A 57,671-nucleotide genomic window follows, 5' to 3' on the forward strand; every position below is an offset into this window, starting at 1 on the left:
CCACCTCATAGACCGACTTCCGCCTAATCTGGGCTGGATCCACCTGCAACGCCGCCCCCGATTGCCCCCGCAGCATTAGGCCATTGCTGTGGCTATCCGTCGCCAGCACCTCGTAGCGCTGCCCCTTCTCCAACCCCACTCGCTTGTAGCTGGCCTGGGGAATCAGCACATTCTCCGGCTGAAAATGGTGGGCATAGCTCGCTTGAGTCTCCGTCAAATCTCTCGCCTTCAGCCGCTTCACCGTCAGGCTCTGGCCCAGGGTTCCTTCTGCCTTCAGCCCCTCTCGAACTAACTGGGTGATCACCAGCCGCTCCTGGTTGGTGCCCGCCAGCAGAAGGGTCTTCTTTCGCTCATCTGGGGCCAGGGCCAGATAGTCGCGGGCGATCGCCTGCGCCCTCACCTCCTGACTACTAACCTGCTGGATATAGGGCTTCAACTGCTGCACCCCCGCCGCAATTTCCCCAGCGGCAATTAGGTCAACCCCGGCTTTAATCTGCTGATTCTTCTGTCGCAAGGACTGGGTGAGGTAGGCCGTCGCCATTCCCGCCTGCTGCAAACTCTTGAACGGGTTCCCCGCCTCCACCGCCGACAGCTGCCGGGTATCTCCCACCAAAATCACTCGCGCCTGCTGTGCCTGGGCTTTGGTCACCAGGGCCAGCGCATCTTTGGCACTCAAAAGCCCTGCCTCGTCTACTACCCAGACCTCGGGTTGAGCCGGGTTGGGTTCCGCCGGTTGAGCACACAACAAAGCGGCCACTGTTTCCACCGGCTGAATCTGGGCCGAGTCGCCTAACGATTTCGCCGCCTCCGCACTGGGGGCAAAGCCCCGGACGGTGTAGCCCTGGGACTCCGCAATCTGGCGAAACTGATTCAAGGCGTAGCTCTTCCCTGCCCCGGCTACACCCTGCCAGGCGATAAATCGATCGCGGGTTGTAGCCGCCAACATTACCCCCTGCACCTGCCCCTCGGTCAAGCTTTGATCGCGCAGATGTGCTTCCACTAAGTCTGACGAGGCGATCGCCCCCACATCCCCTCGCCCATCCAGCACCGTGCGAATGGTCTCTAGCTCCCGCAGCACCGCTGTCTGGGTGGTTAGCCGCTGGTCATGGGTATGAATTACCTCCGGATCGGTGTCCAATGTCTCCTGCACCTCATCAAAGCACTGCTGCCCCAAATGATTTTCCAGGGCAAACCGCTCTACCTGTTCGCGCTGGAACACCGCCTCCCGCTCAGCGCAGTGGGTCAACCCAGCTTGGGTAGCCCGCTTCGGCTGACTCTGCCAGTCCAGCATCTGGGGTTGAGGGTGCTCCAGCTTCAGCGCCTGGGCCTGCTGCTGCCAGTAGGTTTGCAGTTCCTCCCGAGGGATTTCCTTTCCCTTTGGGGCTCGGGTCATCAAAGTCGCCAGCTCTCGCTCCTGGGCCGTCGCATTCTCCTCCACCGCCGCCAGAATCTGCTCCCGCCGCTTTGAGAATGTCTGGAGGTCTTCGGCTTGATACCCCCGGAGTTCAAACTGACCATTGGCCCTGGGCTCAATGCCGTAGCCCAGTCGCTGCACCGCCACCGCTAGCTCGTTCTGATAAATCATCCCCAACAGCTTTTGCTGCTTGAAGAGGATGTCGTTGTGAAGCGACTGCCAGCGGCCATTGTTCAGCTGCGTGGCATTAATCACCACACAATGGGTGTGCAGCTGCGGATCCTTCTCGCGGGAGGTGTCGTGGTGGAACTGGGCGATGATCAGGTTGCCGGTGCCAACTGCCTGCCTGCCCTCCGGCGTCCGCACCCGTGTTTGGGCATAGCGCTCCTCGATGATGGACAGAGTGCGCACCACCGCTGTGCGATGAGCCTGTTCGATCGCTTCATTGCCGCCGACCAGAGCTGCCAGACTGATGCTCTTAGGCGCACTAAAGGTCAAATCCAACCCGGCCCGATGGCGCTCCGGGTCAATCTTTCGACCCGATAAGGTTTGGTGTCCCTGGGGATGGGAGCCATGGAGCAGATTCTTGAAGTCGCCTCCCTGCACCTGGCCCGCTAGCCCCAGGCTCTTCGCCCCCTGGCCCCACCAGCCGGAGTGGGCCTGGTTCTCTTCACTCGTGTAGTAGTTCTCAGCGGTGTAGTAGGTTTCGCCCTGGTTGGCGCTGATTACCGTCAGGCTGAGCATGACTGACCTCCTAGCCTTCTACCAAACCCTGGCGCTTGCGGATTTCCTGAATCAGCGCCTTGCGATTTTCTAGCGCCTGCGGCCCTCGGGCATTGGCCTGCTCTAGGGCAATGGTCTCCAGCAAAATCTGGAGCCCCTGGAACTGCACTTGCAGCAGCTCCATCCGGGCCTTGAGGTCATCCACCTGTCGTTCCAGTTCGCGACGCTGCTGACCATCGCGCATCATCAGGCGAATGATGCTGGCGGCGGGTAGACCCAGCCGATTGGCCTCTTTCTCGACGACTGCCGCCTCTTCAAGGGGCAGCGAGACGCTAAATCCTTTACCCATGAGCTTTTCCGTGAATTCGTCAGTGATTCGTAAACGACCGGCCATTGGCTCCCATGCCTGGAACCCTTGATATTGCTGGGTTTCAGCAACCCCCTGGCCCAGGGCTGGGCGTGGTGTGTGAAATGCGGAGCTACGAAACGCAGTGGAGTGGCGTAGCCCCCAGGGCAGCCCATCAGGCTTTTGCCGGGGCATTCCCTGGGGAGAATACAAGGGGCAATACTCTCTGTTTTAGCCCACAGAAAATGTCAGTTCTGTTCAGCCTGGCGAGCTGCAAAGTTTGTTTTTGTTCATCAATCCATTGATTGGAATCTGAACCCTAAAAAAGGAGAAGTCGTGATTAAGTCGTTATCAAGTCGTGAATGATTGGGTAATTTCAGGCTTGCCTTGGATTCTGGATAGACAAGTCGTTATCAAGTCGTGAATAAGCCGTGAATGGTATTCATCAGTCATCAAAACGATGATGGATTTTGCTGAAGATGACAATTCAGTCGTTATTAAGTCGTGAATAAAAACGACAACTCAGAATACAGATATCGATCAACCAGCTTGAAGGCATTCTTGCGTCTTCAAGCTGTTGATTAAACGCTGTCGTTGGCATCCAAACTATGACCCAAATCATCCAGACCTACATCGACATGGGCAGCTCTGCCACCAAGTGCCTCTACTGGCAGGGCCAGCCTTACCTGCTGCACCTCGACCCCCAGGTGGCACGATTGAACCCCACTCGGCTTGACCGGCTGATGCTCGGCGGGCTGACTAGCCAGGAACCCGAGGACAGTGCCTATGTGATGGTGGGCAATAGTGCTTATGCCATTGGGGCGTTGGCGATCGCCCAAAAAGGTGACTCGGGCCTGGCTCTGCCCAAGCGCGATCGCGCCGTCTATAAAATCTTGGCCACCCTCGGCGTCATCGCTGAGAAGACTCTGGCCGCTCAAGATTCTGACAGTTCGGGTTGTGAGTTCACCGCTCAACTGGGTCTGCTGCTGCCGCTGGAAGAATATTGGCAAGACCGCAAGGAGTTGAAGGCTCAGATTCTGGGGGCCATTTCTGACTTCAGCTTCCGAGGCCGGTCTTTGTTTGGACAGCTAGAGCGCATCGAGATGCAGCCGGAGGGGGCCGGGCTTTATCTGGCTAAGGGGTTGCAGCTGGCTAGGGCTGGGGTGGGAATTCGAGATTCCACCGTCGTCGTTCTGATGTTTGGCCACCGCAATCTCTCTATCCTTACCTTCGAGAAAGGCAGCACGCCCCAGGAAACCAACAGCACTTCCCAAGGGCCAGGGTTTGTGGAATACCTGAAGCAGTGTGCCACCGAGCTGCCGGGTGTCGCCCCCGATGACCCGGCTCTGCTCGAAGCAATCTTGCAGGGGTACCCCACCTTCCACGTCCCAGGCCGTAAGGAAGCCCTCGACTTGGCGAAGGCCTGTAGCTATGCTCGGGAGTTCTATTTGGATCGGGTGAACCAGTTTCTGGTGGAGTGGCTGCCCTCGGCTGAAGTAGAGGTGATTGTCGGTGGGGGTGCCGCCTACTTTATTCGGCCAGAACTGGAGCAGTTTTTTGACCAGCGCGGTCTTGCCCAGCAGATCACCTGGGCCGAGGCCCTGCGACAGGAAATGACCGATGTGCTGCGGGGCCAGGAGGGCACAGCTGAACCCGACTTGATCACCAGCGTCCGCTGGGCCGATGTCTATGGGTTGTTCAAGACGTTTATGTACAGCGCCAAGCCAACCCAGACCCGCTAGCGCCAAACTCTCCCCAGTTGCAGCAACGATAAGGACTCAGAGGAATGACCCAAACGTCAGAAACAAAGGCCCGGATTCAGTATTCCAGCCGGGATGAGCTGGATGTAGCGGTGATTGGCTACTGCCGAGGGCGATCGCGCCATGACCTCCATGCCCGTATGCGATCAGCATTGAATGGCTGCTATGGGCCGTTTGCGATGGCAGCGGTTCAGGCTCCCAGAGATGAAATTCGGCGGCAGGCTGTGCGATCAATTCAGCAGTTGACAACTCAGATTCTAGAAATCAAGGAACGGTTTCTCCCGGAACTGGAAGCCTTCGACGATTCGATAATGCCATCCAAGACAGCTCTCCCACTGGTTAAGCCATCCTCACGACATCTACCATCAGCCAATAGCTCCATGGCATCTACCTCAGCAGAACCCATCAAAACCCTGCCCGACCCAGGGCCGGTGGATCAGCCACTGCGGGAGTTCTTGGGCGACGATGCCGCCATCATGGCGGGGCTGAATCCTTTCATCAATGATTTGACGTGACTCCGCCGCGACCTAGGACACCGATCCCCGTTGACCGCCAAACCCAGGAGCAGATTGCGGGGACGGCGGTGCTGCTGCTGGAGCGGTTTTGTCAGGGGCAGCACCGGGGACAGCGGGTGTTCGAGGGCAAGCAGTTCTACACGATTGTGGAGCGGGGGCGCGATCTGAATATCGAGTTCAGGGGTGATGCTCACCACCTGCCAGAGACGATTCTCACGTTACGGACTCAGCGGAATAATGGACAGACGCTCTACGAAATTGAGTCTTGGCTGACCCAGGCAGATGTCCAGCGATTTGCCATCATTCGGCAGGAGCTACACAAAGAGCTGGGGGATCGTCAAATGTCCTCAAGGCAAACTGACGGATCAGTTCTAAGTTGACGTATCATGACCTAAAAGTTGTCACCCGTGCATACTCACGCTCTTGCCATGATAGCCGCTAAAACCCCAACCAGACGACACTGGGAACTGTTCAAGGCTTACAAGGCTAGGATTTCAAGACGCATGGAGCCGGAAGAGTTCCTTGAGTACTGGGTTGTCACCTACGACGAATTAGCGGAATTATGCGGGCGCTCTAAGAGCACCGTGGCCCACTGGTTCTCGCAGGGAGAGCATCGCCGCGAGCCATCCGAGGCAGATAAGCGGCGACTGGCTGAAGTTCATGCTCTTTGGAGCCAGTTTGAAAACGAACCCTCCCACCTCCGGGAGATTTGGGAACGAAAGCGAAAGCGAAAACGAGATTAGATGTTGTCATCTGTGCATTGATTTGTTGCCCTGACGGCAACTTCAAAACTATCGTGGTCTTAAAGCGACTTAGTCCACTGGGCACAGCTAGAACGCTTAGTATCCTCAAAACCCTTTAGTACTCCTCACCTGGTGAAGCACAATGACCCAACCTCCGGCTAGCTATCCAAAGGATCCCCGCTCTCCGCTTTTGCCCATTGCTATAGAAGATGTACCGTCTGGGCGAGAACCGCTACGCCATCTGCTGATTGGCTCTCCGAGGGGTGTTACGAGCACCATCCATAATCTCTATGGGCTCGGCTATGCCGAAGTGGGAATATGGAGCCCGCTCCTACCTACCCCTAATCCTGGGGAGGTCATGTCTATTCTGACTCGTTATATTCTTCCTTAAGAAAGCATGTAAATAAAGGAAGCTTTCCTGCTAATTATTGTCAGCCACGGTCGTTTCTTTATGCTTTCGGCAACAGCACTTTCAGCATGTTAGTGCCTGGAGAACGATGCTCGTCGTTTTCTGGGCGTTAACCGTTTAACTCGTAGTAATCCTGAGGGTTCTGCGCTTCTAAACGGACGACCGGTGGATGAATAACAGGTTGATAGACTGAGAATATGCTGCCCTGACCTACATCACTTTTTATGGTGAGATGTCCCTTGTGATGTTGCGCGATCGCCTTGGCAATTGCTAACCCCAACCCAGTGCCGCCAGTTTTGCGAGAGCGATCGCTGTCAACCCGATAAAAGCGCTCAAAAATGCGGCTTTGCTCAGCTGCTGGAATGCCAATGCCCGTATCTTTGACGGCAATGATCGCCATGCGTTCGCCGTAAGGCTTAGCAAAGCTATCGCGAGCCTCTAAACTTACCAGCACCGATCCCCCTGGAGAGGTGTACTGGATGGCGTTGGCCATTAAGTTGGAGACGAGCCGGTAGAGTTGAGACTCATGCCCCAAAACATAAATCTCAGCGTCGGGAAGGTGATGGGCTAGGTGAATGTCTGAGGCCGCCGCCAGTTCCGAGAACTCTTCAGTTAAATCAGCAATCAAATCATTCAGGCAGCAGGGCTTAAACGATTTGGGGGAGGTGTCTTGCTCCAGGCTGGTCAGCAAGAGTAAATCAGCAATCAAGTGGCTGAGGCGACGGCCCTGGCGCTCTACCGTCTGGAGCATGGGCGGAACATCTTTCTGCTGAGCAGGTGGTAGCCGAAGGATGGCCTCCACGGTTGCAAGCAGGCTGGCAAGGGGCGATCGCAGCTCGTGGGCGGCATCGGCGGTAAACTGCTGCTGCCGTTGATACGACTGGTAAATAGGCTGCATGGCTAGACCCGCCAGCCCCCAGCTAGAGGCCGCGACTAGGCTCAACGCTATTGGCAACCCCACCGTCAAAATCCACCGGATGCGCCTAACCTCGGCATCAAAGGGGGCCAAGGTGCGCCCAATTTGCATGTAGCCCCAGGAGGGATGATCGTGGCCATCGGTACTGGTGGGATGGGCATCGGCACTGTGCAAAATGGTGGTGAACTGGCGATAGCGAGTGCCGCTGTCGCTTTGCAGGGTTTGCCACGGGGCAGGGTTTACAGTTTGGGGCAGCGGCAAGGGCTGATTAGGCGAAAAGGCCAGCAGGTCGCCATGGTGGTCGAACAGGCGAATGTAGTAGCTGCTGCGATCGCTGATGCCAATGGTATGGCGCTGAATCACCGTAGGCTGGGGAGCGCAGACCTGCCCGGCCACACACAGGTCAGGAAAAATTTGCTGCAAAACAACAGTCGGATCTGCCGACGGGGGCAGCATGGGTTCTAGGCTGTCGTGGAGCGTCCCGGCGATCGATTCAATTTCTCGCTCTAGGGCCGCCGAGTTGGCCTGAATTAGCGCCCGGTAGATCCCCAGCCCCGCCAGGCCAAGAATCCCCGCCATCACCCCGGCGTACCAGAGGGCTAAGCGGGTGCGACTGCGACGAAAGAGCTGCTGACTATTCATGGGCGGCTAAAGGGACGAGTTAAAACGATAGCCTTGACCAGGAATGGTCTCGATCGGGCAGGTACAGCCATGCTTGGCTAGCTTGCGGCGCAACAGGCGAATTTGGGCGGCCACCACATTGCTCACTGGCTCGTCGTCAAGATCCCACAGCTGATAGCGAATTTTGCTGCCGGGAATGATGCGATCGCAGTTTTGCATGAGATAAGCCAATACCTGAAACTCCTTCAGCGTTAATGCAATGCTCTGGGCAGGCTGATCGGAATGCGCCACCAATAGGGTCGTGTTGGCATCATCTAAGGTAAACGAACCAACGGTTAGGGTTTGGGGCTGTAGCTGGGGCGATCGCCGCTGAATTGCCCGCAGCCGCGCCAGCAGCTCCTCCATCACAAAGGGTTTTACCAAGTAGTCATCGGCTCCGGCGTCTAGCCCAGTGACGCGATTTTCGGGCTGGCCTAGGGCAGTCAGCATGAGTACGGGCAAGGGGTTTTGATGTGACCTGAGCTGTTGGCATAGCTCCAGCCCAGACAGCTCGGGCAACAGCCAATCGACAATGGCTAAGGTGTAGTCCGTCCACTGGTTTTCAAGGCAGTACCAGGCCTGGGCACCATCGGTCACCCAGTCCACCACATACTTCTCACCCATCAAGACCTGCTTAATCGCCAGTCCCAAATCCTCCTCATCTTCCACCAGCAAAATTCGCATAGCCTCAGGCACACAGTTTACGACGTTGATCTTACAGAACGACCCGCCGTTTCACCTCGATTTCATCGGCGCTCTGGCAGACTACGACCGACCGTAGCCAAATTTCGGAGTGAGGAACCATGCGTTACACCCAAAAGCCTTTTCTAGAAGCTGTTCTAATTACTGTTCTGTTGCTAGCGGTGCCCAAAGCCGCGATCTCCCACGTGGGCCACGGTGATGAATTTCAGGCCGAAGGCGGCATCAACCGAGTCGAGGTCAAGGCTGAGACCGACTCCCTATTGGGCATCGAGGTTAACTCCATTGAGTCTGCTGCCGATGGCAGCGCCGCCGTACTGATTCCGGTGACGGCCCTGGTAGACGATGCCGGTCAACAGCTTGTCTTTGTGCAGTACGGGAATTTTTATGAGCCAGTGCCGGTAACGATCGGTGCGACCCAGGGCGACCTAATTGAAATTACCGATGGACTATCGGTAGGGGAGCAGCTTGTCACCCAGGGCAGCCTATCGCTCTATGCGGAGTCGCGCAAAACTCAGACGGCTGAAGCTGCCTCGACCGCAGCCGTTCCGGCAACCGATACGGCCCACGCTCAGGCCGATGCCCAAGGCACTCCCCACAGCCATGATACGGCGGGCAATCTTGCTCCGCCTAGTGAAGCAGTTCCCGCAGCGGGTGAGCTGGCTCAGGCGAGCGAAACCGCCGCACCCTCTAAGGGTTTCCCCTGGGGGCTTGTAGTCGGTGTAACGTCAGCGGCTGCCGTAGTCACTGGGGCGATGACCTTTTTAAGCGGCGGTCGCAAAAAGAAGAGCCGCTTTTCCGATGGCACCTATTCGGGCAAACGAGGGGGCTACTAACCTGGGTCGTTTCTCTGCATCAATGTCTCAGCAATAGATGGTCGCGCAGCTCTGTGGACTGCGATGCAAACGAGACGTTTGCGCGACGGGCGGTATCTTTTTTCTCAGAAATTACCTTCGATGTTTAACTCACTTCTGAACCAGACCCTCAAAAATTCCATTGCCCAGCGGTGGTTTATTGTGGCCGCTGCCATTGCGGTGACCATCTGGGGCGTTTTCAGCCTCACCCAGATGCCGCTGGATGTGTTTCCCGAGTTTGCGCCGCCCCAGGTCGATATTCACACCGAAGCCCCTGGACTGGCCCCCGAGGAAGTTGAAACCCAAATCACCGTGCCCATTGAAAGCGTGGTGAATGGCCTGCCGGGGGTGACCACCGTGCGCTCTTCGTCGAAGGTGGGGCTGTCGATGGTGCAGGTGGTGTTTGACCAGGAGGCCGACATTGCCCAGGCCAGGCAGGCGGTGACCGAACGGCTGCAACAGGTGACCAGCCAACTGCCAGAGGGTGCCCACACCCCAGAGCTATCGCCTCTGGCCTCCCCCCTGGGCACAATTTTGATGTATTCTTTCACGCTCAGTGGTCAGGGGCAGACCTCGATGATGGATCTGCGCCGCCTGGTAGACAGCACCCTCAGCCAGCAAATTTTGTCGGTGCCGGGGGTTGCCCAAATCACTGTCTATGGCGGTGACGAGCGGCAAGAGCAGGTTTTGGTTGACCCCGAGCAGTTGAGATCGCGCAACGTTTCTCTCAACGACGTTACCGCTGCCGCTAGCGGGGCCAACTCTAACGCCCCCGGTGGTTTTTTGATTGGCGGGGGGCAAGAACTGTTGATTCGCGGTGTGGGTCAGGTGCAGTCGATTGACGACCTGCAACAGTCTGTCGTCAACGTAGAGAACGGCGAGCCCATTTTGCTGGGCGATGTGGCCGAGGTGCAAACCGGGGCCGCCCTCAAGCGGGGGGATGCCAGCTTTAACGGACAGCCCGCCGTTGTGCTGATGATTAATAAACAGCCCGATGTGGATACGCCCACGATTACAAACGCCGTGGAAGCGGTGATTGCTGATTTACAGCAAACCTTCCCCGCCGATGTGCAGATGGCCCGCACCTTCCGCCAGTCAAACTTTATTGACTCGGCCATTAGTAATGTCAGCGGTTCGCTGCTTGAAGGCATAATCATCGTGTCGGTGATTATGCTGCTGTTTTTGATGAACTGGCGCACGGCGATCATCACCCTCAGCGCCATTCCCCTGTCGCTGTTAATCGGCCTGATGTTCATGAAAGCCTTTGGCCTAGGCATCAACACCATGACCCTGGGCGGTCTGGTGGTCGCCATTGGCTCGGTGGTCGATGACTCGATTGTGGACATGGAGAACTGCTATCGCGGTTTGCGTACCAACCAGGCCCAGGACAACCCCAAACATCCCTTTCAGGTGGTATACGATACCTCTGTGGAAGTGCGGCTGGCGGTGATTTTTTCCACGGTGATCATCGTGGTGGTGTTTGCGCCAATCTTTAGTTTGACCGGGGTAGAAGGGCGCATTTTTGCCCCTATGGGCTTGGCCTATTTGCTTTCGATCGCGGCCTCTACCCTAGTGGCCATGACCTTGTCACCTGCGCTCTGTGCCATTTTGCTGGCCAACCAAACCTTGCCCCAGGAGGGAACGTTTGTGTCGCGCTGGGCTGAGCGGCTCTATCGTCCGCTGTTGAATGTGTCGCTGCGGGCTCCCCAGGTGATTCTGGCACTCTCGTTGGCGATGTTGGTGGCAGCTATGGCGATCGTGCCGTCGCTAGGGCGGGTGTTTTTGCCAGAGTTTCAGGAAAAATCCCTGGTCAACTCCATGGTGCTGTTTCCTGGGGTATCGCTGGATATCACCAATCGAGCGGGTATGGCGCTGGCCACAACGCTAAAAGAGAACCCCCTCTACGAGTGGGTGCAGGTGCGGGCTGGGCGTGCCCCCGGCGATGCCGATGGGGCGGGGGTCAACATGGCCCACGTGGATGTGGAACTCAGTGATCTGGCCCTGGAAGACCGCGAAGCCAGTGTGCAACAGCTGCGGGAGGCGTTTTTGGCACTGCCGGGGGTAGCCCCCAATATTGGTGGGTTTATCTCTCACCGCATGGATGAGGTGCTGTCAGGGGTGAGAAGTGCGATCGCCATCAAAATCTTTGGCCCCGACCTGGCCGAACTGCGCCGCATCGGGGAACAGGTGCGCGATACTATCGAGCCGATTGCTGGGGTGGTTGACTTGCAGCTCGAACCTCAATTGCCCATTCGTCAGGTGCAGATTCAGTACGACCGGGCGGCGGCGGCTCGTTATGGGTTGAGTATGGCCGCAATTTCAGAGATTGTTGAAACCGCCCTCAACGGTCGGATCGTGTCGCAGGTGCCAGAGAATCAGCAGCTGATCAATATTGCTGTGGGTTTGCAAGAATCCGCGCGCGATAATCTCGATGCCATTCGCGCCATTCCCATTAGCACCCCCACTGAGGAAATTATTTCCCTGGGAGATGTGGCCACCGTCGATTACGGTATGGGCGCAAACGTGGTGAACCGGGAAAATGTGTCGCGGCTGATTGTGGTCTCGGCCAACGTGGCCGAGCGTGACCTGGGCAGCGTGGTGGGCGATATTCAAGCCCAGATTCAGCAAAATGTGCAGTTGCCTAACGGCTACTTTATTCAGTACGGCGGCCAGTTTGAGTCTGAGCAACGGGCCACCAGCAGCCTGCTGATTTACAGCCTCTTGGCGGCGATCGCGATCGCGGTGCTGATGTTCTTCTCGGTGAAGTCGCTGCCCGCCACCATTGCCATCATGATCAACCTGCCCCTGGCGTTAGTTGGCGGCATTCTCTCGATCGCCCTCACCGGAGGCGTTATTTCGATCGCGTCCCTGATTGGCTTTATCACGTTGTTTGGGGTTGCTACTCGGAATGGCTTGCTGCTAGTAGACAACTACAACAATAAATTTGCCCAGGGGATGCCCCTCAAAGAGGTGATCGTCACCGGGTCCCTTGACCGGGTCAATGCCATCTTGATGACGGCGCTCACGTCTGCGTTGGGGATGCTCCCCTTGGCGATCGCCAGCGGGGCTGGCAATGAGATTCTGCAACCCCTGGCGATTGTGGTGTTGGGGGGCCTATTCACCTCCACGGCATTAACGCTGCTGGTGATTCCGGCCCTCTATGCCAAGTTTGGCAAGTGGCTAATGCCCAAACGAAAGCAGACTGCCCCTGAGGTGGCGATCGCTGTCAATGCGGCGTCGCATTCTACCGTCGGGTTAAGGCAGTAGTTTGGTTAGAACTCTGTTCGAGGCGCGATCTGCTTAGCTTTCTGAGCCGCAAACCGCGCCTTTTTTAACCCAATCAGCCTTTCCTCAATATGCCCCCCAGGGGGATACGTTAGAGTGGTAGCTCAAAGGTCATCGCCTGCCTTGTCAAGCCCTGTAAACCTCATGATTCAAGCTCCTCGGCTGCTCCAATGTCTTAGAAACCCTACCTTTGCCCGCCTCTACACAGCCCAAACTATTAACCTGGTTGGCGATGCCCTGACCTGGTTAGGGCTGGCACTACTCGCCTTTGAACTAGCGGGTGAAAACGCTGGGCTGATTTTGTCAGGGGCGCTCACCCTGCGAGTTGCGGCCTACGTCGTGCTCTCACCGCTGGCGGGCGCGATCGCCGATCGCGTTGACCGCAAGCGCATCATGGTTATCACCCATTTAGCGCGGATGGTGATTGTTTGTCTGCTGCCCTTTGTCACCCAGATTTGGCACATTTACGCGATCGTGTTGGCCTTAAACCTGTTCTCTGCCTTTTTTACGCCCACCTACACGGCCACCATTCCCTTGATTGCCACCCAAGAGGAGTACCCCACTGCGATCGCTCTTTCCAGTGCCACCTATCAGCTATTGGGTGTGCTCGGCCCCGGTTTAGCCGGTAGCATTGCCGCCTTTGTGGGCATCCGGCAGGTGTTTTTTCTGGATGGCATCACCTTTTTGATTGCTGCTATTTTGGTCATTACTCTGCCAGGGCAGCTGATGGTCGCCCAACAACCGCAGGAGGTTAGAACAGTGCGCCGAACGCTACAAGATATTCGCCTGGGCACCACCTGCTTACTCAGCGATCCACCGATCAGATATGCCTTGGCCATGCAGTTGGTGGCGGCGATCGCCGGAGCCGCTATCCTGGTCAACACCGTCGGGTATGTCCAGGGCAATCTTCAGCTAGGCAAGCTGGAGTATGGCTGGGTTATGGCCGCTTTTGGGATCGGAGCAACCCTGGCATCTATTGGATTGGGCACCTTCAACCCTAGGCAGAAACAGACGGTACTCACTGGTCTGGGGGCTGCTCTAATTACCCTCGCGCTATTGCCTGCAAGTTGGGTTAGCCTAGGTGGGCTATTGCTGTTATGGATCGTTGCAGGGGTGGGGCAAACTCTGGTTAATGTTCCTACCCAAACCCTAATTGCTGATCGGGTTGATGTTGACATTCAGGGTCGAGTCTACGGGGCTCATTTTGCCTGGAGCCATCTGTGGTGGGTCTTTGCTTATCCCATCGCGGGATGGATGGCGAGTCACTTGCCCAGTTCTGTTTTTCTGGGCAGCAGCCTGATTGGTACAGTGATTTGGGTCATCGTCAACCTAGTTTTCCACCCCGGTCAACAATCTGATTGGAAAAGTGGATTATGGCATGACCATAACCACACTCACGATCAGCATCACCAGCATCACCATTCACGACATCTAGCTATGACGGTAATTCATAGACATCTCCACTTCCACACCATTGCTCAGTTAGAACCCTGCTGAGTAAAAGAATGCGGCGACCGCGATCGTGGTGCTGATATTCTTCTCAGATACCAGGTTCCTAATGCACCTATCAATGTTATGGGCAATGAATTGCAGCTCTATTGTCTAGTATCAAACCTGATGGCCAATGCCATTCAGTACAAACCACCAGGTGGTTCAGTCGTCATCAGTTTATCCACCCATAATCGCACCGCCACCATCGCTATCAAAGTTATAGGCCTTAGGATTCCTCCTAAAGAATAAAGCCGTGTTTTTGAACGCTCCTATCGGGTGAACAGCGATCGCGCCTGCAAAACAGGCGATACGGGACTGGGGCTCGCCATTGCCCAGGCCATTGTGCAGCGGCACCACGGGTAACTTTCCGTAGACAGTGCGATCGGCCAGGGCAGCCTATTTACCGTTTCACTTCCCTATGTGCACCGTTGAGAGTCCAAGGCAGTCTCCAAGAAACTACTACAGCGCCCAACCTGGAGCCAAGAAGGATAGTTTGAGTTAGAACCCTAGCCTGAGCCAAAGTTGCAACATTGTCCCTTGACTCTCCAGATGGCTGGAGAGTTTAGGATGGATTTAATCCTTGATGAGGTCAGCCATGCTCACCGAAGCTCCTCCCAAACTCATTGGCGCTGTCGCTAAGAAAAGCGGCCTACCCGTTAAAACCATCCGCTACTACGACGAGATCGGCCTGCTCAAAACCGCCGGTCGCACCGAGGGCGGCTATCGGGTTTTTGCGGAAGATGTCTTTACCCGGCTGGGCTTTATTCGGCGTGCCCAGAGCCTTGGCCTCACCCTGACCGAAGTCAAAGAGTTTCTGGAAGTGCATGATCAAGGGGACTTACCCTGCTCCCATATCCAAGTCAAGCTAGAGGACAAGCTGACCGAGATCGAAGAAAAAATTCAGCAGCTTCAACTGCTGAAACATGAGCTATCTGGGCTTCTGTCTGGGTGGCAGAGCATTGCCACTAAAACAGACGAAGCCATCTGTCCGATTATTGAAAACTAGAAAATTTATCTTTACTTCAATAAGTAATAAATGCGGAACTGGGTCTATTGAATAGGCCCAGTTTTTTGTTTGAAAATCTTCTCTTGACACTCCAGTTAAGAGGAAGCCTTAGAGTGAGACTATGCCTAGTAAGTCGGGAATGAAAATCCTGCAAAGGGCTATGGAATACACCAGAATTCACGTCTGAAACTAACTGAAAGGAAAATTATGACGACTCAAGTGAACACTGAAATCAGTCTGCCAGCTGTCTTTGAGGATATTTGCCAGCTCGTACTCAAAGGCAGCGCGATGGAAGCCTTTGAGAAATACTACGCTGATACGGTAGTCATGCAAGAAAATGACGAACCCGCCACCGTTGGCAAAGAGGCTAACCGTCGCCGAGAAGAAGACTTCTTTGCCAAAATTCTTGACTTTCACGAAGCCAAACCCAAGAACGTGGCCTTTACTGAGGACACAATTTTCTCTGAATGGTATCTAGACTATACCCATGCCGAATGGGGGCGACGCACCTATCACCAGGTTTCGGTACAGCAGTGGCAGGGTGGCCAAGTGATTCACGAGCGCTTTTACTATGGATCTTAGCTAGCCTGAGTCTGAAAGTCTATTGAACGAATTTATTTACCAGCTTTAGCTGGGTTGAAAGGTCTGCGATCGCAGACCTTTTTTATTGCCTAAAAATTCTTCAAATTAACTCTTGACTGTCCAGCTGACTGGAAACTGTATGGTTTACCTATATTTAATTTAACCGCTGTTGAGGAACTTCTGATGAGCACTAATACCAACGGACTTAATACAGATTCTGGCTTTGCTCAAGAATGGTTTGAGCTGGTTGACGAAAGGCCTAAGAGATGGAATTTTAGGCAGGCCGTTCACCGGATTTGGCATGGCGTAATTGAGCTATTTACTCCATCAAGCGAGCTGAAGATTTTCACAGGTCGCGATCGCTACGGCAATACCTATTACCGAGTCTATGACGTGTTGACTCAAGGTTTCCATCGATTTGAGTCTGAGGATGAGGTGCGCATTTGGCTAGAGCAACGCTATTACCGCTGAATGAGCTACCTGATTGATTTTCCAAGTCCGAGCCGATGTTCTATCTAGTATTTCCATCGAAAAAGGAGTCCGTTATGCATGAAATCCCGCCTGATAGCCCTAACATTTACCGCAAACTGGAATGGGTTGAGTCATCCCTGGTCAATAGGCCAAAATCACCGGTTGGAGCATTATTTAGCTGGCTTTCACGTACCTCTAGAGAACTCTCTTTTGCGCTGTTTGGAGAGATGGAGCCGCGAGTTTGGGAGTACGTCGATCGCACCGGTCAGAGTTGGTGGATGATTCAAGACTCCCTGGCCGACGAGCCGTTTCGATCGCTCTCCATTAACGACGTTCGCATTTGGTTAGAGCAGCAATATCTGGCCAGTCCTGACGATATGTAGGCGGCTTTGTAACCTGCCCCGACAAAGACCCATTACTCTCCAATTAGCTATGGATGCCTTTGATTTTCCTATTTCTGAAGCCGAGACAGAGCCAGCGACAAGCTCCCCGAAACGATCGCGATGGAAGCGCCTCTGGCTCATCTTTATCCTAATCTGGCTCACGGGCGGCAGCTTTGAACTGTGGCGCTGGTGGCAAAAGCAGGACGCGGTACCCGTCGCCCAGGCGCAGCAGCCCCCCATGCCCGTGCAAACCCTGACGGTGCAGGCTGTGAGTCTGGCGGAAACAACGGAGTTTGTGGCCAGTTTGCGATCGCACCAATCCGTCCTGCTCCGCCCCCAGGTGCAGGGGCAGGTAGCGCAAATTCGAGTGCGGTCGGGCGATCGCGTCACCGCTGGCACGGTGCTGGTTGAAATCAATCCCCAGCAACAGCAAGCCCTGGTGAGTGGGGCCACTGCCGCCGCCGAGTCGGCCCAGGCCAGTATTGCCAATGCCAGAGCTGGCCTGCAAGCCTTAGAAGCGCAGCGGGTGGCCAAGTTTACCGAGGTGCAATATGCCCAGCAAGAGTACGACCGCTTTGCCACCCTGGCTGAGGCTGGAGCGGTTTCTCGACAAATGCGCGACCAGTACGCCCAGCAGCTCGAAGTGGCCCGCGCCCTGCTGAATGCGATGGATGAGCAGATCCGCGCTCAGCAGGCCACCATTGCCCAGGCCGAGCAGTCTTGGCAGTCGGCCCAGGCCCAAACCCAGGCGCAGCAGTCCCAGTTAGCCTATTTTCAAATCACCGCTCCCTTTACCGGGGTGGTGGGCGATATTCCCGTCAAGGTGGGCGAGGTGGTCAGTCCCGGCACGGCGCTGATTGGGCTGGCCAAGAACAACTCCCTGGAGGTGAATTTCTCCGTTCCGGCGGAGCGGGCGGCATTGCTGCAACCGGGTAGCCCCGTGGAACTGGTGGATGGCCAGGGACAAACCCTGGGCACCAGTCAGGTTGAGTTCATTGCCCCCAATGCCGACCCTGCGACGCAGCTGGTGTTAGTGAAGGCGCTGTTGCCCAACCCGAAAGGCAACCTGCGGGCCGATCAGTTTGTGCAAGCCCGCATTACCTGGAGTCAGCGCCAGGGCACCCGTGTGCCAACCACTGCCGTAACCCATTTAGGCAGTGAATCCTTTGTGTTTGTTGCGGAGTCTGGGGCAGAGGGCACAGTGGCGCGGCAGCGATCGTTGCAACTGGGCGAAATCGAAGATAACCAGTACCAGGTGATCGAGGGGCTAGAGCCCGGCGAAGCGGTAATCACCACGGGGGTTCTGATGCTGCGCGACGGTGCGCCTGTTAGCCCTATTGAGAATTGAGATTTTCGGACGCGAACGGTGCGTTCCGGCCCAAGCAAAGTTCCAACCAACCGTGAATCAGCATTTCTTCAGAAAACCTTACCAGCCCCCCTACTACACCCAGAGGTGACTCCATGTTTACGGACTTCTTTATCAAAAAGCCTGTCTTTGCTATTGTCTGTGCCCTGGTCATCCTGGTGGTGGGGTTGATCAGCCTGCCGCTGCTGCCCATTGAGCAGTATCCCGATATCAGCCCCGTGCAGATTACCGTCACTGCCAACGCTGTCGGGGCCAACGCCCAGGTGGTGGAAGAAACCGTGACCAACGTGCTAGAGCGCCAGATCAACGGCGTGGAAGGGATGCGCTACATCAGCTCCACCAGCAGCAACGACGGCACCAGCACCATCGTCGTCACCTTTCACCAGGGGTACGACATTGATGTGGCGGCCTCGGATGTGCAGAATCGGGTATTGCAAGTAGAACCCCAGCTGCCGGAGGCGGTGCGGCAAACAGGGGTACAGGTGTCGAAGCAGTCTAGCTCGATTGTGCTGGCGATGGCCCTCTACAGCGAGGACGATCGCTACGACGACACCTTCATCAGTAACTATGCCGATCTCTATGTGCTCGATGATCTGCGGCGAATTCCTGGCGTGGGGGCGATCGTCCCCTTTGGCGAGCGGCGCTACGCCATGCGTATCTGGCTTGACCCCAATCGCCTCGCCAGTCGCCAGCTCACGGCCCAGGATGTGATCACCGCCCTGCGTCGGCAGAATGTGCAGCTGGGGGTGGGCAGCATCGGTCAACCGCCGAACGATGACGGGCAGCTTTACCAGCTCGATCTGCAAACCCTGGGACGGCTGAGCAGCCCGGCAGAATTTGAGAACGTGGTGCTCAAGGCAGGGGCGGCGGGCGATCTGGTCAAGCTGAAGGATGTGGGCCGGGCCGAGTTGGGAGCCGAGCGCTACAGCACCTTTGCCCGCTACAGCGGTCATCCGGCGGTGGGCTACCAGATTTTGCAAACCCCCGGCAGCAACTCCCTCGCCATTGCCAAAGCCGTCAAAGCCGAGATGACGCGGCTAGCGCAACGCTTTCCCCCAGGGCTAATCTATGAGATTCCCTACGACTCGTCGCGGTTTGTGGAGGCGTCGTTTCGGGAGGTGATTATCACGCTGTTGCAGGCGGTGGTGCTGGTGGTGCTGGTGATCTTTGTGTTTTTGCAAGACTGGCGCACTACAGTGATTCCCGCCATCACGATTCCGGTGTCGCTGGTGGGCACCTTCGCCTTTGTCAAACTCTTTGGCTTTTCCCTCAACAGTCTGACGCTGTTTGGCCTGACCCTGGCGACGGGCATGGTGGTGGATGACGCGATTGTGATTGTGGAAGACATCAGCCGCCTGATTCAAAAGGAAGGTTTATCGCCCGTGCAGGCGGCGATTGCCTCCATGCGGCAGCTCTTTGGCGCGGTGATTGCCACTTCGCTGGTGTTGATGGCGGTGTTTGTGCCAGTGGGCTTTTTCCCCGGTACGGCGGGGCAGCTCTACCAGCAGTTTGCGCTGACGATTGCCTTTGCGATCGCAATTTCCACCCTCAACGCCCTCACCCTTACCCCAGCGCTCTCGGCGCTGCTGCTGCGGGCACAACCGCGTCAAACCGGCTGGCTGGGCTGGATCTACCGCCGCATCAACGGCTTTCTGACCTGGCTAGAGCGCGGCTATCGCTGGAGCCTGGGTCGGCTGACGCAATGGCAGAGCCTCGTTTTGGTCGGGTTTGTGGGCCTGTTAGTGGCGACGGGGTGGCTCTACACCCAGGTGCCCCAGGCCTTTTTGCCCGAAGAAGACCAGGGCTATTTCATCAGCATTTTGCAGGGGCCAGACGGCACCTCCCTCAACTACACCGAGCAGGTGGTGGCCCAGGCCGAGCAGCAGTTGCTGGCGGTGCCAGAGCTGGAAGGCACCTTTGCCATGGGGGGCGTGGGCTTTAACGGCAACACCCCCAACCGGGGCATTCTGTTTGCGCCGCTGAAATCCTGGCAGGAGCGGCGGCAGCCTGAGCAGTCGGTGACGGGCATTCTCAACCGGGTGCGGATGCCGCTGATGGGCATTCCCCAAGCACCGGTGATTGCGGTGAACCCGCCCACTATTCCCAGCCTCGGCAGCGTCGGCGGCTTTGTGTTTCAGCTTCAAGATCGCGACAGCAGCACCTCAGACATTAACGAATTGGATCAAATGAAAGGGGCGATTTTGGCAAAGGCCAACCAGACCCCCGGCTTGCAGGGGGTGTTTAGCCTCTACACCTCCAACGCGCCCCAGCTTCAGGTGGAGGTCAACCGCGATCGCGCCGAAGCTCTGCAAGTCCCCGTCGAGGAGATTTTTGGCACCCTGCAAACCTACCTCGGCTCCCGCTACGTCAACGATTTCAACGCCTTTGGCCGCACCTATCGAGTCTATGTGCAGGCCGATGCCGCCTTCCGCGCCGACCCCGACAGCATTGGGCAGCTATACGTGCGATCGCGATCGGGCGACATGATTCCCCTCAGCGCCCTGGTCACGGTCACCCGCACCACCGGCCCGCAGATCATCAACCACTACAACCTGCACCGCGCCATTGAAATTAACGGTTCAGCGGCTCCCGGCACCAGCTCTGGTGAAGCCATGCAGGCGATGGCGAAGCTAGCGACCGAGGTGCTGCCCCCCAACCTGGGCTTTGAGTGGTCGGGCATTTCCCTCGAAGAACTGGAATCGGGCGGCAAAGCGCCGATCATCTTTGGCCTAGGGATTTTCTTTGTGTTTCTGGTGCTGGCGGCCCAGTACAACAGCTTTGTCGATCCGCTGACGATTATGCTGGCGGTGCCCCTGGCGGTGTTGGGGGCGCTAGCGGCCCAGTCAATGCGCGGGCTGTACAACGACGTGTACTGCCAGGTGGGGCTGGTAATGCTGATTGGTCTGGCCAGTAAAAACGCCATTTTGATCGTGGAGTTTGCCAACCAGCTGCGGGACGAAGGGCTATCCCTCACCCAAGCGGCGGTGCAGGCTTCCCAAGAACGGCTGCGCCCGATTTTGATGACTGCCATCTCGACCCTGTTGGGTATTTATCCGCTGATGGTGGCTACGGGGGCAGGCTCGGCCAGTCGCCAATCGTTGGGTACAGCTATCTTTGGCGGCATGTTGGTGGCGACGGTGCTCACGCTGTTTGTGGTGCCGGTGCTCTATATCGCGATCGGCAACGTGCAACAGCGCGTGATCAAGGCGTTCCGATAGAGCAAGCCCAGGTTTGTGAACTTATCAACGCCCCCTTGACACTCCAGCACACTGGAGTCTCTAGCATAGAGTCATCAAGCTTTTTAACCCCTGTCACGCTGCATTGACGGGCATTTCAACCAATCATTACCCTTCCCTAGGGAAAAGGAAAAGACCATGAAGCGTCGTCATTTTATCGCCCTCGGAGCGGCTGGCATTGGCAGTGCGGCAACCCTCCATTGGGCTGGGAATCGTCCTGTTGCTGATGGATTTTCTGCGATCGCTGCCCCCACTATTTACACCAGCCAAGATGGCCTGCTAGAGGTCGATTTAACCGCTGCGGTGAGCCCAGTACAAGTGGGCGATCGCACCGCCAACCTGCTCAGCTACAACAGCCAAAGCCCCGGCCCCCGGCTAGAGGCCCGCCCCGGCGATACCGTTCGCATTCGCCTGCACAACCAGCTCGATCAGCCCACCAACCTGCACTACCACGGGCTGCACATCACCCCCGAGGGCACAGGCGATAACGTGTTTGTCAGCGTGGCACCAGGCGAAACCTTCACCTACGAATTCACCATTCCCGCCGATCACCCAGCGGGCACATTCTGGTATCACCCCCATCACCACCACCACGCGGCAGAACAGCTCTTTGGCGGATTGGCAGGGCTATTCGTCATTCGCGGCGAACTGGATGAGATTCCTGAGGTGAAAGCTGCCCAGGAGGAATTTATTGTTCTCAGAGATTATGAAATTGACCGAGCGGGCAACGTTCCACCCGCCGATCACATGGCGCTGATGATGGGGCGCGAAGGGTCGCTGGTCACGGTAAACGGTCAGCTTAATCCCAGCTTGAGCGTTCCCCAAGGCGGGTTGCTGCGGCTGCGTTTGCTAAATGCGTCGGCCTCGCGGTTCTATAAGTTGCAGCTAGAGGGGCACCCGTTCCAGTTAATTGCTACGGATGGGGGTGCGATCGCATCCCCCGTCCAAATTCAAGAACTCCTCCTCGCTCCCGGCGAACGGGCCGAAGTTCTGGTGCAGGGCAACCGACAACCGGACACCTACCGCCTGCTCAACCTGCCCTATAACCGCAATGGCATCGGCATGATGGGCGGCATGGGTGGCATGATGGGCGGCGGCCATGGCATGGGCGGCATGATGCACGGTGGCAGGGGTTCCTCCGGTGACGCTCAACCCCTCGCCACCCTGGCCTACAGTGGCTCCGTCGCGGCGCTACCGCTACCCCGTCAGCTAGGCACCGTGGAAACGCTGCCGGAACCGACTGTCACCCGCCGCATCGAGCTTTCCATGACCATGGGGCACGGCATGGGTCAAGGGATGGGCATGGAATTTTGGTTTAACGGCCAGCCCTACGACGAAAAGCGCATCGACATTGAAGCCCAGCTCGGCACCGTGGAAGAGTGGGAACTTGCTAACGTTGATCCTGACTTGATGGATCACCCCTTCCATTTACACGTCAACCCGTTCCAGGTGGTGAGTCGCAGTGGGCAGCCTGAACCCTACCGCGCCTGGAAAGATACGGTGTTGGTGAAGGGCGGCGAAACAGTACGGATTCGCGTGCCTTTCCGCACCTTTGCGGGCAAGACGGTCTACCACTGCCACATCCTCGACCACGAGGACTTGGGCATGATGGGCAACCTGCAAATTTCGGCTTAGGGCACCGGTTCAGAAACCCGGCTTCTTGCCCAGAATGCGGGTATGCCCTGGGAGCAGTGACGAAGAAACCGGGTTTTTAGCGCTACTGCGGGAGGGCGATCGCCCTACTGGCCGTACCAGCCTTGCCGCCACTGGGTCATCTGGTCGATTTCGACCTGCTGGCTGGCGATAATGGCTTCCGCCAACGCCTGGACTTCAGAACGGCTGCTCTTAGCTAGCGCTTCTTGCGCCATAGTCAACGCCCCCTCATGGTGGGGAATCATGGCGTTGATAAAGCGTAGGTCGTACTCATCGTCAGCGGCACCGAGATCCATATTCATCATCATGGCTGACATCATATCTGCACTCATGGGCATCATGTGACCCATCTCGGCGTGATACATGACCGGGTCTGCCGGAGCGTCAGGGTACCAGGCTTGCCGCCAGGCCTGCATTTCAGCAATTTCGGTCTGTTGAGCCGCAATAATCTCGCTAGCCAGGGTTTGAATTTCGGGACGGGTAGAGTTTTGCTGGGCGTCCTCTGCCATTACGACCGCGCCCTGGTGGTGCATGATCATGGCGTCGATGAAGCGCAGGTCAAAGCTTTCGTCGGCGGGGCCGAGATCCATGCTGCCGTGATCCATCATGCCGCTACCCTCCATCTGGCCCATGCCGCCGTGATCCATCTGGGCGGTTTCGGTAGATGGCTCAACTGCCGCGTCGCGGGAGTTAGCGCAGGCGGGCAGACCAACGGCGGCGGTAAGGCCGAGCAGGGCGATCGCAGCTAGTTTCAGTGTCATTTCAGTACCTCTTTCGCTGGCATGGTGCGCATTTACCACTACGGCAGCGTGCCACGCAAAAATGAAATCAGGATGAAATGTGAGCTGTTGACGGTATGAAATATTGAATTTGGTAATCTCTCTCAATAGCTAGATTTGGTGGTTTCTAGTCTCTCTTTAAGTTAGAGAGAAGACCGAAATGATCAGGATCTTGTAAAGGCTAGAGAGGTAAATTATGCCGATTCAAACCCTCAAATTACACAACCTAAATGACGAGATGCAGCAGTGCATTCAAAACTGCCTCGATTGCCACAGCATCTGTCTCAACACCATCACCTACTGCCTAGAGCAGGGCGGTCACCACGCCGAGCCGTCCCACATTCGCCTGATGATGGACTGCGTGGAGAGCTGCCAAACCAGCGCCAATTTCATGTTGCGCGGCTCTGACCTGCATGCTCATTTTTGCGGGGCCTGTGCGGAGGTGTGCGATCGCTGCGCCGAGGACTGCGCCAGCATGGGCGACGATACCCAAATGCAGGCCTGCGCCGAGATGTGCCGCCGCTGTGCAGAAACTTGCCGCCGCATGAGCATGGCAATGGCCTAATCTAGGCTGGCTTTAGACTTGTCCACGCAGCACAGGTACAAGCCATAAAATCTAACCGCTAACGCAGTGAGGGGCATAGTCTTTATGCCCCTCATTGTTGTTTCAAGACGCAATAAAAATAATAATTAACCGCCTTACAAATTGTTTGATCTAGACCCCTTGACTCTCCAGCATACTGGAGCCCCCAAGATAGACCCATACACATTGAGAGATTTGCCATGAGCATTCTATTTACTGTTCCAGATCTAGCCTGTTCTACTCCCCTAGCTCCCCTTGATCATAGGCATTCACATTAGAGCCCAGTCTTCCCTTCTCATCATCCTCAGTCAACCTATCAGAGAAGCCCCATGAAACTGCTAGAAATTCAGACCAGCGTTCGTCAGGATCGATCAGTAACTCGCACCCTAGCATCCAAATTTATTTACCAATGGCAGGCCTATCATCCCAAAGCTCAGCATTACCTGCGGGACTTGGGGGCACAACCCCCTGCCTTAATTACCAATGACTGGGTAGCCGCTAACTTAACTCCAGCATCCGACCAGACCGACGAAACTAGGGCATTGTTAGCCACCTCAGATACCTTAATTGCTGAGCTATTTGCGTCCGATCGCCTGGTGCTGGGAGTCCCAATGTATAACTTTGGTATTCCCGCACACTTGAAAGCTTACTTCGATCAGATAATTCGGGTTGGCCATACCGTAGACTACAATCGCGACACACAAACCTTTGAGGGTCGCCTCACCGATAAGAAGGCCATCATTATTAGCTCTCGGGCTGGAAAATATACCCCTGAAACACCAGAGAGTGCAATGGATTTTTGCGTACCCTATCTACAGTTCATCTTGAGCTTTTTGGGCATTCAGGATGTGGAGTACGTTGAGGTTCCCTATCAAGGGATGGGCGATGATCAGCAGCAAAAAGCCACTGAAGCCTCGATTGCCCGCCTAATGGAACTAGCCAAAACTTGGTAGCTCTGACCTTTCGCTTTTCTATAGTGTTTCTCACGTCTTTGGACAACAGGTAGCAGAACCCTTTAGCGTTTCTCGATCTAGTGAGATGTAGGCAAGGGGCTTAAGTCCCTTATTATCGAAAGACTTTCCTCGGCAAGGTCCATCTCATTAGCCAGGGAAACGCTATATTTCTGATACCCAATTCATTGGCCTTGCAAGTATCGCAACTAGAGCCAATCACATTCTCTGATACCGATTACCGCATTGGATTATTTGTCATGAAGCAACCTTCTTCTCGTTCATTTCCCTTTGAGCCAAACGCTGACCAACGAGCTATAGCAACAGGGCTACACGCTACTCGTAATCTATTGCCGTTGGTTGCTCGCATTCTACTAGTCGCTATCTTCCTGTTGTCTGGTGCCAATAAAATCCTCCATCCAGCAGACACCCAGGCCTATATGGCTGCTTTCGGTATGCCGCTGACCTGGCTGTTTTTGCCCGCTGCAATTGTTTTAGAATTGCTCGGCGCTATGTCTGTTCTACTGGGCATTTATCCTCGATTGGGGGCCGCTGCACTAGCATTCTTTACCCTGCTGACTGGCTTTATCTTCCACAGCAATTTTGGTGACCCCCTAGAGCAGGTTATGTTCATGAAAAATTTGGCCATGGCGGGAGGACTTTTGCTGATTGTGCAATACGGCGTGGGCAACGCCGTCTGGCGTTTTCGAGGACGATAATCCCCGTAAACGTTTCTCGGAACGGTGCGATCGCTGGTTAGTTTGCGGATTCGGTAATGGCCAAATGCTGGATAAGAGTCGCTGATTTAGCTCATTCCTGCTACGGGGCTGGCCTGTTGCCTGAGCGGGGATAGGCCAAGCTGTCATCCTTGCACCTAATTCATAACATTATTGACTTCCTATGGCGTATTTTTGATGCCATAGGAAGTCATTCATTTTAAAGGGAAATAACTGATAGCCATAGCTTTTATTTGGCGAATATCCGATTGGTTTTATACCTCTATTCGCTAAAGAATAAGGGGCTTAAGCCCTTTGTCCATGGCACATCTTACTGAAACTCATGATCTCGATTTTATTTTCCGAAAATGCTTGACATTCCACCAAGCTGGAAACTGTAAGGTTGTAGAGTCGAGCTAGGAAATAGCATTATGAAACGCATCGTAAATACCCTGTCTATTAGCGCTTTGTCTGTACTCAGCGCAGTCGCATTAAATGTGTCTGCACGGGCAGAGACTTTTGATATTGCAGAGGTTTCGTTTGACCATAGCCCCCATTTAGCTGAAGTGACGACTATGGATCAGACACCGTTTCAAGGAGGTCGTTACCATTTTGTTATTCATGTTCCTGATCATGCTGGCGAAGCCCTTAAGGCTATTCTCATTGCCCCTCAAGACCGCGCAGCCCAAATTGATTTTGACCTGAATGCTACCACCGTCCACCGAGGAGGTGCCTATGCCAATGGTGAGCGTCTTAACTTAGTTAGTCTAGGAGGTGAGGCTGAAAATTCTGAGGAGATCTGGGTCGTTTTTGATCAGCCAGTAGCCCCTGGTGAAACCGTAACGGTGACCTTAGAAACGACCAGCAATCCTACGGATGGAGTCTACCTCTTTGGCGTAACAGCCTATCCCGATGAAGATGACGGTGTGGGTCAGTTCTTGGGGTATGGCCGCATCCAAATCTATGGATATTGACCTCGATTGACCGGCTGCGCCCTACTTTAACTGACCCATAGAAGGCAGATGTCGTTGCTGGCTTCAGAATGACATCTGCAACCTTGGGATTCACCTGATTTAAAGGTGCAGCAGCAAAAACCTTGACTCCCCCCTTGACTCTCCAGCGCACTGGAGCCTCCAAGATAAATCCATACAGCATTTAGAGGTTTGTTATGTCCCTTTCCTTCACCGTTCCCAACCTGGCTTGTTCTTCCTGTGTCAAGGCTGTAACCCAAGCCATTCAAACGATTGACCGCACCGCTCAGGTCAACGCCGATCCCAAAACCAAGCAGGTCAACGTTACCACTGCCGCCACCGAGGCGGTCATTAAGCAGGCCATTATCGACGCTGGCTATACCGTGGCCTAGTTCTGCCGTTCAGTCATTGATTCTGACCAGCCATTGATCCCGATAAGGAGGATATCGATGCAAAACCAACTCTTAAAGCTGCGGGGCATGAGCTGCGCCGCCTGTGCCAGCACCATTGAAGATGCCATTCGCAGCGTCCCCGGTGTCGAGGCGTGCAGCGTGAATTTTGGCGCTGAGCAGGCCGCCGTCACCTACGACCCCCACCAGACCAACCTCACCCACATTCAGGCAGCGGTGGATGAGGCGGGCTACACCGCCCAGCCCATGAGCGAAGACCCCCTCGCCGCCGAGGACGATGCCGAGCGGCGGGAGCGCGAGGCCGAAAACCGCCAGCTTACCCGCAAAGCCGTCTTTAGCCTAATCATTGGCGGCATTCTGGTCGTCGGCTCGCTGCCGATGATGCTGGGCCTGCCGATTCCGTTTATTCCGATGTGGCTGCACAACCCCTGGTTGCAGCTGGTGCTGACGGCCCCGGTGCTGTTTTGGGCCGGAAATTCCTTTTTTATCAACGCCTGGAAGGCTTTGAAGCGTCACTCCGCCAGCATGGATACCCTGGTAGCGGTGGGCACGGGTACGGCGTTTCTCTACTCGCTGTTTCCCACGATTTACCCCCAGTGGTTCATTGCCCAGGGGCTGAACCCCGACGTGTATTTTGAAGCAGCGGCGGTGATTGTTGCCCTGATTTTGCTAGGGCGACTGCTGGAGAACCGCGCTAAGGGCCAGACCTCCGAGGCGATTCGTAAGCTGATGGGCTTGCAGGCCAAAACCGCCCGAGTCATTCGCGAGGGCCGCGAGTACGACATTCCCATTGCCGAAGTAGTTCTGGGCGACGTGATTTTGGTGCGGCCTGGGGAGAAAATTCCCGTCGATGGCGAAATTATTGACGGCGCGTCCACCCTGGATGAAGCGATGGTGACGGGCGAAAGCGTGCCCGTGCAGAAAACCGTCGGCGATGAGGTGATCGGCGCAACGCTGAATAAAACCGGCAGCTTTAAGTTCCGCGCCACCCGCATCGGCAAAGACACGTTCCTGGCGCAGATCGTCAAGCTGGTGCAGCAGGCCCAGGCGTCGAAAGCCCCGATTCAAAAGCTGGCCGACCAAGTGACGGCGTGGTTTGTACCGGCGGTGATTGCGATCGCGATTCTCACCTTCATCGTCTGGTACAACGTCATGGGCAATGTCACGATGGCGCTAATTACCACCGTAGGCGTGCTGATTATTGCCTGCCCCTGTGCTTTAGGATTAGCCACGCCGACCTCAATTATGGTGGGCACAGGCAAAGGGGCCGAGAACGGCATTCTGATTAAAGGGGCCGACAGCCTAGAGCTGGCCCACAAAATCCAAACCATTGTGCTGGATAAAACGGGCACCATCACCCAGGGCAAACCCACTGTGACGGATTACGTGACCCTCAACGGCACCGCCACCGAACTGCACCTGCTGACGCTGGCGGGCTCGCTGGAACGCAACTCTGAGCATCCCCTGGCCGAGGCCGTGGCCCAGTATGCCCAGGCCCAGGGCGCAACGCTGACCGATGCCAAAAACTTTGAAGCCGTTGCGGGCAGTGGGGTTCAGGGTTTGGTAGAAGGTCGCAGAGTTCAGATTGGCACCCACCGCTGGATGGCCGAATTGGGCATTGCTACCGATCGCCTGCAAACCCAGTGGGACAGACTAGAATCCCTCGGTCGCACCGTGGTGTGGCTGGCGGTGGATGGTCAGGTCGAAGCGCTACTGGCGATCGCCGATGCCGTCAAGCCCTCCTCTGTTGCCGCTATTGCCACCCTGCAACGGATGGGGCTGGAAGTGGTGATGCTGACCGGCGATAACCGCCGCACCGCCGAGGCGATCGCCCGCGAAGTCGGCATACGCCGCGTCTTTGCCGAAGTACGCCCCGACCAAAAGGCTGCCCAGGTCGAAAGCTTACAGCAGGAAGGCAAGATTGTGGCGATGGTGGGTGACGGCATCAACGATGCCCCCGCCCTAGCCCAGGCGGATGTGGGTATGGCCATTGGTACAGGCACCGATGTGGCGATCGCCGCCAGCGACATCACCCTGATCTCCGGCGACCTGCACGGCATCGTCACCGCCATTCAGCTCTCCCGCGCCACCATGGCCAACATTCGCCAAAACCTGTTCTTTGCTTTCATCTACAACGTCGCGGGCATCCCGATCGCAGCGGGCATTCTCTACCCCTTCTTTGGCTGGCTGCTCAGCCCAATTATCGCTGGGGCAGCGATGGCTCTGAGCTCGGTGTCGGTGGTGACGAACGCGCTTAGGTTGCGGAACTTTCGCCCGAAGTTGCAAGGGTGATGGAGTAACGGGGGGATGAGGTGTTTGAGTCATCGAGAACGCAAAACTCCCTTGCTCCTCTTACCCCCTCATCCCTGCCCTTCACCGCTCATAAAAGGACTTCTCCCATGATGACCCACTTCTCTTCTTCTTCCTTCGCCCTACTCACCGGATTCGGTTTCTTAGTGGGCGCACTGTCAGGACTTGTTGTTAACGTCTTTGCTTAGGAGCATCCCCATGAAAATAAGACACCTTACCCTCACCAGTTTGGCCAGCTTGGCGATGGTCGCTACCCTCGCGAGCGGCACCTCGGCCCAGGTCAACCATGACACCATGACCGATCACGCTTCAGAGCCAACCGGGCAGTTTCAGCGCATTGAGCAACCGCTGTGGTCTAGAGTCGCCGTTACTGGAGCGGGCTTAAGCCTCATTGGGCTAGAGCTGTGGTGGTTCCTGCTCAGCAAGCCTAAGTCACGCCAAGCCACGGTCACCGGCGGGGTGCAAGAGGTGACTGTTACCGTCGATGGCGGTTACGACCCTAGCTACATCGTGGTGCAGACCGGGCAGCCAGTGCGGCTCAACTTCTACCGCAAAGACCCCAGCAGTTGCTTAGAAGAAGTGCGCTTCCCAGACTTTCGCATTGCTCAGGCGCTGCCAGTGAACCAGACGACAGCGATCGAGTTCACCCCCACTCAGCCCGGTCGTTACGAGTTTGCCTGCGGCATGAATATGTTTCGCGGCACCGTCGAAGTGGTGGCCGAGGACGGAGACGCAATTTCCCCTGTAGCTACAGCCACAGCAGAACCTACCGACCATCAGCACCATCCTTCAGAGGCAACCACCACCACAGCCGCCGTTGCTTCTGACGATGGAACGGCGGAGACGCTCACCCCAGAGGGCATTCAAACCGCTACGGTGACGGCGGCGAAGGGCTACCAACCCAACCGTATTGTTGTCGAAGCGGGTCGGCCTGTGCGGCTCGACTTTCGGCGCGATACCCCCAGCGGCTGCTACAGCGAACTGCTGATTCCTGACTTTGGCATTGCGGTGGATCTCCCCGAAGGCAAAACGGTGCCAGTGGAATTCACGCCTACCCAACCAGGCGATTACGAGTTTATGTGCGGCATGAAAATGAACTTTGGCACTATTGAGGTGCGCCCTGGGGCAGGCTTCCTCAATGGCAAAACTCCTGTCCATGCTACTGCCTAATCCAAGGAAATTGTTAGAGAGCCGGGTTTCTTTAAGCGTCCCTTCACTTACTGGAGCGGTAATATCGTGACCCGGCTTCTATCAAGTCTAATGTCTCTAAGAAGCCCAAGGTAATGCTGAGGATATATGGATGAGTGAATCAACTGTCAGACAGCAATACAATGAATTGGCGTCAGTATACGATCGCCGCTGGCAGCATTACATCGCGAAAATGTTGCGGTTTCTAAAGCAATGGGCCATGATTCCAGCGGAAGCCAGGGTGCTTGACCTAGCCTGCGGGACAGGAGAATTTGAGCGATTGCTATTGCAAGACAGCCCAGACCAGCTGATCACGGGGATAGATATTTCCGAGCAGATGCTAGCGATCGCCCATCAAAAGCTCAAACCCTATCCCAATGTCTCCCTGCAACTCGCTACTGCTTCAGATCTCCCCTTCGCTGACCGCAGCTTTGATGTCATCGTTTCCGCCAACTCGTTTCATTACTTTGATAATCCTGAGCTTGCCCTAAAAGAAATAAAGCGCGTTGTGACGCCGGGGGGCAGGGTAGTTATTTTAGATTGGTGTAAAGATTATTTTGTTTGTCGGGTGTGTGATGCCCTGCTTCAGCGCTTCGACCCAGCCCATCAACAGTGTTACACCCAAGCTGAATTTCATCATTCACTCAATGCTACAGGCTTTAAGATTCAGCAAGCAACGAAGGGACGCTTTGGACTGATCTGGGGATTGATGGTGGTAACGGCTGTGCCGTGATCAATTTCAATTTCATTGTGGTTTCATTATCAGGTGGTATTTTCTGGTAGCGATGTGGTGCAACGACTTGCTGCGATCGCGCCTTCCGTTAGCCTGAGCAACTATCAATGCGTATTTTGTTGGTTGAAGATGAGCCAGATCTAGGGCGAGCAATAAAGCGCACGCTGACCCAAGAAGCCTACGTAGTGGACTGGGTGCAGTCCGGGGATGAAGCCCTGACCTATCTGGAGAGCAGCAGTGTCACCTACGTGCTGGGAGTGCTGGACTGGATGCTGCCAGGGCTAACGGGGCTGGAAATCTGTCGCTGGCTACGGGCGCGGCAGAATGCTCTCCCGATTCTTATGCTGACTGCTAACGATCGCATCGAAGATCGCATTGCGGGGCTCGATGCCGGGGCCGATGACTATCTGGTCAAACCCTTTAGCATGGATGAGCTGCTAGCCCGATTGCGAGCATTGAGACGCCGCCCCGCTGATTTTAGGCCAGCCCAAATTCAAGTTGGGCCGCTGACGCTGGACTGCGATCGCAGAATTGCCCTGCTGCACAGTGATACCGCCTCCGAGCAGGCGATTGAACTGACCCAAAAAGAGTTTCAGCTCCTGCAATATTTGATGGAGCACCCCGATCAAATTCTCACTCAAGAGCAGGTGCTCAACCAGCTGTGGGAATTTGGCTCTGAACCGATCAGCAACGTGGTGGCGGCCCAGGTGCGGCTGCTGCGCCGTAAGCTGGGGCAATATGGCTATGACTCCATGATCGAAACCGTCTATGGCATGGGATACCGGTTCAAAACTGAATAGACTGTTTCGCCGCAGCCGATGGCAGCTCACCGGTTGGTATACCGGTGTCATGGCCGTTGTGCTGGCGATCAGTGCTTTGGGGATGTATGAGGCCATTGCCCACGCCCATCGGGTAGCCGCCGATCGCGAGCTAAAGTCGGTCGCCGAAGCCGTTCACGACAACCTAGAGAAATCTCTCACCTCTGGCGATCAGATTGAGAGCGGTTCCTCTGAACTGCTGCCGAGCCTTTGTCTAACTGGGGATCCCTGCCTGGCCCCCTTTGAGCACAGCAAGAACCACTATCACCCCGACGACCTATACTCCGGCAACTACTATATCCGAGTGCTAGGCACCAATGGGGCGTTAGTTGCGACCGCTGGCGACTACTCTCCAGGACTACCCAACCCTGATGTTTCTTCACTCTGGCAAACCCTGCGCGATGGGTCGGGTCAGCCCTATCGCCAGGTTATTCTGCCCCTGTATGCCCTCGATGATCAGCAACTGGTGGGTCGGGTCGTGGTGGGCCGTTCGCTCAATGACTTTGCCGCCTACCTCGCCACGGTTCGCTGGAACATGGCCCTGGGTTTACCCCTGGCGCTGGCGCTGGTGGCGGTCGCTGGCTGGTGGCTGGCGGGGGTGGCGCTAGAGCCGGTGCGAATGTCGTACCGCAACATCCAGCAGTTTACGGCGGATGCCGCCCACGAGTTGAGAACCCCGCTGGCTGCTGTTCAGGCCACCACCGAGTCGGTGATTCGATTACCAGATATTTCCGATGCCGAGGCCCGCGATACGCTCCAGGTGGTTGCTCGCCAAAACCATCGCCTAACCCTCTTAGTCAGCGATCTGCTGCTGCTATCGCGGCTCGATCTCCAAACCTCAACGCCCGGCTTGGCCTGCTGCTTACAGGACGTGCTGAGCGATATTGAGGAGGAGATGGCGGCGTTGTCTATGGCCAAGGGCATTGACCTACTGCTCGATCAGCCTGCAACCCCGCCCCTGGTAGTAATTGGTCACGAAGAGCAGCTCTACCGCCTGGTGCTGAATGTGGTCAGCAATGCCCTACAGCACACCCCTGCTGACGGCAAAGTCGTTATCCGCCTCAGAGCCGTAGATAAGTACGCCCTGATTACCGTAGAAGATACTGGGGTGGGCATTCACCCCGACGATCAACCCCGAATTTTTGATCGCTTTTACCGTATCGAAAAAGATCGATCGCGCCAGAGCGGCGGGGCGGGGCTGGGTCTGTCGATCGCGCTGGCTATCGCCCAGGCCCATGGCGGCAGCATTCACGTCAAAAGTGCCGTCTCAAAGGGCAGCACCTTTACCATTAAGCTTCCCCTCACCAGTGCGGGCATGCCCCTAGGCCAGCTTCGCTAGGTTAGGCCTCGACCGCATTATTGTGGTGATTTTTCTGCGCTCTCAAGTTAGCCTTCTCTGGCTATTGAGTCGGAGGGATGTTAGGCATCGCCAGGATCTAAAGAAGTAATACTTTTCATCCTGGTTTCATATTCATTCGTCAGGCTATAGCTATACCAAGTTCAGATCGAGATCTGTGGTTTTCCTACAGACAAAGCTTCATTTCTGAGCTGGGCTGAGCTTTGTAAAGGGATTCCATCCTTCTACTCATAAGGAAAAAGGCCTAGGCACTTCTAATCGATGGCGTATCGCACAATCGAGTATAGAGAGACACAAAATGGCCCAAGATCATACGCATCACTCTAAAACACATCATGGCCATGTAGGCCACGGCTCTTCCTCTGTCCATGATAAGCATGCTGGTCATAGCCCTGAGATTTTCCGCAGACGGTTTTTTGTCTGCCTGGTGCTGACCCTACCAGTTCTGTATTTTTCGCCTTCTTTTCAGCAGTGGTTTGGCTATCAGGCCATTCGGTTTACTGGCTCTGAATTAGTGAGCCCTCTTTTAAGTGTGGTGATCTATGGCTATGGCGGCTGGGTATTTTTAAAGGGTGCCTGGATTGAGCTACAGAGCAAAATCGGGATGATGACCCTGGTTGCTTTAGCCATTACAGTTGCATTTGTCTACAGTGTGGCTGTTTCTTTTGGGTTAGAGGGTGAGCCATTCTACTGGGAGCTAGCTACCTTAGTCACCATCATGTTGCTAGGCCATTGGATAGAAATGGCCTCGGTGCAAGGGGCTAGCCGCGCCCTAGAGCACCTAGCAAATCTGGTGCCAACAACAGCCCATCGTTTTAGGGCAGGCAAGCTCGAAGAGGTTTCAGTCGAGAGTTTGCAGCCCAGCGATACCATTCTTGTCAGACCCGGCGAACAAATTCCGATCGATGGCGAGGTGATTGAAGGAGCCTCTAGCGTTAACGAAGCCTTTTTGACTGGCGAGTCTCGTCCTGTCATCAAACAGGTGGGAGATGAGGCCGTAGGTGGCTCTGTCAATGGCGAAGGAGCACTCACCTTAAAAATCATTCGGACAGGCGAGCAGACGACGCTGAGCCAAATCATGCGTCTGGTAGAAGAGGCACAGTCATCGCGCAGCCGATATCAGGCTCTAGCGGATCAACTGGCCTATTGGCTGACCTTGACTGCGATCGCAGTTGGCGTACTGACCTTTGTCGTTTGGCTGTCGGTAGGCCCATCATTGACTTTTGCGATTAATCGGGCCGTAACCGTACTCGTTATCACCTGTCCCCATGCCTTAGGCTTGGCCATTCCCCTAGTAATTGTCAATGCTACGTCCCTATCGGCAAAGCATGGCATCTTAGTGCGGAACCGTGAAGCGTTTGAACGAGCGCGTAAGATTCAGGTGATCGCCTTCGATAAAACTGGCACCTTAACCGAGGGTGAATTTGGGGTTCGCCATATTTTCACAGACGCTGTGGACGAACCGAATGCGCTGGCGATCGCAGCCTCACTAGAAACCTTTTCAGAGCATCCGCTAGGAGCAGCCATTGTGCGGGAAGCAGAAGCCAGACAAACCAAGTTGCCTGGTGGCACGGACTTTCGAGCGGTGGCTGGCAAAGGGGTCGAGGGTACAGTAAACGGACGTCGCTATCGGGTTGGGCGACCTGAGTGGGCCGAAGAACTGGCGCTATCGGTGGCAGACTCGCTACAGGCCGGGCTAGTGACCATTGAGCAGCGTGGAGAAAGCGCGATCGCGCTGATGGACGACAAGCAGCTTCTGGCACTGTTTGGGCTAGCCGATAAAGTCCGTGCTCAATCTCTCCGGGCGATCGAGCAGCTACAGGCCATGGGATTGGAGGTTGTCATGATCACAGGCGATGCTGAAGCCGTCGCTAAATCAGTGGCCGATGAGTTGGGCATCGATCGCTACTATGCCCGAGTCTTACCGCAAGATAAGGCATCTCTCATCCGCAAACTGAAATCAGAAAAGCCCGTTGCGTTTGTCGGCGATGGCATCAATGATGCACCAGCCATGCTTGAAGCCAACTTAGCTCTCGCCATTGGGGCTGGCACCAACGTTGCGATTGAATCTGCCAATCTGGTCTTAATCAAGAGCGATCCAATCGATGCAACCTATGCTCTAAAGCTGGCCAAAGCAACTTACGGCAAGATGATCCAAAACTTGTTTTGGGCAACCGGCTACAACGTAGTTGGCATTCCGCTTGCAGCTGGAGTCGCCTATCCCTTTGGCATTCTGCTAACCCCAGCCGTAGGGGCAATTTTCATGAGCGTTTCAACTGTCGTAGTGTCTATCAATGCGATGTTACTACGCCGAGTCAAATTATAAATGCATTGTTTACTAAGGTGAATATTTATGCATATTAGCACGCTCGAAATAGAAGGAATGATGTGCAGTGGATGTGGCGAAATTATTGAGAGGGCAGCCGAAAAAATTCCTGGCATTGAAAAATGCACAGTCGAGTTTTCCAAAAGTCAGGCTACGGTTGTTTACGATCCTCAATTGGTGACCATGGAAACTGTGCAGAGGGCTCTGGCAGGGGCTGGATATAGTACCCAAGTTGTAGAGAATTCTTCTGTCGCTTGAGTCGATCAATATGCCGAACGACTGAAAATCAAATTAAGTGAGGCAATAATCAACCTATGACTAACGACTCTTCGACAAGCTTTTGGTGGCGATCTCCGTCTGGCATTGCGCTGCTAGTATTCTTAGGAATTGCCGCATTCTTTCTATTCACCGAGCATCTCGCTCACATTATTCCTGTGTTGCCGTGGCTGTTTCTATTGGCCTGCCCCTTAATGCATGTCTTTATGCACGGTAGCCCCGGAGGACATCACGGGCATAGCCGTCATAATTCGCCTCAAGGAGATGAGAAATGAATAACGCTCCTGCCTATGGTCTTTGGTCGTTGGTGATTATTAATTCTCTAGTATTCATCATTTTTGCGGTTAGCTTTACGAAGCCAAAGAGTGCTCGTGATTGGCGATCGTTTGGGGTATTTTCTGCCTTCATCGTCGCGCTTTTCACCGAAATGTATGGCATTCCTGTCACCGTCTATCTGCTTTCAGGCTGGCTACAGAGCCGCTATCCTAGCTTAGACCCTCTATCCCACGATGCCGGACATCTCTGGTGGACAATTTTAGGACTCGGAGGCAACCCTCACTTTAACCCTATTCACCTGCTTAGCAATTTAGTAGTTTTGAGTGGGTTCATCCTATTATCTTCTGCTTGGAGAGTACTCTATGGGGCGCAGCAAAACCATCAGCTTGCGATCACCGGCCCCTACTCAAGGGTACGACATCCTCAATATGGTGCATTTGTCTTGATCATGTTTGGATTCTTGCTGCAATGGCCCACTATTCTCACGCTGCCGATGTTTCCCTTTTTAGTCTGGATGTATGTCCGTTTAGCCCATCAAGAAGAGCGTGAAGCCTTGACGGAATTTGGCGAGGAATATGCTCAGTATGCGGCCAGGGTACCTGCCTTTTTCCCACATTTTGGTGCCGCTGACAGGCAAGGTGAAGACTTCCCACATGTGTAATTACAGGAGTAACCATTATGGAAGGCAACAAAATGGATCGTAAGACATGGCTATCTGGTTCAGTGGGCTTAATCGTTCTATTCGGGAGCTGCTGTGAAGTCTGGCAACGGTCTTGCTTCTAACTCAGCTTGTGCAGTAACCAAACCGTTGTCTCGAATGTCAGAAATTAGCCACTCCATCTCGTTGATCTCTCGGCGCTGGGCCTCGATGATGCTATCGGCCAGTTCGCGCACCCGCAGATCTTGGATCTGGGCTCGCTCGCTGGTCAAGATGGCAATTGAGTGGTGAGGAATCATACCTTCCATATAATCGACGTCGCTCACCGTAACTTGGCTGCGCACCAGCCATAGCGAAGCTCCAAATAGCACAATGGCACTTACATAGATGGCAATATTAGCACTGCGACTCTTGTACATGTGCAGCATGTAAGACAGCATAATCACCATCATCGCAGCCCCCATGATCAGCGCCATGAAGACCCGCGTTTCACTAAACCAAGCATGGTCGAGAATTTGATAGGAATGCAGATACATTAGGAAGAACATCACAACGATTGATGTTCCAATCATTGCCAGGAACCGGAGATAACTACCTGACATTTCCTGATTATGGCCAGCATCTGCGTGGTCTTTGGTGATTTCTTTGTTAGTAGTCATGATCTTGCTGTTTGTGTAGAGGTATGTAGAAGTGAAAAAGTGAAGAAGCTTTCTACAGAGCTTTCCCAAACCGAAAAGCTCTATCTAAAAGCTAGCCAGCTTCACGTGATCTATTTCCATGGGATGCTATGACCTCAGCTGGCTAAGTTGAATTGAATTGAATTGAAGGGTTAGCCAACTTCAACTTACGCGGCTACGCTAGCAATCTTGCGATAGGCTTGTGCCGCAGTGCGGCAAGATTCAGCGCACTTTTTACAGTGATCCATATCGTGCTTTTCGCATTCGCTGGCGCAGGCTTCGCAAATTTCAGCGCAGGCGTTGGCCATCGGCGCGATAAAGTAAGACCCTCTCACCATCAGCGTTGCTAAGCTACGGCAGCTTTCCCCCGTGTCCAGACACATGCGAGCACACTTCACCATCTCAGGCCTGCCCATACAGGCCTCCGCACAGTGCTCACATTCCACTGCACAAGCCATGGCCTTGTCAAAGCTAGATTGATATTTTTCGTGATTGAGTAGCATAAGCGCTCTCCCTGAATTTTTATCAATAGTAAAAACTATAGGTAGAAAAGCCTTCACCTACACCTCTCCAGGGTAGGAAGCTCAATTTCTCTCTGATTGACTAAGGCGATTTCATCCTCATTTCATAAGTTGATGGTATTGAGATGCAGGCAATTAATTATTTTTTCGTATTGTCTACATTTCATTGATGTTTCATAGCCCAATCATAACATTGCCATAAGAAATGCTAAGTATTGTTTAGCTGCCTTGTCTCTATGATTTACTAGAATGGTTTTGCCACAAGACTTGCAGTAAGGTATAAGAGCCCTTTTCCCTATCCAAGGCTTACACAGCAATACCGAAGAGGTGATTAATGAAGGCGACTTGTACAGATACACTATCCCTGTCGACCTCTTTAATCTTTTCTTTACTGATTACTGCGTCCTGCCTCTAAATCAGTTGAAATACTACGATAAGCACTTATTCAACATGAATAATGTCTCTCATGTTGAACCAGTTGTATCGATGAATACCATACGGTAAGCCAATTAAAAAAATCAGGAACAAAATAGAAAGAACAATTCCGAACGGTAGACCCACTGTAAAAGTTGAGCCTAGAAAAGTTAGAAAAAAGGTTGATGGAATCATGCCGAGTAGGGTTGTAGTGGCATAAATTGGCAGCGAAAGACCTGCAATACCGGCACCATAGCTAATTAGATCAAATGACAAGGCAGGAAGCAAACGCGTGATAAAGATTACCCAACCCAGATAAACTTCTCCTCGATTTTTGGAAAAATAGATGAGTTTACCCGTCAACGCACGAACAGCCGATCGCCCCAACGTATAGCCAATAAAATACGCCAGCAAGCCACCTAAGAAGCCACCAATGACACTATAAATTCCTGCCCAAACTGGCTCCCAAACCATACCAGCCGCAACCGCCAGGGGAGCGCTTGGAATAGGACTAATGACAACAGATAAAATTAGGATGCCAATGTAGGCTAGTACTCCCAACCATCCCCAGCTTTGAATAGATTGTTCCAGTCCTTGTGCGGAGAATATATCAAAGCCTGGTTGAACCCACACCCAGCCGCAAACCAGTAGACACAGCAACAGAATGCTGAAGGCGATCGCATTCTGACGGTTGAAAAATTGCCGCTTCTTTAGTCGCTTAAGTTTCATAAAAGACTAACCAAGACATTGCCCGTTGTGGCATTTTGGTTCACGGGCAATGTGAGCACTATATAACGCCTTCACAGCGGTTTGATCGTGGCTGTCTAGCTTTTGTAGATATCCCTAGTCAGTAAGAGTGATCGTATTGTTTGACTCACGGTTACGAATTCAGTTCATCCCATGTTTTGCCACCGTCTTGTGATTGAAAGACGACATTATTTTCATTGACAGCATAGAGAACTTGGGAATTAGTGGGAGCAGCAGCCATGTATAAAACTATGCCCTCTAATTCATCGCTCCAAGGCTCCCAAGATTGTCCGCCATCCACGCTACGGTATAATCCAGTATCCGTAGAAGAGATACGGTATCCCAACATAGTCGTTTGATCGCCCTCTGCTTGCAATGCTAATCCGGCGATTGGAGCAGTAGCTGTACTGGGAATCAGTGACCATGCTTTGCCCGCATTCTGACTTTCATATAGCCCCGCTTGTGTTGTTGCTAACACCCGTTCTGGATTAAGAGGATCAACATTGAGGCTAAAGGGCATTGCTTCTAAACCGCTGCCAGACGGTTGTGTCCAGGTTTGACCCGCATCGTTTGATATAAAAAAGCCTTGCTTTCCAGATGTAGCTAAGCCGTAAATGGTATCAGGGTTGCTAGGTGCGATCGCCATGGCATGAAAATCTACCCCTGGCATGGAAACTTCTTGCCAATCTAACCCTTGATTTTGGCTCACTTGAAAACCCAAGTTACCACCCTCTGGCGGATGACCACTGGCATAAAAGCGGTTTGCATCAGTGGGGTGCGCGATGAATCCCATGTAATCGTACTGCTCTTTCACCCAAAACCACTGACCTGTCTCAGATCGTTTCAACAGCCCACTGTGACTGGCAATATAAATAATTTGAGGATTGTTAGGACTGACGGTTAATCCGTGAATGTGATTATTTGCCTGCCAGTTTTCGGCTGGTTTTAGAGATGCTTCTAACGTAGTGGGTGCTGGTGCGCTATCTGTCTGGTTCGCTGGCGATTGAGGTGCAGCACTAGATAAATTGCCCTCAGTAGGCTGACTGGTACGGCTAAATAACCAGGCTGTGCATCCCAAGATCAGGAGAAATATAGTTGCCGGAACAGCGTAAGCCAGCCATTTTGTAACTTTTCCCTCGCTTGAATTTGGCTGACTCATAACGCCCTTATGGTAATTTCCTTATCATCAAAAGCATCAAAAGTGGACAGGCTTCTAGCAACAGCAGTGGTAATGCACTCAGCGTTAGTTGTAGTGCCAGTACCGCAATGGCAATGCCAACGGCTATCAGTCCGGCTAACACTCTCCAATCAGAACACATGCCAAGAGCATTGACTTTTGTTTTCATCGTATTGCTCTTGCTTGAGATAAAAACAATTTTATTGTCTTGGCTTGGAATTTAACGTCAGATCAATTAATTCTTCGCCCCGATGTCAAGCAGATTGCCATCGGGGCGATTGAATACAAGTCTGGGGCTACTTGGCAAAGGTAAAGCGTCCGTTCACCTTCTCCCCACCGATATCAGACAAAATAGCTACGTTATAGTCTCCTGCGGCTGTGACAGGCACCATGGCCGTGTAGTGTGCGCCATCGGCGTCATAGGTCAGCTCGATAGACTCTTGAGTTCCGTCGGGGGACTGAATTTGGGCCATGACCTTGGCGTCAGCGATCGCCTCGTGGGTGTCGCCTTTTTGTAAGAAGAAATCTAGGTGAACCCCGGTCGGCTCATTGGCCGTAACCAACTCTAGGTGGTAGGGGCCAGATTCAACCACCTGCCCTCCCTGGGAAGCCTGCATTTGCCCATCACCTCCAGCAGAGGGGGCGGGAGCCGCTTGGGTCTCAACAGCGGGTGCTTCGGCAACAGCCTCTGCGGGAGCGCTACTTTGCTCTCCACTGCTGCCACAGGCCCCTAGGGTTAGAGCCAGGCCAAGGGCCACTACGGAAAAGGTCAGGGTTTTCTTAATGGTCATAGCGTTGTTCCTTAAAAAGAGAAAACAGCAGGTTGTCCGGGGGCAGCGCTGAGGCCGCGAATTGGCTTACTGCACCAGGGCAGGATCGCGGGGCTCAGGTTCAAGCTCTGCGGACGATAGGGGGGCCATCACCTTGGGAACCAGACGCCGCCCAAACAGAGAGTAGAGCGCTGGCAGCACCAGCAGCGTCAGTGCCGTTGAGGTGAATAGCCCACCCAAAACGACCACAGCCAGGGGCTGCAAAATTTCTTTGCCTGCCCCACTGCCAAGTACCAGGGGCACCATGCCCAGGGCCGAGGTAAGGGCTGTCATTAAAATAGCCACCAAACGCTCTGAGGAGCCTTCGACAATTACCTCGCGCAGCGGCATCCCCTGTGCCAGTTTGGTGTTGTAGTTATCGACTAGCAGTAGGCCATTGCGGGTGGCCACCCCAAACAAGGTGATAAACCCAACCAGCGACGCCACCGAAACCACACCGCCACCAAGGGCAATGGAGGCAATGCCCCCCACCAGGGCCAGGGGCAGGTTGACCATAATCATTACCATTCCCAGCACCGACTTAACCGCAAAATACATCAGTACAGAGATGACGACGATCGCTAGCCCCCCAAATACTAAGAGGTTACGGCTAGCCCGCTGCTCTGACTCAAACTGCCCGCCGTACTGAATGTAGTACCCCGATGGCAGCGCTACAGCCGCGCTGACGCGATCTCGAATAGCATCAACCACCGACCCCAAATCGCGCCCAGCAACGTTGGCCGACACCACAATTAGACGCGAGACATTTTCGCGGTTGATGGTGTTTGGTCCGGTGCCGTAGTCAATACGGGCTACCTGGGCCAGGGGAATTTTTTGGCCCACCGGGGTATCGATCAAGAGATTGCCGATCGCCTCCAGGTTGTTGCGGGCGTCATCTTTGAGCCAAACCAGCAGGTCAAACAGCTGCTGTTGCTCTAGCACCTGAGACACCACTCGCCCATTGAGGGCCGTTTCGACAACGCTGGCGATCTGCCCCACGGTAAGGCCGTAGCGGGCCGCAGCGGGCCGATCAAATTGAATCTGCACCTGGCGAATAGGCACCTGGGGTTCTAGTTGCAGATCCACCAGGCCATCGATATCGCGAATTGCTGCTTCAACATCGCTGCCAATGGTGCGCAGCTGATCCAGGTCGGGGCCAAAGATCTTTACGGCGATCGCACTTCTGACCCCCGAGAGCACCTCGTCCATACGGTGGGTGATAAACCCGCCCACGCTAGGGGCAATGCCAGGGATGCGGGCAAACTCCTCTCGAATAGTTTCAATGGAGGCTTCGCGATCGCGAAGCCCCTCCTGGCTCAGCTCTATATCTACGTGACCCAAATTGACCCCGCCAGCATCGGAATCCCCCGGTGCGCGCCCCGTCCTCATCTGCACCGTCGCAAAGCGGGGGTCGTCTTTCAGCGCCTCTTGCATCGCCAGACCCGCCTCGTTGGTGGCCGCCAACGACGACCCTGGATACAGCAGCATCGCATTCACCAGAGAGGGCTCCTGAAATTCTGGCAAAAACACCCGTCCCAGACTCGAAAACACTACCATCGACGCCACCAACGACGCCACAGCAATGGCCAGCACCAGCTTGGCGCGGGCCATTACAAACCGCAAAGCCGGTCGATATAGCCGCTGAGACGCCCTAGTTACCCAGGTTTCATCACTGGGCAGCGGGCGGCGGGCCAGCAAGATGGCGCACAGCGCTGGGGAGAGCGTCATCGCCACCAGAGTAGAGGCAAAAATCGACACTAGATAGGCCACTCCCATGGGGGCAAAAATCCGGCCCTCCACCCCCGTCAAACTAAAGATGGGGGCAAACACCACAGCAATAATTACAGTGGAAAAAATAACGCTCACCCGCACCTCTACAGAGGTGTCATAGACCACCTTAAAGGGATGTTCTGGGCTGCCCGCCAGCTGGTTTTTGCGCAGCCCGCGATAGGCGTTCTCCATATCCACAATCGAGTCATCGACCACTGAGCCAATCGCCACCGCTAACCCGCCTAGGGTCATGGTGTTAATGCCCTGCCCAAAGGCATTGAGAATGATCATGCCCACCAAAATCGAGAGCGGAATGGCGCTCAGCGTAATCACTGCCGTGCGCCAGTTCATCAAAAACAGCAGGATAATAACTGAGACGATGATGATGCCATCTCGCAGGGAACCCAGAACGTTTTCGACCGACGCCTCAATAAAGTTTTCTTGCCGAAAGGTTTCGGTGACGACGACATCCTCGGGTAGAGCCGCTTTTAGCTCCTCCATGGCAGCTTCCACGGCTCGGGTCACCGTAGGAGTGTCGTTCAGCGGTTGCTTGTTGACCACCATTACCACCGCCCGCTGGCCCCCCACGCTACCGTCGCCCCGCTGGAGGGCAGCTCCAATTTGAACATCAGCGACATCTTGCAGCTTGACGGGGCGGCCATCTCGGGCGGCTACCACCGACTCTTGCAGTTGCTCAATCGAGTCGAGTCGTCCTACACCCCGAATAATCAGCTCCTGATCGGGGGTATTTAGAAACCCACCTGCGGCATTGACGTTAGCCGCCTCGGTCGCCTCGGCCACCTCTTGCAGCGACACATTAAACGCCACCAGTCGGTCTGGGTCAACCAGCACCTGATACTGCCGCACGTCGCCACCGTAGGCAATCACTTGAGAAATACCTGGCACCGCCAACAGCCGGTTGGTGACATCGCGATCCACCAACCGCCGCACCTCCATCAGAGGCGTAGTTTCCGCCGTAAAGGCGTACATCAAAATTGTGCCAATCGGTGATGAAATCGGCGAAATCTGGGGAATGCCGACTCCCTCGGGCAGTTTTTCTTGCACCTGCTGAAGGCGCTCGGTGACCAACTGTCGAGCCTGGTAGACATCGGTACCCCACCGGAAGATTACCCTGACAACTGAAATACTGACCGCCGAGGATGACCGCACGGTTTCGACCCCAGGGGTGCCATTAACGGCACTCTCAATGGGTAGGGTAATCAGCGCCTCCACCTCTTCGGGGGCCAACCCCGGCGCTTCGGTTTGAATTTCAACCTGGGGGGGCGCAAAGTCTGGAAACACGTCCAGAGGCATTTGGGTGAGGTTGTAAATGCCTAAAAACGTCACCACGATCGCCCCGATGACCACGAGCCACCGCTGGGCGATCGACCACTTCAAAATGTTATCTAGCATCGCTGTTGTTCAAAATTTGGCAGGGTAGGTGGTTCACCATAACCGTCATAGGGTGGGCAATGCCCACCATCTGGAAAGACGCTTTCCAGAAATCCTTATAGCTACTTGTGCGAGGGCTCTCCTTCTTCAACCAGGGGAGCAGCAAGGGTTGGCCCAGTGCCGTAGCGAGGATGCCCTTGTGCTGAAGGCGAAACCGCCTCGTCGTCGATCGCCAGGGCGTAGGTCGGGCGCTGTCGCTTGGCCCACCAGATTCCGGCGGCAAAGGTTGTCGTAGCAATCGCACTACTGCCCAACCCCATCGCCCACCAGGGAACGCCTGGGGTTGCGACCGCCTCAACGGGTGCGGCAGTTTCCTCTGTTGCCTCAGCACTCCCGCCCCGCAACGACTGGGCATAGAGTTGATTAGCCCGCTGGGTGACCACTTCATCGCCCTCAAACAGACCGCTAAGCACCTCTACCTGATCGCCCGCTGTTCTCCCTAGAGTGACATCCACGGGTTCAAAGGCGTTGCCATTGCGTACAAACACCAGGGTTTGGCCGTTGGCTTCGACCACCGCCGCCCGAGGAATGGCCATCACCGCCGCTGGAGTGCTCTCGGTCAAGACCTCTAGGGCCGCAAACATGCCGGGCTTGAGGATGCCTTGAGCATTGTCTAGCTCGGCCTGCACAGGTACAACCCGAGTTTCGCCATCGACCACCGAACCTACCGTGGTAATTTGGCCCTCAAAGATTTGATCGGGCAGGCTGGCCACGGTGATCCGCACCCGTTGCCCAGGCGATACCTGGGAGAGATCTTTTTCAAAAATGTTTGCGGTGGCCAATACCGTGCGGTTATCCACGATGGTCATTAACACCGCGCCCGCATCTTCTGAAGATTGCCCCAGGGTCACGTCGCGATCGGCAATGGTACCTGCGATCGGCGCTTTGATGGTGATGGTGCCGTCGGCGTTAGCCGTGGCCCCGAGCTGCTGCAACCGAGTTTGGTAGGTCTGTGAGCTGAGCTGAGAGCGGGAGCGAGCAACGTTGAGGGCGGTCTGGGCCTGCGCCACTCCCGTGCGAGCACTGAGAACCTCCAACTGACTTTCGGCCTCTGCCAAAGCCTGCTTGGCGTCTGCCAAATCCGCTTCAGAGGCCAATAGTTCGCGGCGGGCGATCGCCCCTTCCGCCGCCAGTTCTGAGTCGCGATCGTACTGCTCTTGGGCTACTCGCACATCCGTCCGGGCCGCTTCAATCGCCCTCAGGGCAATCTGCTGCTGTTGCTCGTAAGTCTGCCGGGCGAGCTGCAAATCGGCCTGGGCCTGCTGCACATCTCCTTGCCGTTCAGCGGAGTTTTCCAGGGCGGTCACCCGCAATTCGGCCAATTCCCCGCTGGTGATCACCGCTAGCGACTGGCCCGCTTCCACCTGCTGCCCCGGCTCCACCAGCAGCTTGGTCACCGTACCGCCAACTGGGTTTGTCACCGATACCTGTCGCCCCGGCGAGGCTTCGATTTGCCCCGTTGCCTTCACCCCAAAGGCCAACACCTGTCGCTTTACCGGCTCGACAATTAAACCAATGCGGTCAGCAACCTCTGCATCAACCGCAATCCCTGCTGGGTTAGCCCCGGCACCACCACCCTGAAACTCATCTCCGTGTCCAGCATGGGCAAAGGCTGCGCCAGCAGGGGCTAGCAACAGCATTAGCAAGGCCAGCCGAGGGAGCAACCGCCCTCTGGCTACAACACACAAGCGATCGGAGATAGCTGTCATAGGCGTGCCCTTGATCCACTCAAATACAGTCGTTAGGAGAAAAATGCCCTCAGTCCCCCAAACATCCCACAGAAAAATGAAATCAGGATGAAATACCCAACCCCAATCGGGCAATTTTCAGGTTGCACAAGGGATATTTTTCCAGAATATAAGCTCAATCTATAAAAAAACGTGCTCAAACGAAGGCTCCATCAAGAAAGAATAGATTTCTTTAATCGCCCCAAAAAATGTCTGAAAGGATCAACTTTTGTGAAAATGCAAACGAAAATTGCCCTTTAATTCTTCTAATAAAACGCTCAGCTTTAGCTTAGGTAATTATCAGGAAATGGTTTGATATTCAATCTATAATGAATTGCATAAAGCTTCGCTAGCCAAGCGCGAGCTTTAGCAGTTCTCATTGAGAAGCAAATGAAAAAATACTTTCTTTCCGTACTAACTATCGCATTAGCTACAATGTCCTTTGCCCCTGTGGCCAGTGCTTCTGGCCAAACTAGCCTTCGTGGTTTAGCTGCCGAAAAAGGCAGGCCTGTAACTCTCGGTGAACTTATTCAACACAATCGCGATTACAGAGGTTCATAAAATTTTTGACGAGTGCTATCTTTAGAGTGCTATCGCTTACCCAAGATAGCACTCGTCTCAATAGACTCTAAAGCCACCATTGCCAAAAGCCTGGTGGCTTTTTTTGAGGAGTATAGAGCGGTTCGCTGTGGTTAATTAAACTCAACAAGTACAATGCCATATGGCTTGACAGTCAGTGAGTTTCGCTCTAATTTTTCTAATAAAACTTTTATTATTAGCTTAGGTAATTATCAGGAATTATCTCGACAACAGATCTACCATGGTATGAGTTTCGTCGACAAACAAAAGACGAAACTCATAAGCTCTCATGGAGAATAAGATGAAAAAATACTTCCTTTCTGTACTGACAATCGTAATGGCTTCAATGGTGCTAGCACCTGTAGCAAGCGCCTCAGGGCAGACAAGTCTTAATGACCTGTCTGCTGATCTAAATGGGGATGGCATTGTCACCCTTGGTGAACTTAGGTTTCACAACTCTGAATACAGAGGAAAATAGTCGGCGATTGTCTCTGGGAAAACAGAAAGAGTAACGACTCTTTAGTGTCTTCAGAGGCGGATTCAAGTTACCTTACTCACTCTAAAAACTGCAAAGCCCACCGTAGACTTAGGCCGCGATGGGCTTTTTATTGGTTTTAATTCACTTCATAATTCAGAAAAAGTCTGATCCGGGTAATTGAGCAAATCTGCAAAATTATTCTGGATAAGGTTGCTCAGTTGCTCTTTGTATTGCAGCCAACGACCGATTGTAGTCTATGATTGCATTCGCTAAGTTGCCTTCTGCCTCAGCTAAATCTCCTATGGCGCTTAGCACATCAAGTTGAGTCCCGACTCCTGCATCAAATCTCAAGTTGGCTAACCTAAGCGCCTCTTGCGCTTGTTCTATAGCTGCATTGGCCGTAGTAATATTTTCCTGATTAGCCGTTAAGTTGAAGTATGCGTCCTCAACCTCCAAGCGAATACTGTTGCGAGTTTGGGAAAACTGGGTTTCTGCAATTTCAGATTCCTTATCTTGCTGAGCCGCCGATGCTGAGGCAGCACCCCCATCAAAGAGTTGCCACTGTAATCTAGCGCCCACGCTGAACCCATCATTCAATGCCGTTGAATTGCCGCTCAAAGCCTGCTGAAGGCCATAGTTGGCAACTAAGCTAAGATTAGGTCTTACCGCTGCCAGGGCAATTTGTCTCTGGCGTTGGGCAATGGTGCGCTGGGCCAAAACCTGCGATAGCTCAACGCGACTTTGATAGGCCAGTACAATACTCTCCTCTAAGGTCAGCGGCCAGCCTCCGGCAATTTCGACAGGCAACGTCTCAACATTTACTGAAGCTGGTAAATTTAGCCTGCGTGATAGTTGTCTCTGCGCAATTTGTCGTTGGCTTTGAACCTGCGTCAAGTCTTGGCGGGCATTGGCCACCTGCACCTCTGCCCGGAGCACGTCAAACTGAGTGCCTACGCCAGCACGTTCTCTTAAAATTGTGTCCTGTAGATTGCGCTCCGCTTCATCTAAAAAGGCCTGGCTAATCCGAATTTGCTCAACGGTCAGCTGTAAGGCGTAATAATCATTGGCGGTATCGAGCAGCAGTTGTGCTCTACGCCGGTTGATATCTAGTTCAGCGACCCGAATTTGCTCTTCGGCTACTTGTATTCTGGCTTGTCTACCCCCTGACAAGCCCAAGTCATAAAGGGCCTCAAGGTCTCCTCTTAAAACCGTTTGGTTGTCATTCTCTTCGCTATTACTTTGTAATGTTGATGCCAAGCCAACGGTTGGATACAGTTCTGCTCTAGCTTCTCTAAGCGCAAACTGACTGCGTTCTAGCTCTAGTAAGGCAATCTGAAGATCTTCGTTGTTGCGCAATGCTAGCTCAAAAGCTTCTTCTATAGAGAGAGTCTCTGTCGTAGTAATTTCAACAACTTCTGGCTGAGTTGGCAGAAATAGCGGATTAGGCTCCGGGGAAAGACGGTCAAGTCGTGAGGTATCTTCTTCTGGCTGAGGCAAAGATTGAGCAAGGGCTCTAGATGCGGTCAGGGGAGCAACATCTAACGCAATCACCATGGCCAAACTGGCTAGGGTAGATGTAGAAAGCCGAAAATCTTGACGCATGTTTAACAACAAAATGAGTGCTCTTAAATCAACAAATAAACTACGCCAAAGCCAGAGAAAAGGAATTTTTAGATCGACCCCTAGCAGCAGTCTTGAGAATATATCCAAACCCTCGAATGGTGTGAATTAGCCGTTCTTTTTGACCGTCTTCCATCTTTTTTCGCAGAGAGCAAATGTAAAACTGAAGCACGTTGCTCTCATGCCCAAGATCGCAGTCGTAGCTCCAAACAGCATCAATGATCTGTGTTTTTTTAAGCGCTTCCTTAGGATGCTCAAGAAAGTAAGCCAGTAAATCGAACTCCTTTGCTGTCAGGGTTAATTCATGGCCACCTCGATATACCGTCCGGCTGTAGTGGCTGAGTGTCACATCAGAGAAAACCAGTATTCTCGATGCATCTTCGCTATTATTTCTCCTTAGAAAAACTTTAATGTGGGCCAAAACTAAATCTAGACTTAAAGGTGTAGTGACGTAAGCATCAGCCCCTGCTTCTAGAGCAGCCGCTTGCTTTTGAGGAGTAGTGTCTTTATCGATGTAGAGAATAGGAATTGGATTGCCTGTAGTCCTCAGCCTTCTGCATATATCAATAGCTGTTAAATCAGAAATAGACGAGCTAATAATTAGTGCGTCTGGCTCAATTTGACGAACGTTGATAAGGCCGCTAAAGCCATCTTGATAAACACTGACGAGGTAGCTCTCCTGGATTAGCTCTGACTCAATTAAACGAGAAAAGCTAGATTCATTTTCTATGACAAGAATATGTTTGGCCATATAAACCCACCTCACTCTTTAAATTGAAAGCACCAAAAAGCAGGGCAAAACAAAGCCTATTCTAAGCGCTAGAACATAGGCTCTTCCTTAACACCCTTGGCATTAAGCTTTCTTAGCCTTTCAGTGTTTGTCGCTACAGTATGGCAAGTAAAAATGAAATGAACGTGAAAACTCTACCCAATTTAGAAAGTATTTTTAGGTGTCTCGTCCAGTCGTTGAAATTAAGGCGATTACGGACAAAGCTTAGTATTGTTGGCCAGATAAGTAGGTAGACCTAAGCAATCGGTATCCCAATCACGGCACAGCGGGCTTCCAGCGATTCAGGACTACGTTTAATTAGGCCCATCTACTTAGAACCTATCCGAAAACAGATGACCTAGGGACACAGCGGCTATAGCTTGAAGCCGTAGCCACGACTGTTTAGCGGATGACGATAGCTGAGATTAACCGCCGATATCAGGTTCCCGATGCGTTGTGGGAGCAACTTCAGCCGTTGATTCCAGAGGAGCCCCCGAAGCCCCAGGGCGGACGACCTCGCATGGATGACCGCCAAGCCCTGGAGGCCATTTTCTACGTGCTGTTCACCGGGTGTCAGTGGAAGGCGTTGCCCCGGAGTCTAGGGGCCGCCAGCACCGTTCATGATCGCTTTCAGGAGTGGCAGGCTAACGGCACCTTGGCTCGCTTTTGGCAGGCGGGCTTGGCCACCTATGCCGAGACACAAGGCATCGACTGGGAGTGGACTGCGATGGACGGTGCGCTAGTCAAAGCGCCCTTGGGGGGAAAAAGATACCGGTCCTAACCCCACTGACCGTGGGAAGTCCGGCTCTAAACGCTCCATTCTGACCGATGGCCAGGGCATCCCGCTCGCGATTGTAGTGGCCCCGGCCAATCGGCATGACATGAAACTATTCGAGGCGACCCTGGAGGCCCAACAGATGGTGCCCGCAGATCTTGCGACTGACCGATCTCGCCATCTCTGCCTTGACCGAGGTTACGACTATCAGGCGATCCGGCAGATTCTGGACGAATGGGGTTATGTCGGCCATATTCCGCCCAAGGAGGACCGGGACCTCATCATTCGCGACATCCCAAATTATCGGGCTCGCCGTTGGGTGGTGGAGCGAACCCATGCCTGGATGAATCGATTCCGACGGCTCTTGATCCGATGGGAGAAGAAAGCCGAAAACTACCTGGGCTTTCTCCAGTTAGCCAGTGCTGTCATCACATTTCGCTTAACTGGGGTTTTCGGATAGGCTCTTAGCACCTAGATAAGGTGCTGCGATAGGTTTCCCGCATCTGATCATTTAGTCACATCGATAGACTCTTCTGCTTGTTGAGTTCTAAAAATTTAAGGCTAGAAAATATTCCACAAAAGACGGGCCTCACTTCAAAAACTGAGGCCTGCCGAATTTTATTCGCTAATGAAATTACTGGCCGTACCAGTCTTTTCGCCACTGCTCCATTTGATCAATTTCGACCTGCTGGGTCGATAAAATATCTTGGGCGAGTTGTTGAACTTCTGGTCGGCTGCTTTTCTCTAGGGCATCTTGCGCCATAGCCAATGCCCCCTCATGGTGGGGAATCATGCCATTGATAAAACGTAGGTCGAATTCATCATCGGCAGTACCCAAGTTGCCACTCATCATCATAGTGGCCTGCATATCAGGTGTCATGGCCATGGAATGTCCCATAGCTGCGTGATACATGACAGGCTCTTCGCTGGCATTTGGGTACCACGTTTGCCGCCACTGCTGCATTCGGTCAATCTCGACCTGCTGAGCGGCGATGATCTCCCCTGCCAACTGCTTGACTTCATCTCGCTGCGAATTTTGCAAAGCCGATTCAGCCATCATAACTGCACCTTGGTGATGCAAAATCATGCCGTCAATAAACCGTAAGTCGAACTCCTCGTCACTGGGGCCGAGATCCATCATCATCGAATGGTCGGCCATGGGTTCATCTCCCATGGGCGTAGCGGCAGAGTCTGACGCTTTAGGTGCCGAGGATGACGTGCCGCACGCACTCACGATCACAGGTAGGGACACCAGTCCGCCCACTACTATCCACGAAGCTAATAGTCGTCTCAGAGTCATCGGATGTCAAACCTCTTTTCCATCACAAAGGTGGTTGCTCGCTTTCAAGCACGCTGACGCGCTCGGCACAACTGTCGGTTCTAAGTTTGACACTCAAAAATGAAATGCGAGTGAAATGGAATAGGTCTGAGCAAAATGACAGGACTCTGTCATTATCCAGAATCCATTTCACTTGATACAGCCATTGTTGATCGCACATCCGCCAGACAGCAGCGTCCCTGGGGGTTATTTACCTCACAGCCGCAGCGCTTGGCCTGAATATGGGCGGCAATATCGTCGAGGGCGTGACGATTGGCCGGATCGCGGAGCTGGTGCCGTCGCCAGTCAAAGCAGTAGCACACCGGCACCTCAGGGCTAAGATCTTTGGCAAAGACCGGCACCTTGAGGCGATCGGCCTCAAAGGTTTGGCCATTAGCACCAAAGTACACCACTGGGCAATCGGAGCTGGCGCAAAATCGGTAGCTCTGCTGGGCGTTGAGCTGCGCCAGGGCACCGGGCACCAGCAAACTTTTTAGGGTAATCAGCGGCACGGGTTTGCCCTTTGCGCCATTTCCGGGGCAGTGTTGATGGGATTGTGCGGCAGTAGTTAATGGGTCATTACAACAGTCGCTCATCAGTGGTCCCCTAAATGGACGTTTCATGGATTGATCTACTTCGCACAGCAGCGGCGATGCCGTCGATAGGTAACCACCGTTAGCGCAATCAAAATGCCCAACAGCGGCAGCAAGACCATGTCGAGATAACCCACCCAAACGGCTAGCCCCAGGGCGCTGAGCACAATCACCAGCACGGGCGTAAAGCAGCAGAGGGCCACAACTACGGTGCCAATTAGACTGGCGATAAAGGTATTTTTAGGCGTCATAGGATACCTGTTCAATAAACCCGCAGATGGTTCCCTGACAAAAGGTTTCGGTCGGGGCAGTAGCATCGTCGGTAAGTTGTGCCGCCAGGTTAGAGTGGTAGGTGGCTAGTTCCTGGCGGAGGGCTTGCAGCTCGGCAATTTGTTGATCGAGCTGCTGGAGATGGCTGGACACCATCGCTTTAAGCTGTTGGCAGGGCGCTGTGCCCCCAGCACGCAACGCAATCAACTGACCAATTTCCGTCAGCGATAGCCCTAGCCGCTTGGCTTTTTGGATAAAGCGCAGCCGCTCCACATCGGCAGTTCCGTAGAGGCGATACTGAGCCGCGCTGCGCTGGGGGGCTTGCAGCAGCCCCAGCCGCTCGTAATAGCGAATGGTGGAAGCAGGCACCCCAGCGGCCCGACTCAGATCGCGAATTAACATGACGGTGGTTCTACCCCTGCCCTATCCCCGCCGCCGCCAGAGCGTCGCGGGAAATCGGCTGCTGTTGACGGCAACAGTCCACCAATTCGCCATCGACCACCACGGCGGGAAGCCGATGGATGCCGTAGTCCTCCAGTTTTTGGCGAGCGGTGGCCGTGATTTGCTCACTGCGCACATCCCAAACTTGAATCTGGCAGGCTGTACAGCTCATCTGCTGCACCAGGTTGACGGCCTCGTCGCACCGAGGGCATCCAGCTACAAAGATTTCAACTTGTCGCTGAGTCATTTCATTACCTTGAAAGTTGAGTTCACTCTAAACCTTGAACCTAACTTCAAGGTCAAGGGGGGCCTAAACTCCGATTCGGGATGACAATTTACCAAACGCCCTTGACTCTCTAACGACTTTAGGGTTTAGCCTGAGATGGCGGATAATGCGGTAACTGATGTGAGGCATCTATTGTGGATCCTTTGGATATAAACCCTTCAGATCTTAGAATCCCAGCAGACCTGGCTCCAGAGGTGTTAGCGCTGGCAGCGCGACTACAGGCTGAGCAGCAGAGCAGCTACTCCCTAGAGGAATTAGTTGACGCAGGAGCCGAGGCTAACATTGAGCCGGAGTATATTCGTCAGGCAGCGCAACAGATTCAATCACAACAGATTCAGGCGACATTACGCCCTGCCAGATTCTCTTGGCTAGCTAAGGGCGGTGCGATGGCGGCGGCAGTTGTGGTCGTGCTATTTGGTATGACGCTAATTGGCGGCTCTACCGGTATGGGCTGCCATGCCAGGATGGACGCGGTAGAGAGCCATCGCCGATGACCCAGAGCTAGCCGCAGACCTACCCTAGCGACTGCGGCGTCTCAATTATGAAATAAATATGAAAAGACCTAGCTATCCATTATGCTTTTAATTATGAAGTAATTATGAAAAGCAATGGATTGGCATGTACAGCGGCGATCGCTCCTTGGAGCTGGGCTTCTAGGGGCTGGCACCTGGCTGGGTAGACGGTTTAACCAACCAGCGCTGGCTCAAGAGCGTGCCCTGACTGCTCCGGATCTTCATCACCAGGGCATGACTACGCTGGGTGAGGTTGATCACCTTAGAAATGGCTTTGACCCTTACGTACTGCTGACTCAGTGGGACGGCGGTAAGGTGTCGCAGTTCCCCACTGGCCAGCGCCTGCGGGAATACGACATTACTGCTGTCGAGCGAGAGATTGAGGTAGCTCCGGGGGTGTTCTATCCCGCCTGGACATACAACGGTCAGGTGCCGGGGCCAACGATTCGGGTCACAGAGGGCGATCGCATTCGCATTCGCTTTACCAATCAGGGTACGCACCCACACACCCTGCACTTTCACGGTATTCATGGAGCCAGGCAGGATGGCGTTCCAGGGGTGATGGAGGCTGCGCCGGGGCAAACGGTGACCTACGAGTTTGACGCGAAGCCCTTTGGCTGCCACCTCTACCACTGTCATTCTGTGCCGTTTAAGCGCCATCTCCACAAAGGGCTCTACGGCGCTTTCATTGTTGATCCTGACCCACAGCGGCACCCCGACCAGGTAGAGGTTGCCCGATCGCGCCTGCTGGGCTCCTCAGAAAACCAGCGTTGGCAGGAGTTACTGATGGTGATGAATGCTTTTGATACCAACTTTGACGAGGAGAACGAAGTCTACGCAGTTAATTCCATTCCCCATGCCTACATGAAGCAGCCGATTCGCATTGAGCGCGATCGCCCAGTGCGCGTCTATTTAATTAACGTGACCGAGTTTGACCCGATCAACTCCTTTCACCTGCACGCCAATTTCTTCGATTACTACGACCACGGCACCACCCTCACCCCTACCCACCGCACCGTTGATACCGTCATGCTCTGTCAGGGGCAGCGGGGCATCATCGAATGCTCCTTTGCTGACTTTGAACCCGGCATTTATATGTTTCATGCCCATCAGGCCGAATTTGCTGAACTGGGCTGGATGAGTGCCTTTGAGGTGGTGGCATGACGACTTTGCCCTGGCGCTGGGTGTTGCCGCCCCTCCTATTAGCGGGGTTGGTTGCCCTGCTGCTCACCCTGAACCCGGCCCGGTTGCTCAACTTAAATGCACCGCCGCTGGAATCGCTCACAGTTGAGCGCACCATTCTCAACGAAGACGGCATCACCCTCAAGGTACGGGCAGAGGGGTCAGCCCCCATGACCATTGCCCAGGTTCAGGTGGATGGTGCCTATTGGGCCTTTACCCAGCAGCCCCCTGGCCCGATCCGGCGGCTGGCAACGGCAACGGTTCAAATTCCATACCCCTGGGTAGAGGGCGAAGCGCATCATGTTCAGTTCCTGACCAACACGGGTGTTATCGTTGCCCACCCCATTGACGTGGCTCTGCCTACACCCGCTCTGTCTCTGGCAACGCTGCTGGGCTACGGCTGGCTAGGGCTCTATGTGGGGCTGGTGCCAGTGGGGTTAGGTATGTTGTGCTACCCCTATTTGAAAGTGCTGGGCCAGCGAGGACTAACCTTTGTTTTAACCCTGACATTGGGCATGCTGGCGTTTTTGCTGGTAGACACCTTGCAGGAAGGGCTGGAGCTAGCTGGAAAGGCGGCGATCGCGTTTCAAGGCCAAGCCCTGGTTTGGTTTGCAGCCACAGTGGCTTGTCTAGCCTTATTTGCCGTGGGCCGCCGCCGGGGCAAACCGCCCGAAGGCTCTGCGCTGTCTACCTATATGGCTTTGGGTATTGGTCTGCACAATCTGGGGGAGGGGCTGGCGATCGGTACCGCCTTTGCCCTAGGGGAAATTGCCTTGGGCTCATTTCTGGTGGTTGGCTTTACCCTCCACAACCTGACCGAAGGGCTGGGCATTGTTGCACCGCTGCTTAAGCAAAAACTGCGCTGGAAGACCTGTGTAGCGCTAGCCGCCCTGGCTGGACTCCCTGCTGTGGTGGGGTTGTGGGTGGGGGCTTTTGCTTTTTCTCCCCACTGGGCGGCTTTGTTCTTGGGCATCGGTGCAGGGTCGATTTTGCAGGTAATCGTAGAACTCAGCACCTACCTACAGCGGCAACTGCATCAGTCAAGACTCTCTGGCTTGGCAGGGCTGAGTTTAGCTGGCTTTACGACCGGGCTACTTGTGATGTACAGCACCGCGCTGCTGGTGAAATTTTAACCAGACAACCTAGCCATCACCTTTTTTGAGCGCTACAAGCGCGTTAGATCTGGTGTGGGCTAGGTTGCTGGTACAGGTGTGAATCTACTGCCAAGCTTGAAAGACGCTTTTAGCTTAGGCCCTGCGGGCTGCTTGAGAGGCTATCTGGTCTCTAAAACAGCCTTATCGTCTTTAGCTTAGCCGCAGTTAGAAGGGGGGCAATCAGGGGTGGGGAACAGGCAGGGAGCGGCAGCGGCAACGCCAGCCACGGCAGCGGTCAGAACAAGGGCAGAAACAGCCGCTAGGGAGAGCTTCTTGATCTGAGGAACTTTGAGCATCGGAATTAACCTCTTTGGTAAAAATGGTGAATCAAACGGTCTCTAGACGAGACTTTCCATAAGGTAAACCCTGAGGTTGGCTTGAGAGTCAACCCCCCAAGTTTGCACTAAGCTAGCTTTAGTGACGATGGTCGCGCATCCCCAATCGGTCTTTTTTTAGAAGGATGGCCTGCTCAGACAATGAAGAAACTCCTTAAAATAGGCGAGCTGGCCAAACAGGCTCACGTGACGGTAGCCACCATCCGCTACTACGAGTCGCTGCACCTACTAGAGCCGGTGAGCAAGGCTGAGAATGGCTATCGCTATTACGACGACGAAGCTGTTACTCGTCTGCTATTTATTAAGCAGGCCCAGACATTGCAGTTTTCCCTGGCAGAAATTCAGCAGGTGTTCGATGTGCGCAAGCAGGGGGAGCCGGTCTGCACCCTGGTTAAAACGCTAATCGACTGTAAAATTGCGACCCTGGAACAGGAAATTCAGCAAGCTACTGCCCGTAAAACCATGCTAGAAACCTACCGCACGAGTTGGGCCGCCCGTCCCCTAGACAATCCATCCGATGTTAAGGTTTGCAGTCTTATTGAAGAAGTAAGCCTAACCCTGAATCGTTTAGAGGCTATTTAAGAAACTGTCAAATTAGGTCTGATTTATTCTAAATGCGGCTAATATCATGAACCGCCATAGTCCCTTGAATTGGCTAAATTCGCCTGAGTTCAACATAGTTATATTTTCGTTTTTACTGTCTTTCTTTTGGGAAATTCAGCAAATGTGGTTTTATCAAATTCCAGCTGGATACTCTCACTTCGATATAGTCAGAAATTGCACCCTCGCTACAGTCGGAGATGTCGTAATTATATTGATTGCATTTTGGGCCGTTGCAGCTCTATCGAAGTCTCGTCAATGGTTGCGCCACCCAAACCGTAGCCAAATGGGTGTTTTCATCTTTGTAGGAGTGGTAATCACCGTTGTTATCGAAGCCTTGGCCACTGGCCCCCTCAATCGGTGGACTTATGCCGAGTTCATGCCAACAATTCCGATTTTAGGCACTGGGTTAGTGCCATTGTCAATGTGGTTTCTAGTGCCTCCGCTCACCATTTGGTTTACCAGGCGTCAAATTCAGCCTGTAAGGTCATAACATTCAGATCCAATCGTTCGAGATTTAACCAGAGCGAAGGATAACTAATACTGTCCCAGATGCATGGTGAAGTACATAGTTGCTAACCTTTTTGGAAAGAGAATCGCTG

The 57,671-nt window shown here is 54.0% G+C and carries 55 protein-coding genes; 33 read left to right on the plus strand and 22 right to left on the minus strand.

The genetic code is table 11. From position 1 onward, the window contains the following. Both mobF and IQ273_RS01945 read right to left on the minus strand, forming a co-directional pair. A partial coding sequence (mobF, locus tag IQ273_RS01940) for a MobF family relaxase (protein WP_194021493.1) occupies positions 1-2,158 on the minus strand: 2,158 nt, incomplete at its 3' end. Between the two features lie 10 nt (positions 2,159-2,168). Continuing rightward, the gene (locus tag IQ273_RS01945) at positions 2,169-2,696 is read right to left on the minus strand and encodes a hypothetical protein (RefSeq protein WP_194021494.1); all 528 of its coding nucleotides are present in this window, start codon (positions 2,694-2,696) and stop codon (positions 2,169-2,171) included. 395 nt (positions 2,697-3,091) lie between these two features. Here IQ273_RS01945 and IQ273_RS01950 point away from each other — a divergent pair, with 395 nt between their 5' ends. From IQ273_RS01950 to IQ273_RS35645, 4 genes are all read left to right on the plus strand, one after another. After that, positions 3,092-4,225 (plus strand): ParM/StbA family protein, encoded by a 1,134-nt coding sequence (locus IQ273_RS01950; protein WP_194021495.1) that lies wholly within the window; start codon positions 3,092-3,094, stop codon positions 4,223-4,225. A 44-nt stretch (positions 4,226-4,269) separates the two neighbouring features. Further along, positions 4,270-4,758, plus strand: a complete 489-nt coding sequence (locus tag IQ273_RS01955; protein WP_194021496.1) for a hypothetical protein — start codon at positions 4,270-4,272, stop codon at positions 4,756-4,758. Further along, on the plus strand, positions 4,755-5,138 hold the full coding sequence (locus IQ273_RS01960) for a hypothetical protein (protein ID WP_194021497.1): 384 nt from the start codon (positions 4,755-4,757) through the stop codon (positions 5,136-5,138). The genes IQ273_RS01955 and IQ273_RS01960 overlap by 4 nt, the downstream gene beginning before the upstream one ends. Before the next feature lie 505 nt (positions 5,139-5,643). Further along, positions 5,644-5,892 (plus strand): hypothetical protein, encoded by a 249-nt coding sequence (locus IQ273_RS35645; RefSeq protein WP_278000518.1) that lies wholly within the window; start codon positions 5,644-5,646, stop codon positions 5,890-5,892. Positions 5,893-6,019: 127 nt separating this feature from the next. Here IQ273_RS35645 and rppB (IQ273_RS01965) read toward each other — a convergent pair whose 3' ends face one another. Together rppB (IQ273_RS01965) and rppA (IQ273_RS01970) are read right to left on the minus strand one after the other, a co-directional pair. Then, positions 6,020-7,468 (minus strand): two-component system sensor histidine kinase RppB, encoded by a 1,449-nt coding sequence (gene rppB / locus IQ273_RS01965; protein ID WP_194021498.1) that lies wholly within the window; start codon positions 7,466-7,468, stop codon positions 6,020-6,022. A 6-nt stretch (positions 7,469-7,474) separates the two neighbouring features. Further along, entirely contained in the window at positions 7,475-8,170 is a 696-nt protein-coding gene (gene rppA, locus IQ273_RS01970) for a two-component system response regulator RppA (protein WP_194021499.1), read from the minus strand. Positions 8,171-8,289: 119 nt separating this feature from the next. Here rppA (IQ273_RS01970) and IQ273_RS01975 point away from each other — a divergent pair, with 119 nt between their 5' ends. The 3 genes from IQ273_RS01975 to IQ273_RS01985 all read left to right on the plus strand — a co-directional run bounded on the left by IQ273_RS01975 (position 8,290) and on the right by IQ273_RS01985 (position 13,821). Further along, positions 8,290-9,021, plus strand: coding sequence for a cobalt transporter (locus tag IQ273_RS01975; RefSeq protein ID WP_194021500.1), 732 nt, complete (start codon positions 8,290-8,292; stop codon positions 9,019-9,021). 120 nt (positions 9,022-9,141) lie between these two features. Continuing rightward, a complete protein-coding gene (locus IQ273_RS01980) occupies positions 9,142-12,306 on the plus strand; it encodes an efflux RND transporter permease subunit (RefSeq protein ID WP_194021501.1) in 3,165 nt (1,054 codons plus the stop codon). 162 nt (positions 12,307-12,468) lie between these two features. Further along, positions 12,469-13,821, plus strand: coding sequence for an MFS transporter (locus IQ273_RS01985; protein WP_194021502.1), 1,353 nt, complete (start codon positions 12,469-12,471; stop codon positions 13,819-13,821). A 171-nt stretch (positions 13,822-13,992) separates the two neighbouring features. Here the strand turns inward: IQ273_RS01985 and IQ273_RS01990 are convergent, their stop codons facing one another. Next, complete coding sequence (locus IQ273_RS01990; RefSeq protein ID WP_194021503.1) at positions 13,993-14,172, minus strand: hypothetical protein; 180 nt, start codon at positions 14,170-14,172, stop codon at positions 13,993-13,995. A 238-nt stretch (positions 14,173-14,410) separates the two neighbouring features. On the opposite strand from IQ273_RS01990, the gene IQ273_RS01995 reads away from it, so the two are divergent. The 7 genes from IQ273_RS01995 (at position 14,411) to IQ273_RS02025 (ending at position 22,494) form a co-directional block, all read left to right on the plus strand. Further along, positions 14,411-14,821 (plus strand): heavy metal-responsive transcriptional regulator, encoded by a 411-nt coding sequence (locus IQ273_RS01995; RefSeq protein ID WP_194021504.1) that lies wholly within the window; start codon positions 14,411-14,413, stop codon positions 14,819-14,821. Between the two features lie 207 nt (positions 14,822-15,028). Next, the gene (locus IQ273_RS02000) at positions 15,029-15,403 is read left to right on the plus strand and encodes a nuclear transport factor 2 family protein (RefSeq protein WP_194021505.1); all 375 of its coding nucleotides are present in this window, start codon (positions 15,029-15,031) and stop codon (positions 15,401-15,403) included. A gap of 183 nt (positions 15,404-15,586) precedes the next feature. Beyond that, positions 15,587-15,874 carry a hypothetical protein gene (locus tag IQ273_RS02005; protein ID WP_194021506.1) on the plus strand — a complete coding sequence of 96 codons (288 nt, stop codon included), beginning with the start codon at positions 15,587-15,589 and terminating at the stop codon, positions 15,872-15,874. A gap of 74 nt (positions 15,875-15,948) precedes the next feature. After that, positions 15,949-16,257, plus strand: a complete 309-nt coding sequence (locus IQ273_RS02010; RefSeq protein WP_194021507.1) for a hypothetical protein — start codon at positions 15,949-15,951, stop codon at positions 16,255-16,257. Between the two features lie 49 nt (positions 16,258-16,306). Beyond that, positions 16,307-17,605 (plus strand): efflux RND transporter periplasmic adaptor subunit, encoded by a 1,299-nt coding sequence (locus tag IQ273_RS02015; protein WP_194021508.1) that lies wholly within the window; start codon positions 16,307-16,309, stop codon positions 17,603-17,605. Between the two features lie 113 nt (positions 17,606-17,718). After that, entirely contained in the window at positions 17,719-20,841 is a 3,123-nt protein-coding gene (locus IQ273_RS02020; protein WP_194021509.1) for an efflux RND transporter permease subunit, read from the plus strand. Positions 20,842-20,997: 156 nt separating this feature from the next. Then, positions 20,998-22,494 carry a multicopper oxidase family protein gene (locus IQ273_RS02025; RefSeq protein ID WP_194021510.1) on the plus strand — a complete coding sequence of 499 codons (1,497 nt, stop codon included), beginning with the start codon at positions 20,998-21,000 and terminating at the stop codon, positions 22,492-22,494. Positions 22,495-22,598: 104 nt separating this feature from the next. Here IQ273_RS02025 and IQ273_RS02030 read toward each other — a convergent pair whose 3' ends face one another. Beyond that, positions 22,599-23,273: a DUF305 domain-containing protein gene (locus tag IQ273_RS02030; protein WP_194021511.1), complete on the minus strand. Its 675-nt coding sequence runs from the start codon at positions 23,271-23,273 to the stop codon at positions 22,599-22,601. Between the two features lie 214 nt (positions 23,274-23,487). On the opposite strand from IQ273_RS02030, the gene IQ273_RS02035 reads away from it, so the two are divergent. The 14 genes from IQ273_RS02035 (at position 23,488) to IQ273_RS02100 (ending at position 36,866) form a co-directional block, all read left to right on the plus strand. Continuing rightward, positions 23,488-23,856 (plus strand): four-helix bundle copper-binding protein, encoded by a 369-nt coding sequence (locus tag IQ273_RS02035; RefSeq protein WP_194021512.1) that lies wholly within the window; start codon positions 23,488-23,490, stop codon positions 23,854-23,856. Between the two features lie 347 nt (positions 23,857-24,203). Further along, positions 24,204-24,827 carry an FMN-dependent NADH-azoreductase gene (locus tag IQ273_RS02040; RefSeq protein WP_194021513.1) on the plus strand — a complete coding sequence of 208 codons (624 nt, stop codon included), beginning with the start codon at positions 24,204-24,206 and terminating at the stop codon, positions 24,825-24,827. 185 nt (positions 24,828-25,012) lie between these two features. Next, positions 25,013-25,543, plus strand: coding sequence for a DoxX family protein (locus IQ273_RS02045; protein WP_228052230.1), 531 nt, complete (start codon positions 25,013-25,015; stop codon positions 25,541-25,543). A 428-nt stretch (positions 25,544-25,971) separates the two neighbouring features. Further along, on the plus strand, positions 25,972-26,514 hold the full coding sequence (locus tag IQ273_RS02050) for a DUF2808 domain-containing protein (RefSeq protein ID WP_194021514.1): 543 nt from the start codon (positions 25,972-25,974) through the stop codon (positions 26,512-26,514). A 194-nt stretch (positions 26,515-26,708) separates the two neighbouring features. Continuing rightward, positions 26,709-26,903 (plus strand): heavy-metal-associated domain-containing protein, encoded by a 195-nt coding sequence (locus IQ273_RS02055; RefSeq protein WP_194021515.1) that lies wholly within the window; start codon positions 26,709-26,711, stop codon positions 26,901-26,903. A 57-nt stretch (positions 26,904-26,960) separates the two neighbouring features. Further along, positions 26,961-29,213 carry a heavy metal translocating P-type ATPase gene (locus tag IQ273_RS02060; protein ID WP_194021516.1) on the plus strand — a complete coding sequence of 751 codons (2,253 nt, stop codon included), beginning with the start codon at positions 26,961-26,963 and terminating at the stop codon, positions 29,211-29,213. Positions 29,214-29,429: 216 nt separating this feature from the next. Beyond that, positions 29,430-30,401 carry a cupredoxin domain-containing protein gene (locus IQ273_RS02065; protein ID WP_194021517.1) on the plus strand — a complete coding sequence of 324 codons (972 nt, stop codon included), beginning with the start codon at positions 29,430-29,432 and terminating at the stop codon, positions 30,399-30,401. Between the two features lie 124 nt (positions 30,402-30,525). After that, positions 30,526-31,152, plus strand: a complete 627-nt coding sequence (locus tag IQ273_RS02070) for a class I SAM-dependent methyltransferase (protein ID WP_313898003.1) — start codon at positions 30,526-30,528, stop codon at positions 31,150-31,152. Positions 31,153-31,259: 107 nt separating this feature from the next. Beyond that, positions 31,260-31,952, plus strand: a complete 693-nt coding sequence (gene rppA / locus IQ273_RS02075) for a two-component system response regulator RppA (RefSeq protein ID WP_194021519.1) — start codon at positions 31,260-31,262, stop codon at positions 31,950-31,952. Further along, positions 31,921-33,309 carry a two-component system sensor histidine kinase RppB gene (gene rppB, locus IQ273_RS02080; protein ID WP_194021520.1) on the plus strand — a complete coding sequence of 463 codons (1,389 nt, stop codon included), beginning with the start codon at positions 31,921-31,923 and terminating at the stop codon, positions 33,307-33,309. The genes rppA (IQ273_RS02075) and rppB (IQ273_RS02080) overlap by 32 nt, the downstream gene beginning before the upstream one ends. A gap of 316 nt (positions 33,310-33,625) precedes the next feature. Next, entirely contained in the window at positions 33,626-35,653 is a 2,028-nt protein-coding gene (locus IQ273_RS02085; RefSeq protein WP_194021521.1) for a heavy metal translocating P-type ATPase, read from the plus strand. A gap of 27 nt (positions 35,654-35,680) precedes the next feature. Next, positions 35,681-35,911, plus strand: a complete 231-nt coding sequence (locus IQ273_RS02090; RefSeq protein WP_194021522.1) for a heavy-metal-associated domain-containing protein — start codon at positions 35,681-35,683, stop codon at positions 35,909-35,911. A gap of 56 nt (positions 35,912-35,967) precedes the next feature. Continuing rightward, positions 35,968-36,204, plus strand: coding sequence for a DUF2933 domain-containing protein (locus IQ273_RS02095; protein WP_194021523.1), 237 nt, complete (start codon positions 35,968-35,970; stop codon positions 36,202-36,204). Then, complete coding sequence (locus IQ273_RS02100) at positions 36,201-36,866, plus strand: isoprenylcysteine carboxylmethyltransferase family protein (RefSeq protein ID WP_194021524.1); 666 nt, start codon at positions 36,201-36,203, stop codon at positions 36,864-36,866. The genes IQ273_RS02095 and IQ273_RS02100 overlap by 4 nt, the downstream gene beginning before the upstream one ends. A gap of 77 nt (positions 36,867-36,943) precedes the next feature. Here the strand turns inward: IQ273_RS02100 and IQ273_RS02105 are convergent, their stop codons facing one another. The 10 genes from IQ273_RS02105 to IQ273_RS02150 all read right to left on the minus strand — a co-directional run bounded on the left by IQ273_RS02105 (position 36,944) and on the right by IQ273_RS02150 (position 49,585). Continuing rightward, entirely contained in the window at positions 36,944-37,465 is a 522-nt protein-coding gene (locus IQ273_RS02105; protein ID WP_194021548.1) for a DUF305 domain-containing protein, read from the minus strand. Positions 37,466-37,707: 242 nt separating this feature from the next. Continuing rightward, positions 37,708-38,043: a four-helix bundle copper-binding protein gene (locus tag IQ273_RS02110; RefSeq protein WP_194021525.1), complete on the minus strand. Its 336-nt coding sequence runs from the start codon at positions 38,041-38,043 to the stop codon at positions 37,708-37,710. Between the two features lie 459 nt (positions 38,044-38,502). After that, positions 38,503-39,204, minus strand: coding sequence for a TVP38/TMEM64 family protein (locus tag IQ273_RS02115; protein WP_194021526.1), 702 nt, complete (start codon positions 39,202-39,204; stop codon positions 38,503-38,505). 151 nt (positions 39,205-39,355) lie between these two features. Then, positions 39,356-40,381: a F510_1955 family glycosylhydrolase gene (locus tag IQ273_RS02120; protein ID WP_194021527.1), complete on the minus strand. Its 1,026-nt coding sequence runs from the start codon at positions 40,379-40,381 to the stop codon at positions 39,356-39,358. 7 nt (positions 40,382-40,388) lie between these two features. Then, complete coding sequence (locus IQ273_RS02125; protein ID WP_194021528.1) at positions 40,389-40,568, minus strand: hypothetical protein; 180 nt, start codon at positions 40,566-40,568, stop codon at positions 40,389-40,391. Between the two features lie 127 nt (positions 40,569-40,695). After that, on the minus strand, positions 40,696-41,190 hold the full coding sequence (locus tag IQ273_RS02130) for a hypothetical protein (protein ID WP_194021529.1): 495 nt from the start codon (positions 41,188-41,190) through the stop codon (positions 40,696-40,698). Between the two features lie 66 nt (positions 41,191-41,256). Then, entirely contained in the window at positions 41,257-44,391 is a 3,135-nt protein-coding gene (locus IQ273_RS02135; protein ID WP_194021530.1) for an efflux RND transporter permease subunit, read from the minus strand. 101 nt (positions 44,392-44,492) lie between these two features. Next, the gene (locus IQ273_RS02140; RefSeq protein WP_194021531.1) at positions 44,493-46,139 is read right to left on the minus strand and encodes an efflux RND transporter periplasmic adaptor subunit; all 1,647 of its coding nucleotides are present in this window, start codon (positions 46,137-46,139) and stop codon (positions 44,493-44,495) included. A 1,270-nt stretch (positions 46,140-47,409) separates the two neighbouring features. Beyond that, positions 47,410-48,924, minus strand: a complete 1,515-nt coding sequence (locus tag IQ273_RS02145; RefSeq protein WP_194021532.1) for a TolC family protein — start codon at positions 48,922-48,924, stop codon at positions 47,410-47,412. Beyond that, positions 48,857-49,585: a response regulator transcription factor gene (locus IQ273_RS02150; protein ID WP_194021533.1), complete on the minus strand. Its 729-nt coding sequence runs from the start codon at positions 49,583-49,585 to the stop codon at positions 48,857-48,859. Before IQ273_RS02150 ends, IQ273_RS02145 begins: the two co-directional genes overlap by 68 nt. A gap of 427 nt (positions 49,586-50,012) precedes the next feature. Here IQ273_RS02150 and IQ273_RS02155 point away from each other — a divergent pair. Then, positions 50,013-50,838 (plus strand): IS5 family transposase gene (locus IQ273_RS02155; RefSeq protein ID WP_228052232.1). Its coding sequence is split into 2 segments (ribosomal slippage): positions 50,013-50,366 and positions 50,368-50,838, totalling 825 coding nucleotides; the frame shifts between segments, so codons are not numbered across the junction. 174 nt (positions 50,839-51,012) lie between these two features. Here IQ273_RS02155 and IQ273_RS02160 read toward each other — a convergent pair. The 5 genes from IQ273_RS02160 to IQ273_RS02180 form a co-directional block, all read right to left on the minus strand. Then, positions 51,013-51,642, minus strand: a complete 630-nt coding sequence (locus IQ273_RS02160) for a DUF305 domain-containing protein (RefSeq protein ID WP_397196872.1) — start codon at positions 51,640-51,642, stop codon at positions 51,013-51,015. 188 nt (positions 51,643-51,830) lie between these two features. Beyond that, entirely contained in the window at positions 51,831-52,292 is a 462-nt protein-coding gene (locus tag IQ273_RS02165) for a putative iron-sulfur cluster-binding metallochaperone (RefSeq protein ID WP_194021536.1), read from the minus strand. A 35-nt stretch (positions 52,293-52,327) separates the two neighbouring features. Beyond that, on the minus strand, positions 52,328-52,540 hold the full coding sequence (gene merF / locus IQ273_RS02170; protein ID WP_194021537.1) for a mercury resistance system transport protein MerF: 213 nt from the start codon (positions 52,538-52,540) through the stop codon (positions 52,328-52,330). Further along, positions 52,530-52,961 (minus strand): heavy metal-responsive transcriptional regulator, encoded by a 432-nt coding sequence (locus tag IQ273_RS02175; protein ID WP_194021538.1) that lies wholly within the window; start codon positions 52,959-52,961, stop codon positions 52,530-52,532. Before IQ273_RS02175 ends, merF begins: the two co-directional genes overlap by 11 nt. Positions 52,962-52,971: 10 nt before the next feature. Beyond that, positions 52,972-53,247, minus strand: a complete 276-nt coding sequence (locus IQ273_RS02180; RefSeq protein WP_194021539.1) for a thioredoxin family protein — start codon at positions 53,245-53,247, stop codon at positions 52,972-52,974. 182 nt (positions 53,248-53,429) lie between these two features. Between IQ273_RS02180 and IQ273_RS02185 the strand changes: the two genes are divergently transcribed. From IQ273_RS02185 to IQ273_RS02195, 3 genes are all read left to right on the plus strand, one after another. Next, positions 53,430-53,780 carry a hypothetical protein gene (locus tag IQ273_RS02185; protein ID WP_194021540.1) on the plus strand — a complete coding sequence of 117 codons (351 nt, stop codon included), beginning with the start codon at positions 53,430-53,432 and terminating at the stop codon, positions 53,778-53,780. Between the two features lie 114 nt (positions 53,781-53,894). Continuing rightward, a complete protein-coding gene (locus tag IQ273_RS02190; RefSeq protein WP_194021541.1) occupies positions 53,895-54,962 on the plus strand; it encodes a multicopper oxidase domain-containing protein in 1,068 nt (355 codons plus the stop codon). Then, a complete protein-coding gene (locus tag IQ273_RS02195) occupies positions 54,959-56,113 on the plus strand; it encodes a ZIP family metal transporter (RefSeq protein ID WP_194021542.1) in 1,155 nt (384 codons plus the stop codon). Before IQ273_RS02190 ends, IQ273_RS02195 begins: the two co-directional genes overlap by 4 nt. 176 nt (positions 56,114-56,289) lie before the next feature. Here IQ273_RS02195 and IQ273_RS02200 read toward each other — a convergent pair whose 3' ends face one another. Continuing rightward, complete coding sequence (locus tag IQ273_RS02200) at positions 56,290-56,430, minus strand: porin (protein WP_194021543.1); 141 nt, start codon at positions 56,428-56,430, stop codon at positions 56,290-56,292. 180 nt (positions 56,431-56,610) lie between these two features. On the opposite strand from IQ273_RS02200, the gene IQ273_RS02205 reads away from it, so the two are divergent. After that, the gene (locus IQ273_RS02205) at positions 56,611-57,051 is read left to right on the plus strand and encodes a MerR family transcriptional regulator (RefSeq protein WP_194021544.1); all 441 of its coding nucleotides are present in this window, start codon (positions 56,611-56,613) and stop codon (positions 57,049-57,051) included. Positions 57,052-57,671: the final 620 nt, after the last annotated feature.

Source organism: Nodosilinea sp. LEGE 07298, assembly GCF_015207265.1.
In the GTDB taxonomy this organism is placed as follows: domain Bacteria; phylum Cyanobacteriota; class Cyanobacteriia; order Phormidesmidales; family Phormidesmidaceae; genus Nodosilinea.

Excerpts from the sequence above, each read along its gene's own strand:
- IQ273_RS02130 (WP_194021529.1), bottom strand. The coding sequence starts at position 41,190 with ATGACCATTAAGAAAACCCTGACCTTTTCCGTAGTGGCCCTTGGCCTG.
- rppB (WP_194021498.1), bottom strand. The coding sequence starts at position 7,468 with ATGAATAGTCAGCAGCTCTTTCGTCGCAGTCGCACCCGCTTAGCCCTC.
- IQ273_RS01955 (WP_194021496.1), top strand. The coding sequence starts at position 4,270 with ATGACCCAAACGTCAGAAACAAAGGCCCGGATTCAGTATTCCAGCCGG.
- IQ273_RS01950 (WP_194021495.1), top strand. The coding sequence starts at position 3,092 with ATGACCCAAATCATCCAGACCTACATCGACATGGGCAGCTCTGCCACC.
- IQ273_RS02100 (WP_194021524.1), top strand. The coding sequence starts at position 36,201 with ATGAATAACGCTCCTGCCTATGGTCTTTGGTCGTTGGTGATTATTAAT.
- rppB (WP_194021520.1), top strand. The coding sequence starts at position 31,921 with ATGGCATGGGATACCGGTTCAAAACTGAATAGACTGTTTCGCCGCAGC.
- IQ273_RS02035 (WP_194021512.1), top strand. The coding sequence starts at position 23,488 with ATGCCGATTCAAACCCTCAAATTACACAACCTAAATGACGAGATGCAG.
- IQ273_RS02095 (WP_194021523.1), top strand. The coding sequence starts at position 35,968 with ATGACTAACGACTCTTCGACAAGCTTTTGGTGGCGATCTCCGTCTGGC.
- IQ273_RS02085 (WP_194021521.1), top strand. The coding sequence starts at position 33,626 with ATGGCCCAAGATCATACGCATCACTCTAAAACACATCATGGCCATGTA.
- IQ273_RS02060 (WP_194021516.1), top strand. The coding sequence starts at position 26,961 with ATGCAAAACCAACTCTTAAAGCTGCGGGGCATGAGCTGCGCCGCCTGT.
- IQ273_RS02140 (WP_194021531.1), bottom strand. The coding sequence starts at position 46,139 with ATGACAGCTATCTCCGATCGCTTGTGTGTTGTAGCCAGAGGGCGGTTG.
- IQ273_RS02135 (WP_194021530.1), bottom strand. The coding sequence starts at position 44,391 with ATGCTAGATAACATTTTGAAGTGGTCGATCGCCCAGCGGTGGCTCGTG.
- IQ273_RS02050 (WP_194021514.1), top strand. The coding sequence starts at position 25,972 with ATGAAACGCATCGTAAATACCCTGTCTATTAGCGCTTTGTCTGTACTC.
- IQ273_RS02065 (WP_194021517.1), top strand. The coding sequence starts at position 29,430 with ATGAAAATAAGACACCTTACCCTCACCAGTTTGGCCAGCTTGGCGATG.
- IQ273_RS02030 (WP_194021511.1), bottom strand. The coding sequence starts at position 23,273 with ATGACACTGAAACTAGCTGCGATCGCCCTGCTCGGCCTTACCGCCGCC.
- IQ273_RS01995 (WP_194021504.1), top strand. The coding sequence starts at position 14,411 with ATGCTCACCGAAGCTCCTCCCAAACTCATTGGCGCTGTCGCTAAGAAA.
- merF (WP_194021537.1), bottom strand. The coding sequence starts at position 52,540 with ATGACGCCTAAAAATACCTTTATCGCCAGTCTAATTGGCACCGTAGTT.
- IQ273_RS02115 (WP_194021526.1), bottom strand. The coding sequence starts at position 39,204 with ATGAAACTTAAGCGACTAAAGAAGCGGCAATTTTTCAACCGTCAGAAT.
- IQ273_RS02025 (WP_194021510.1), top strand. The coding sequence starts at position 20,998 with ATGAAGCGTCGTCATTTTATCGCCCTCGGAGCGGCTGGCATTGGCAGT.
- IQ273_RS02010 (WP_194021507.1), top strand. The coding sequence starts at position 15,949 with ATGCATGAAATCCCGCCTGATAGCCCTAACATTTACCGCAAACTGGAA.
- IQ273_RS02125 (WP_194021528.1), bottom strand. The coding sequence starts at position 40,568 with ATGAAAACAAAAGTCAATGCTCTTGGCATGTGTTCTGATTGGAGAGTG.
- rppA (WP_194021519.1), top strand. The coding sequence starts at position 31,260 with ATGCGTATTTTGTTGGTTGAAGATGAGCCAGATCTAGGGCGAGCAATA.
- IQ273_RS02190 (WP_194021541.1), top strand. The coding sequence starts at position 53,895 with ATGGATTGGCATGTACAGCGGCGATCGCTCCTTGGAGCTGGGCTTCTA.
- IQ273_RS02055 (WP_194021515.1), top strand. The coding sequence starts at position 26,709 with ATGTCCCTTTCCTTCACCGTTCCCAACCTGGCTTGTTCTTCCTGTGTC.
- IQ273_RS35645 (WP_278000518.1), top strand. The coding sequence starts at position 5,644 with ATGACCCAACCTCCGGCTAGCTATCCAAAGGATCCCCGCTCTCCGCTT.
- IQ273_RS02110 (WP_194021525.1), bottom strand. The coding sequence starts at position 38,043 with ATGCTACTCAATCACGAAAAATATCAATCTAGCTTTGACAAGGCCATG.
- IQ273_RS02195 (WP_194021542.1), top strand. The coding sequence starts at position 54,959 with ATGACGACTTTGCCCTGGCGCTGGGTGTTGCCGCCCCTCCTATTAGCG.
- IQ273_RS02175 (WP_194021538.1), bottom strand. The coding sequence starts at position 52,961 with ATGTTAATTCGCGATCTGAGTCGGGCCGCTGGGGTGCCTGCTTCCACC.
- IQ273_RS02180 (WP_194021539.1), bottom strand. The coding sequence starts at position 53,247 with ATGACTCAGCGACAAGTTGAAATCTTTGTAGCTGGATGCCCTCGGTGC.
- IQ273_RS02090 (WP_194021522.1), top strand. The coding sequence starts at position 35,681 with ATGCATATTAGCACGCTCGAAATAGAAGGAATGATGTGCAGTGGATGT.
- IQ273_RS02165 (WP_194021536.1), bottom strand. The coding sequence starts at position 52,292 with ATGAGCGACTGTTGTAATGACCCATTAACTACTGCCGCACAATCCCAT.
- IQ273_RS02005 (WP_194021506.1), top strand. The coding sequence starts at position 15,587 with ATGAGCACTAATACCAACGGACTTAATACAGATTCTGGCTTTGCTCAA.
- IQ273_RS02205 (WP_194021544.1), top strand. The coding sequence starts at position 56,611 with ATGAAGAAACTCCTTAAAATAGGCGAGCTGGCCAAACAGGCTCACGTG.
- IQ273_RS02015 (WP_194021508.1), top strand. The coding sequence starts at position 16,307 with ATGGATGCCTTTGATTTTCCTATTTCTGAAGCCGAGACAGAGCCAGCG.
- IQ273_RS01985 (WP_194021502.1), top strand. The coding sequence starts at position 12,469 with ATGATTCAAGCTCCTCGGCTGCTCCAATGTCTTAGAAACCCTACCTTT.
- IQ273_RS02040 (WP_194021513.1), top strand. The coding sequence starts at position 24,204 with ATGAAACTGCTAGAAATTCAGACCAGCGTTCGTCAGGATCGATCAGTA.
- rppA (WP_194021499.1), bottom strand. The coding sequence starts at position 8,170 with ATGCGAATTTTGCTGGTGGAAGATGAGGAGGATTTGGGACTGGCGATT.
- IQ273_RS02150 (WP_194021533.1), bottom strand. The coding sequence starts at position 49,585 with ATGGCCAAACATATTCTTGTCATAGAAAATGAATCTAGCTTTTCTCGT.
- IQ273_RS01975 (WP_194021500.1), top strand. The coding sequence starts at position 8,290 with ATGCGTTACACCCAAAAGCCTTTTCTAGAAGCTGTTCTAATTACTGTT.
- IQ273_RS02200 (WP_194021543.1), bottom strand. The coding sequence starts at position 56,430 with ATGCTCAAAGTTCCTCAGATCAAGAAGCTCTCCCTAGCGGCTGTTTCT.
- IQ273_RS02000 (WP_194021505.1), top strand. The coding sequence starts at position 15,029 with ATGACGACTCAAGTGAACACTGAAATCAGTCTGCCAGCTGTCTTTGAG.
- IQ273_RS01980 (WP_194021501.1), top strand. The coding sequence starts at position 9,142 with ATGTTTAACTCACTTCTGAACCAGACCCTCAAAAATTCCATTGCCCAG.
- IQ273_RS02020 (WP_194021509.1), top strand. The coding sequence starts at position 17,719 with ATGTTTACGGACTTCTTTATCAAAAAGCCTGTCTTTGCTATTGTCTGT.
- IQ273_RS02120 (WP_194021527.1), bottom strand. The coding sequence starts at position 40,381 with ATGAGTCAGCCAAATTCAAGCGAGGGAAAAGTTACAAAATGGCTGGCT.
- IQ273_RS02105 (WP_194021548.1), bottom strand. The coding sequence starts at position 37,465 with ATGTCAGGTAGTTATCTCCGGTTCCTGGCAATGATTGGAACATCAATC.